Consider the following 54622-nt stretch of genomic DNA (forward strand, 5'->3'; position numbering starts at 1 on the left):
GCCGGCGACGACGCTGGCCAACTGGCTCGAGATCTCCACGCCGGCCCCCGTCTCAAGCGTCAACAATAAGGTCGGTACGATCGTGCTGGTTCCGGCCGATATCGGCGCCGCGCCCGCCACGCGCCTGATCAGCACGTCCGGCCTGGTCACCGGCGGCGGGAGCCTCGGCGCTGACCGCACGCTCGACGTGCCCGCGGCCAGCCGCGCCGAGGCGGAAGCCGGCCTGCTCGCCAGCAAGGCTCTGACCCCCGATTCGATCGCTGGAATTATCCAGTGGTTCCAGACGCTGGTGCCGCCCGCGCGGTCCATCACCGGCGCCGGCCTCGCACGCGGCGGCGGAAGCCTCGCGACCGATCGTGTCATCGAGGTGCTGGCGGCCAGCGTTGCCGAGATCGCTGCGGGTATCGTCACCGACAAGGCCGTAACCCCGGCCGGGCTCGCCGGCCTGCCGCAGAGCCTGACGCCCAACGGCTATATCATGTTGCCCGGCGGCTTCCTGATCCAGTGGCTGCAGGTGCGTCAGATCTTCACGTCCGAGACGACGATCACGGTCAGCTATCCGATCGCCTTCCAGTCGGTCGTGCTGCCGATCGTCGCCATGGGCTATATCGAGAACGCCTCGGGCGTGCGCGATCTGTGGCCGCAGCGCGTCGGCGGCGGCTCCCTCACCAGCCAGCTGATCCAGCTGCAGTCCGACGATGCGCGCGACACGCGCATCGAGGGTTTCGATCTCATCGTGATGGGCAAGTGACATGATCCGCACGCCGCTGCGCTACGCCGCCTCCACCAACGCCTTCTACGACGTTCGCGTTCACGGCGAGGCGATCCCGACCGACGCCGTGCCGATCTCAGCCGCGCGCCACGCCGAGCTGCTCGCTGCGCAGGGCGCGCGCCGCATCGTCGCCGGCGCCAGCGGGAAGCCGGCCCAGACACCGGCGCCCAGGGTGACCCGCGCCGATCTGCTCGCGCGCGCCGTCGCCGCGGTGAAGCGCGAGGCTGCGCGCCGGATCCTCGCGATCGCCAGTCTCGAGCGCCAGGCCAACGACAACGCCGTAATGGCGTCGCTCGCGCTGCAGCTCGTCACCGGTACCGAGGACGGCCCGGACATCACCGCTGATGCCGTCACTGCGCAGGGGCGGCGCGCGGCGATCGACGCGGTCCGGGTCGCCAGCAACAAGATCGAGGCGGCGATCGCCACCTGGGCGATGGCTGCCCTCAGCAAATTCGACGCCGGCGCCGACCCGCGCTGGCCATTGGAGACAGCCGCGTGAGCAAGATCGCAAACCTGCCCGAAGTCGCGGCACCGGACGGTACCGAGACCGTCGTTATTCTGAAGGATGGCGTCGCCAAGCGCGCGACCTTCGCCAGCATCGCCACGAAGATCAGCGAAACCATCATCGCGCCGCTGGTTGCGGCCGCCCAGGGCGCGCGTGATCAGGCGCAGGGGGCGTTCAACGCAATCAATTTCTACAAAGCGCGAACCTATACCCGGCGCGCGACGATGCGCTTCGTATCGCCATCGGGCAAGCTGTGGGCCGAATTCTCGCCGACCGTCCTCAATCACTACGTGATCAACCTCATGCGCGCGCAGATCGCCTCGTTGGTGGGTGTCTCGCTGCGGATGCTGCTGCCGCTCGGCCGCACCAATCTCGCGCGGTTCCGCTCGCCGACCGGCCGCATCGCCATGCGGGTGACCGAGCGCCGCGTGCACCATCCCGATCTCGATCGCACGCGCGCGGCAGCCCTGCGCCTGGTGCAGGAAGCGAACCTGGCCGCACTAAAGGCGCGACGCGGTGCCTATGGCTACGTCACGGCCGCCTGGGGGGCGATCTGGGCAATCTTCCAGCCCAGCCAGTCCAACGGCACCGGCACGCCCGGTGCGCAGATGTCGACCAACCCCGGCCCGCACGTGCTGATGAACAACGGCGGCATGCTGTCGCGAAAGGACCAGGACGGCACCGGCACCTTTCGCACGTCGCTGGTGACCGCACTCGACAAGGGGGAGACCGGGCTCGTCGCGATGGTGCGCGCCTATGAAGAGCAGCAGCGGATGTTCGGCGTCGAACCGTTGACGACCGGCCGGGAATGGCTGCTCGACGCCTGGGGCACCGGATCGACGTCGATCGCCGACAATACCGTGTCCCCGCTTTACGATAACTTCACGACCGATCTGAACGCCGATCTGCCGCTGCTGGCGGCGCGCAACCGGCCGGCCAGCTTCCCGTTCGCGCCGATCGTCTTTGGCGAGGAAGATAACAAATTCGCGACTTCGGAGCCGACCTATTTCGCCCGCTCGGTGGCGCTGCTCGACAAGATGCAGGCGACGATCGAGGCCGCATACCCGCGCCAGACAGAGAAGATGCTCTTCTTCGTGCCGCAAGTCAGCAGCCATCGCGCCGGCGGCGTGTCGGGCGTCAGTTCCTACTATCGAACGATCCCGAACGTCGCTTACGCGCAGGTGCGCCTCTGCAGGGAGGAACGCCGCCATATCTGGGCCGGTACCACCCACCAGATGCGTTACCAGGACGTCGTGCACCGCGATAACGAGGGCGTGATGTGGGCCGGCGCCTATGCCGGATTGTCCGCCTGGCGCCTGTTCGAAAAGGACATTCGCACCCTGCCCCTGCAGCCGCTCGAGGTGCGCACCTGGCCCGGCGTCGGCAACACCATGCTCAGCCTGCTTACGTTCGACGTCGAGGACGGCGGCCAGCTGCTGTTCGGCGTTGGCGCAGGCAAGGGCAACACCCCGCTGCAGGTCAATTACGGCGTCCAGAGCTGGTACATCGCCGACGACAGCCAGGTGATGAATGGCGCCGATCGCGCGATCGTCGACGTCAGCATCGCCGGGCGCAACAAGATCCTCGTGCGTCATTCGATGACGTTCGATCCGGCCGCGATGTATTTCACCTTCGGCCGCGACAACAGCCAGGGCGGCGACATCGGCATCTGCAACATCCGCGACAATCGCGACATCATGTTCGGCCGCGACACCTTCCGCCTTCCCCTTTTCGATCACGTGGCGATCTGCCGCACCAAATCAGGAGCAGTAGCACTATGACCGTCGCCGGCACCGTCGACTTCATCGTTCCCGAGTTCGCCGGCGCCGCGCCGCTGGGCTACGTTCGGGACATGCCGTTCTTTGCGAACGATACCGCCTGGGCAGCGCATAGCCCGCAGACCGCGCGCTATGCCGATCAGGTTGCCTATAACGGATTGAGCGACCTCTATTATAACGGCCGTGGGCTGACCGAAGTGATCGGCGACGCTGCGGCCGGGCGCAAGTCCGACCATTTCCTTGGCTGCTTCAACAGCTATCAGCGCACGACCTACACCGCCGACCAGCTGGCCGCGGCCGGCACGCCCAACGAATACACCGTGATGTGGGTCGGCCTCGCGCCCTTCACCGGCGGCACGGTCGTGACATCGATCGGCAGCAAGGAAGCGCAGGTCGGCAATGGCCGGCGAGTGCTGGTCGAATCGTCGTCGAGCTTCAACGCTTTCACCAAGCTATATTACGACGGCGGCGTGGTGACGGGCGGCCCGGGCGGGCCTGCCCCGGGCACGTGGCGTGACACGCAAGAACTGTGCATCGGCGTCGCGGTCGATATCGCAGGCGCGTCCATCCTGCTGGCGTTCGCCGGCCAGGTCTATTCCAGCCGGCTCAACTTTCCGGCCGGGTCGGTGCCGGTGATCGGCGGACCGCAGATGGCGTTCGGCTATTCGAACGTGAACACGCCGATCCTCACCAGGTCGCGGCTCGAGATCCTCGATACCAAGGCGCGCAGCGTCGAGGAGATGACCGCTATGTATTTCGACCAGCTGCGCCCCGAGGCCGCGGCTGACGGCTCCAACGTCTGAGGAATGGACATGAAAATAACCGCTGTAATCCTGCGCGGATCGACGCCGGGCTCCGTCGAGGAACTGCCGGTGGCCGAAGCATTCGAGCGCTTCAGCGCCGGGCTGCAGGATCCCGCGACGTTCGTCGATGTTGCCGGCGTTCGCGTCGAGGGCGTGCTCGAGCCTCGCGCCGGCCGCTTCTCGCTGCGCCGCCACGACGAATTCTACACGGTGTTAGCCTTGCCCGAGCCTCGCGCGCTTATGGTCGATGACGGGACAGGCACGCTCGTGCGCATCATGCCGGCCTAAGCTCGTCTAGTAGCCCGACCGTAGGGTAAAAACCGCCGCGCCCGCGATCAGCACGATGACGATGATCAGCAGGACATGGTAACGCGTGAACTTCTGCGCCGGCGCCTTCTGCCGCCCCTTCCCGGAGCGTTGCGCGAGTTCGAATCGGATGTGGTCCATCCTCCACCCTTACGAGCCTGCTATGTGGTTGATAGCGTAGAACCTTACAAAAACTGGCTGTGGCGCGATGCGCGGACGCGCTCTGGTAGAAACGATTTCTACCAACAGCTGCCGCTTCCGCAAGGTGCGAGAGCGGCCGCAGCTCCTTTCTTGTAGAGAGCTTCTCTACAAGAGCACCTGCACGACGGATCGTAGTTATCGCAGCCATGGTGCGCGGATGGCCGATCCTGCTGACATTCAACGCCTCATCGGCGATCTTGCGCGCGAAGGCACCGTCGTGTCTGTCGACCATGAGGCAGGCACCTGCCGCGTCCGTTTCGCCGACGATCTCACCACCGGCGATATTCCCTGGCTTTGCGCGCGCGCCGGCGCGACACGCACCTGGTCGCCCCCCTCGGCAGGCGAACAGGTGGCCGTGCTGTGTCCCGAAGGCGATACCGCGCGCGGGATCCTGATCGGCAGCCTCAGCTCGGATGCCAATCCGCATGCGGCCAACGATACCTCCACGCTGAGCGAATTCAGCGATGGCGCGCGTATCGGCTACGATCCCGCCGTACATGTGCTGACCGCAATCCTGCCCGCCGGCGCGATAGCGCGCGTCGAGGCGTCGGGCGGCATCGTCTTGAAGGGCCCCGTCGAGATCGATGGCACCCTGACGGTCCGCGATACGATCGACGCCGATGGCGAGATCACCGGTAAGGGTGTGAAGCTTTCGATGCACAAGCACGGTCTGGTCAAGGCCGGCACCGACCAGTCGGGCGTCCCGGCATGATCGGCATGGATCGCGATACCGGTGCGCCGCTCGCTGGCGTCGATCACCTTCGCCAGTCGATCGGCGACATCCTGGGGACGCCGCTCGGCACCCGCATCGGCCGGCGTGAGTATGGCAGCGAGCTTCCCGAGCTGATGGATCAGCCGATGAACGATCTCGGCCGTATCCGCGTGTTCGCAGCCACCGCGCTCGCCATCATGCGGCAGGAGCGCCGCGCGCGCATCTCGCGCATCGCGCTCGCCGCCGGCGACACGCCCGGCGCCTTCGACATTCGCATCGTCGGCCGTCGTACCGATGTCGCCGGGGCGATCGCGGCGCTCGATCTCTCCATCCCCGTCCGCGCCAAATCGGCGCTCGCCGCCTGAAAGGATCGTCCATGAGTTTTCTCCACGGCATTCGCGTCACCGAGACGTCGGCCATCGGCAATGCCATCTCGATCGTCGCCACGGCCTGTATCGGCCTGGTCGTGACGGCGCCGGCCGCCAGCGCCGATGTGTTCCCGCTCAACACGCCGGTCCTGATCGGCGCGCCCAGCTCGGCGATGACGATCGCCAACGCGATCGCCGCAGCCGGCGCGACCGGCACGCTGAAGGGCGCGCTGCAGGCGATCGCTGATCAGGTCCGCACGCCCGTCGTCATCGTCCGCGTCGCGCCCGGCGCGGATAGTGCAGCGACCGACATCGCCGTCATCGGTTCCGACGTCGCAGGCGTGAAGACCGGCATGCAGGCGCTGCTCGCGGCCGAGGCACAGGTGAAATACCGCCCCCGCATCATCGGCGCCCCCGGCCTTGATACCAAGAACGTGGCGACCGCGCTGGCCGTCGTCGCCAAGCGCCTGCGCGGCATGGCCTATGCCGCGGCGAACGGCGTCGATCGCGCGGCTGTCATTCTCTATCGCGGGAACTTCACCCAGCGTGAGTTGATGCTGATCTATCCGGACTTCACCGCGCCGCTCGGCGCCGACGGCGCGGATGTGCCCAGCTTCGCCGTCGCGCGCGCGCTCGGCCTGCGCGCCAGGATCGATCAGACGCAGGGATTCCACAAAACCCTGTCCAACGTGCCCGTCGCCGGCGTCGATGGGCTAACGAAGGACGTCCAGTTCGATCTGCAGGACGAGGATGCCGACGCCAACGTGCTGAACGCCGCCGGCATCACCACGATCGTGCGTATCAACGGCGAGCTGCGCTTCTGGGGCAACCGCACCTGCGCTGCGCCCGACAGCGACTTCACCTTCGAGAGCGCCACCCGAACCGCCCAGGTGCTGGCCGATTCAATCGTCGGCGGCATGCTCTGGGCGATCGACAAGCCGCTGTTGCCCAGCCTGGCGCGCGATATCGAGGAGCAAATCAACGAGGCGTTCCGCAAGCTCACGCGCGGCGGCTTCATCCTTGGCGCGGAAGCGGCGTTCGATCCGGCCAAGAACCCGGCCGAGCAGCTCAAGGCCGGCAAGCTGACGATCAGCTATCGCTACACGCCCGTGCCGCCGCTCGAATGTCTGGGGCTCGAGCAACAGATCACCGACGAATATCTCGCCGATTTCAACCAGCTCGTCGCCACGGCCTGAGCCGGCACCACATCCTTTCAAACGTTACGGAGAATCGCGATGGGCCTGCCCCGCAAACTGAAAGACCTTCGCCTGTTCAACGATGGCGCCCGCTATCTCGGCGAGGTCGGCAGCGTTACCCTGCCCAAGCTGACCCGCAAGTTCGAGGAGTGGCGCGGCGGCGGCATGGATTCGGCGGTGAAGGTCGACATGGGCGGAGAGGCCATGGAAATGGAATGGACGCTGGGCGGGCCGATGCTCGATGTCCTGACCCAGTTCGGCGATACCGATATCGCCGGCGTCCAGCTGCGCTTCGTTGGCGCCTGGCAGATGGATGACGACAGCGACGTCGATCGCGTCGAGATCGTCATCCGCGGCCGCCACGAGGAGATCGACATGGGCGAGGCAAAGCCCGGCGAGGGCGGCGAGTTCAAGGTCAAGACCGCGCTCGCCTACTACAAGCTCACCTGGAACGGCGTGGCCGTGATCGAGGCAGATCCGCTGGGCGGCGTGCTGATCGTCGGCGGTGTCGATCGCCGCGCCGCGATCCGAAACGCGCTCGATTACTGATGGTCTGCCCCTCTGGCGACCGGCTTCCCCCCCGTTCACGAAAGACCCGACCGATGACCGACAAGGCCACCCTCAGCAGCTCGACCAGCCTGCGCACCGTCACGCTCGATGTTCCCCTTCAGATCGGTGACCAGACGATCGACGCCGTCCAGGTCCGCAAGCCAGCCTCCGGCGAGTTGCGTGGCCTCACCATGATGGCGCTGTCGCAGCTCGATTATGCCGCGCTTGAAACGCTGCTCCCGCGTATCACCATACCGATGCTGAGCAAGCAGGATATCGCCAGGCTCGATCCCGCCGACTTCATGCAGCTGGGCGGCGAGGTCATGGATTTTTTGCTGCCGCAAGCAGCGAAGGCGGCATCCCCCACGACGTAGAAGAGGCGATGGCGGATATCGCCCTCGTCTTTCATTGGTCGCCCCAGGTCATGGACGCGATGTCGCTCGGCGAATTGACCGAATGGCGCACCAAAGCGGCCAAGCGCTACAACCCGGAAAGATAACCGCGTGGCCGATCGCAATCTCCGTATCCGTATGCTGCTCGAGGCGGCTGACAAGGTCACCCGCCCGTTGCGCGATATGGCGCAAGGATCCTCGCGCCTGGCGCAGAGCCTGCGGGCCACCCGTGATCGCCTGAAGGATATCCAGCGCGCTCAATCCGATATCGGCGGGTTTCGCGAGCTGAAGGCCGGTGTCCGGCTCACCGAACAGGCCATGCAGGCGGCACAGACCCGCGTTGGTGCGCTGGCACGCGAGATCCAGCAAACCGAAAATCCCACCCGCGCCATGACGCGCGAATTCGAACGTGCCAGGCGCGAGGCGCAGCAGCTGTCCCGGCAGCACGACGCGGAATCGCGCGAGCTGCAGACGCTGCGCGATCGGCTTCGCGCCGCCGGCGTCTCCACCGGCGATCTCGCGCGTCACGAACGCGAACTGCGTGACCGCGCTGCGGACACCAATCGAGAGCTGGAAGAGCAGACACGCCGCGTCGATCAGGTGTCCGATCGCCAGCGCCGCTTCGGCGCCGCGCGTGATCGCTTCGCGCGCGGGCAGGGGATGGCCACCGGCATGGCGGCAGGCGGTGCCGCCTCGCTAGCCACCGGTGCAGCCCTGGCGCGGCCGATTATCGGCGGCGTGGAGCAGGCGCAGCAATTCCAGTCCGGCATGACCGACATCGCCCAGAAGGCGAATCTCACGCGTGCGCAGGCCGAGAAGATGGGCGCAAGCTTGCTCGTCGCCGCGCGCGCCGCCAACCAGATGCCGGCCGATCTGCAGAAGGGTGTGGATACCCTGTCGGGCTTCGGGCTCGACCCGCGACAGGCCGTCGAGATGATGAAGCCGATCGGCCGCGGCGCAACCGCCTACAAGGCCGAGATCGACGATCTGTCGGCCGCGGCCTTCGCCGCCAACGACAATCTCAAGGTGCCGGTCGCGCAGACCGCGCGCGTCATCGATATCATGGCCGAGGCGGGCAAGGCCGGCGCGTTCGAGATCAAGGATATGGCCGGCGCCTTCCCGGCGCTGACCGCCGGCTATCAGGCATTGGGGCAGACCGGCACCGGCGCCGTTGCGGATCTCGCCGCCGCGCTGCAGATCGCACGAAAGGGCGCCGGCGATTCAGCGACGGCCGCCAACAACGTCGCCAACATCATTCAGAAGATCGCTTCGCCGGCGACGATCAAGGCGTTCGCCAGGTTCGGGATCGACCTGCCAAGTGCGCTGAAAAAGGCATATGCCGAGGGCAAGACACCGCTGGAGGCGATCGCCGAACTGACCAGGAAGGCGACCGGCGGGGATCTCGGCAAGATCGGTTTCCTGTTCGAGGATGCTCAGGTCCATCAGGGCCTGCGGCCGATCATCCAGAACCTTGAGGAATATCGCGCGATCCGCGCCAAGGCGGCAGCAGCCAACGGGACGACCGACGCCGACTTCGCCGAGCGCATGAAGGACTCCGCCGAGGAGACCAGGGCGCTCAAGGTCAATGCCGAGGCGCTGGGCATTTCGCTCAGCGCCACGCTTCTGCCCACGGTCAATGCCATAGCGCGCCGTGCAGGTGCATTCGCCAATCGGCTGAGCGCCTGGTCACAGCGTCATCCCGCACTCACCCGCGCAATCGTGCTTACCGCCGCCGGCCTGTCGGCGCTCTTCATCGCGCTCGGTATCGGTGCGATCGCGCTCGCCGGTATCGTCGGGCCGATGTATCTGTTCGCGGCCGCCTCGACCTATACGGGCATCGCGCTGCTTCCGATCATCGGCATCGCCGCTGCGGTGGTTGCCGGCATCGTCCTGCTCGCCGGCGCAGCCTATCTGATCTACCGCAACTGGGGCGCGCTTTCGGGGTTCTTCTCGGGCCTGTGGGGCGCCATCCAGTCGCGCTTCGCCGCCGCGGCCGATGCCGTTACCGGCGTCTTTCGCGGCATTTGGGCTGGAGTGAAGTCGCTCTTTTCCATGAGTCTCGGCGATGTGCTGAACAACATCGTCTATTTCCATGCCTATGCGCTGGGTGCGCTGTTCCGGTTTGGCGGCACGGTTGCGGGGTGGCTGACCGGTACGTTGCCCGGCCTGCTGGCGTCCGGTTGGTCGGCCGCCTGGAGCATGTTCACCGGCGCGATCTCCGCGTCTTGGTCGTGGCTCACCACGCGCCTTCCCGTGATGCTCGCCAACGGCTGGAACGTCGCGTGGAACGCCTTCAAGTCGGCGATGCGCGCCGCGTTCGTTACCCTGCCGACGATGTTCGCGGATTTCGGCGTGATGATCATCACCGGGCTTTGGAATGGCCTCAAGAGCGCACCCGGTCGGCTATTCAACGCGGGGGTGCAGCTGGCCAATTCGCTGGCCGGCGGCTTCAGGGCCGGCGCCAAGATCAGGTCGCCGAGCCGTGTGTTCATGGCCCTGGGCGGCCATATCATCGGGGGCCTCAACAGCGGGCTGGATCGGGACAGCGACGGCGCCGTGAACCGCATCTCGCGCCTGACGCGCGACATGGCCGCCGCCGCCGCGCTCCCGGTGTTCGGCGCCGGTGGCCTGCTCTCCCCGAACGTCGCCGCGGCCGGGGCGTTCGCCGCGCGCGGCAGCGGGATCAGCATCGCGGCTGACGGACCTGCTGGCCTGCCGGACGGCGCAAGCGCGCGCGGCGCCGCAGCGGGATCCGCGCCGGCGTCCGTCCAGTATATCACCATCAAGATCTATGGCGCGGCCGGGCAGAATCCGGGCGACATCGGTAAGGCGGTGCGGGACGCGTTGGAGGATGCCCGGCGCGAACAGGCGGCCAACAATCGCTCGAACTTCGCCGACCGGCCCGATTGGGAAGACTGATCATGCTGCTCGCCATCGGCCTCTTCCCCTTCGCGATCGCGACGATCGTGCATGACGATTTGCAGCGCCGCGCCTCCTGGACGCACGCGACCTCGCCGCGCATCGGCGCGCGCGATGCTACGCAGTTCGTTGGCGTTGGCCCCGAGACGCTGTCGATCCGCGGCACCGCTTATGCCGAACTGAGCGACGGCCGCGCCTCGCTCGACGAGCTGCGCGCAATGGCTGACACCGGCAACGCATGGTCGGTCGTGGACGGGGCAGGGCAGGTCTACGGCGCGTTCGTGATCCAGGGCATCGATGAGGGTCTGAAGGAGCTCGGCCCCGATGGTCGCCCGCGCAAGATCGATTTCAATATCGATCTCCTGCGCGTCGATGACGAGGCGGAAGGGGCATGATCGCCAACATCCCCGATTTCCGCGTCACGCTCGATGGTGCGGATCTCACCGGCACGCTGCGCCAGCAAGTCGCGACGGTCGGTGGCAAGATCCGCTCGCGGCTTATCTCGCTATCCATTTCCGAAAAGCGCGGTGAGGCGGCCGACCAGCTCGATATCGTCCTGGACGACAGCGACGGCCGCCTGGCGCTCCCCAAAACGGGCGCGATCCTCCAGGTGCTGCTCGGCTGGAAACAGGGCAGCGACGTGCAGGTCGGCTTGGTGGACAAGGGCAGCTTCAAGGTCGACGAGGTCGCGCACGCCGGCCCGCCCGATCAGATTACCATCCGCGCGCGTTCGGCCGATTTCACCAGCGAACTCAAGACCAGGCGGGAGAAGAGCTGGCACGGCACCACGCTTGGCGCAATCGGCGGCGAGATCGCGAACCACCATGGCCTGAAGCCCAGCTGCGCGGCGGCGCTGTCGTCGATCGCCGTATCCGCGAAGGCGCAGAGCCGGGAAAGCGATCTCGCCTTCCTGCGCCGTCTCGGTCGCGAGCATGATGCCGTCGCCACGATCAAGCGCGGCCGGCTGATCCTTTCGCCGATTGGCGCGGCTGTCACGCCATCCGGCCGCCCGTTGCCGACCGTGCACATCCGCCGGCGCGATGGCGACACGCACAATTTCGGTCGCCAGAAGCGAGATGACGTGCCCGGCGTCTCTGCCACCTGGCATGATCGCAAGGGCGGCAAGCGCGAGACGGTCACCGCTGGCAATGTCGATGGGGCGAAGAAGCTCGCTCGCGTCTACGGCAGCAAGGAAGATGCCGCCGCCGCCGCGGCCGCGTCGCAAAGGCGCGCCAGCCGGGAGCCGGTAACGCTGGATCTTAGCCTCGCGCTCGGCCGGCCCGATATGTCGCCCGAACAAAAAGCAACGGTGATCGGCTATAAGGCAGAGATAGACGCCGTCGCATGGATCGTGGGCGAAGTGTCCCATATCCTCGGCGATCGCGGATACGTCACGAAGCTGAAGCTGGAAGCCGCTAGCAAGCAATAATCACCTGCTGATGCTCACCGGGACTTGATCGGAAGGCCCAGTATATGAGCGCGGGTTCGGATTGCTGATTGCGTGCGCTCTAGCTTCGATGCCATTTCTGAGACTGCCGCACCGCCGCTCGCCAACTGGCGCAGGAGCGTAAGATCTTTGGCGCTCCACGCCTTGCTGGTCCGCACCCTCATCGCAAGCGGTCGGCTAGTAGAAGCATGCCCAATATCTGAGAGTTTTGGCGCGCCAAGACGGGGCCTAATTCGACTCGCCTGGGAAATGGAACCGCACCAGGAGGTGCATCATACGATCGAGGCGCACTGCTTCGCAGGCGTCTTCGTCGGACGCGCCCAGCTCGCGCATCCGCCGCTTCGCTTCTGCCGGCCAATTGGTTCCATAGTCGTTTAGGAACTCCATTGCCTTATCCCAGGCAGCTCGATCTTCCGACATTAGAATTCTCAAGCCAGTGCACGCATACATCGCGTCCAAGTTGATTCGAATATCAAGTGGTTGGTCGGCCGTCCCTAAATTGGGTTAGCCACTCGGCGCGGTCATTTGTTAGCCTCTGCGATCTATAATCCTATCGCCGCGCTCGACGACGCGCGGGAAAATACGCGGGCGCCGCCGCATCGATCGGCCGCGGCAGCGGCATTGGCAGGACGTTGCCGCCGGGCCCGTCGTCATCCGGTTCGGGCGGGGGCGGCTTGGGGGGATCGTACAGGCGCACGATCGCGCCGCGATGGCCGCAGCCGCCGCCTTCGATGTCCTGCCCCCGGCACCGCAGCTTGGCGCCGATGTCCCGCAGGAAGGTGCCCGCATGAAAGCGGCGCATCAGCATGCGCGGGGCGATGATGCGCTGCCGCTGGCAGCCCTCGCAGATGAGGATGACGAGCAGCCCGAAGCGCTGCACATCGCCGAGGGATTCGACACGCTTGTACGACATGGAAATTAGAACACATAGGGAACACGCGCCGCGCAAGCATCAAATTTTGGCGCCGCGCCCTTGCGATGTTGGAAATGCGCGGCGCCGCGCGATTCGTCTATTTCCCGCGCGTCGGAAAAACCGGGCCGCGCACCGTCATCCGATCGGCGGGGTATGGCTTTTGCAGATCGACGACGTCGGCATAGCTGCCGGTCAGCCAGCGTTCGTGATCATCGGGATGGAGGATCGTGATCATCGCTTTGGAGTGGATCGGCGCCACTAGCTCGTTGGCGTCGCACGTCGCCATCGCAAAGCCCTGTCCCTCCTTCGTGTGCTGCCAGAAGCCGGCGATCGCGAACATCGGCTGGTCGGTCACCTGGAACCACATCTCGCCTTTGATCGCCGGCTTCCCGTCGCCCAGATCGTGCTTCTCCGGCGTCCATTCGCAGAATTCGGTGAGCGGGATCAGGCAGCGTTGCTCCGGCTTCGCCGCCAGCGCCTTCCACTGCGACAGCGCCAGGTTGCGCACGTTCGTCATCGGCCAGGCCGCGGCGCCGCCGAGCACGTCCCACGCCATCACGTCCAGGCCGCGCGCGCCATCCTGCTCGCGGATCACATAGGCCCGGCCCTTGGGCCGCAGCTCCTGCGGATCGAAGCGATTGTCGCGCGGCCGCTCGGTGATCCATCCGGCGCCGAACCGCTCGATGATCGTCTCGGGCTCGCCGAGCCTGCGCGCACGGTTACACATATCGGCATCTCGCTTTCGTATCCGGGCTTACCATATCAGGGCGATGGTAGGTCGCGAACTGACTTTGGCCGTCGTCGGCATAGAATACCCCAATGCAGATCGCGCCAGGAGCAATCGCCGCTTCGAGATCGAGCTATGCGCACCGGGCGATCCGGTCGAGCTGCGCCGCGAGCCGAAAAACGTGCACGATCGGTTTGCCGTGGCCGTCTTTAGCGAACGCGGGATCCAGATGGGGTACCTTTTGCCGAACGCTCGGCGTGGATCGGCGCGAAGCTTGGAGCGGGCGAGGAATGGCAGGCCGAATTCCAGGGGATGATGGGAAGCGCTGCCTATATTCGCGTGCGCTTCGGTGGCGGAGCCCCGTCGCTGCCAGGGTTGGTCCCGCGCGCGCGGCAACCGTCGTCGAATGACGATGACTTCGCGCCTGACCCTGATGGGCCGGACTGGGGCGCATAGCGCCCTCGTTGTCGATCAACGGGGAATGCTTTGCTGTCAATCGGCTGAGGTAACCGCGCCTGCTGCCGTCAGCGTTTCACTTAACGTGTTTTCCATGGCTGCAAGCCCCTTGGCTGACAGCGTCAGGAGATCGTTGAGATTGCCTGTGCCGTCGCCGATTAACAGGCCGATCTTTGTCATATGCCGAAGCCATTTCGACATGACCGAGTCGTGGATGCCGTTTCGGCTGCTCACCTCCCCGCCCGTAATCCGGGAGCCCTGAGCATCAGCGACAAAAAGTTCGAGTAGCAGGTCCCAAGCCGGTTCCGAAAACAGGTCTGCCGGCAAATTTCTGGCGCGCGCCCGTCTTATGCGAAGCAGCGCCATCGCAAGCAATGCAAAGTCATCTTGTTGGATCATGGCGGTCACCCTTACGCAAACTGGATCCGGTTAACTATCCCGAACGAGTTGCATAATTAGGATCCTTCGTCGCGCGACTGATGCTGAGGCGATCGAATATAATGCTCGGTCAAATGAACCTGAACGTCAGCCAATTTCGCACCCAGCACGAAATCCTCATTTTCGTCGGCAAAGAGCAAGGCTTTCGCAACTTGCTCGTGTAAGACTCGCGCACGGTCGCGTGAACCGGATTCAACCATTTTCGACCCAATCACTTGTAGGCAGGACTCGTGCCCCCGCTCGTGGCAGCCCAACAACAGCGAATACGTAGCCTTAAAATATAAAAGATATCAAATAATCGTGTTGATGGAGGTTAGTAATGCGAGATCCGCACATTTATAGTGATCCAAGCACCGTGGAGGCCGAAGGTTCGGTCGTCCATCTGCAGGGCCCATCGGATGTCGATATTGCTATGACGCCCGAGGCTGCACTGGAAACAGCGAAACGACTGGGCGACGCTGCAGTAGATGCAATTTTGGATCAGGCGGCGGGAACGCAAACGGACGATATTGGCAGCAACTGCCCCGGCGTCGAGAAGCGTTGATAATCGACCCTGCCTGGCCTCCGACGCTACGCACATGCTGCCAAAACCAGTCCAGTGGACACTTGATTTCGACCGCACCTTTTTGCTTGATATAGCGCGCGATCGGCTGATGCGATGAGTGCGTCGGGCATTAACGCCGTTCCACCTTTTCTCCACAGAACCGTCGCCGCACCGATGCTGACCGTTAGCGATCCATCATCCCTGGGCAGGCGACGATGGGGAAGGCGCAATGCCTCGACGGCCGCGCGCGCTTCTGCAGCGGTTTGGGCGGCGCGCTCAACACCGGCATGCGCCAAGATGATAACCAGTTCCTCACCGCCATAGCGCGCGACAACGTCGTCAGTATCTAAAGGCAGATCCATCAGTGCCGCCGCGATTGCGCGAAGGCAATCGTCGCCCGCCTGGTGGCCGTAATAGTCGTTGAAATCCTTGAAATGATCGACATCTATAAGCAGCAGCGACATCCTGTCCTCAGCCTGTTTTACGGCATCCCAAGCGTTGTCGAGCGCGATATCGAACGCCCGGCGATTGGCTAGTCCTGTGAGCCCATCCTTCATCGCCATCGCTTTCAGCTGGTCTTCGAGCCGCTTGCGATCAGTCACATCGCGGATCACGATGGCACGGTCACCGGGCCGGCCGAGTTCGTGGTCGCCGATCGGCCTGGAAGTGATCTCAGCCCAGACGAACCGGCCGTCGCGGGTTTTTATGCGGACGGTGACGGTAGCACTATTGATCTCGCCCGCTATCAGCCGCGCTGTGGCAGCCGCGATGACGGGCAGGTCGTCGGGCAATACGAAGTCGCTGATGCGGTGGCCCACCGCCTCCGCTACCGACCAGCCAAATAGGCGTTCAACCGAGGGGGAAATGTAGCTGAACACCATATCGTTACCGACCCGCGCGATCACGTCGCCGCAATATTCGTTGAGTAGGCGCAGCTCTTGGAGTTCGCGAGCGAACGGGATGTCTTGAACCATGGCCTGATCGTACGCTTAATGATGCGAACTTGATATTAGCGTCTCGGGCGCCGCCATTTCCGCCCTTCGCCTGTGCGTCCCCGGCCGGCCCAGTCCCTATGTTCGACGCCCGATGAACACGACGCGGCCGACGAGATTGACTTCGTCGGCATGCACCTCTTCGTCCTTCACCCGATCATTGTCGGACTGGATAACGACGATCGAGCCGCGAAGGCGCAGGCGCTTGATCATGCCGATATCGCCCACCGTCAGCGCCCAGATCGCGTCAGCTTCATCGAGTTTGCGGCGCGATCGGTCGATGATGACCATGTCGCGATCGCGGATCGTGGGGTCCATTGAATCGCCTTTGCCGCGCGCTAGCGTCAGCAGCGTTGGCGGCGAGCTGGTGATCGACTCGATCCACAGCCGCGGGAAGTGGTGGACCTGGAGCTCGACGTGATCACCGGTGAAGGTGCCGCCCATCCCATAATCTTGGTCGATTTCGGTTATAGCGACTAGGTCGAGATGCTCCGCAATGTCGCGCTCGGTCGGCGCCGGCACCGCGCCTTCGTTGGGATCTTCAGTTTCGCCGGCCAAATAAGCTGGCGACGTACCGAGAACCTTCGCGATCGTGGCTATATGCGTAGACCCACGGGACTGGCCCGTGATGAGCTTGTGTACGGTTTGCTGGCTGATCCCTACCCGGCGGCCAAGTTCCGATTGCGACAATCCTGCCGCCTGAAGGCGTTCCGCCAGTCGCACGCCGTTAATCATGGCACAACGCTACAACCATCGCTGTAGATGGAAATGGGCGAATATGTGTTGACGGTACTACAACTATATGTGTAGGCCTCAAATATGAGCAGGATCACACCATTCGAATCGCTAAAAAGCGCAGTTGATCAGGTAGGATCACAGTCGGCTTTCGCGCGGCTATGTGGCGTCTCACAGACGGCAGTTTGGAAATGGTTGCAAAGCGGAAAGCGCCTCCCGGCAGAACATGTTCTCACGGTCGAGCGGGAATCCGGCGTCTCGCGTCATCTCCTTCGCCCTGACATCTACCCTGCGGATCCCTCGTCGGTCTCTCTCCCTGCTGACGGCACAGCCGGATCCGTAGCAGCCTGTGCCCCGGTCGGCGATTTCGATCGGGGCACCATTTTGAAGCGGGCAGCGCAGTGACACTCGTTCGCCCTCCCAACACCTGGGCGCAGGCGGCGACCAAGGTTTCCGACATGATCGGCTGGCCGACGTTTGCCGGTATCGTGCGACGCGGTGAGCGGGCGGTTCAATATTGGGGCCAGCCCAACTGCAAGACCGTGCCGACCATCGAACAGGCACTGCTGCTCGATGCCGCTTATCGCGCCGCCGGGGGCTCAGACGCCCCATTCTTGGATACCTTCGCCGCCTTGCTCGACGTGCAGGTCAAACGCGATGCTGCCTGCCTTAGCGAACTGGCCAACGATAGCGCGGCGTTCGTCCGCGAAGCTGGCGATCTCGGCGCAGCGCTCTTTCTTGCCACCCGGCCCGGTGCCTCCCCGCGCGATCACAATCGCGCGCTGGTCGAAGCGCAGCAGGTCGAGACGGCGCTCGGCGCGATCATGCGGCGCCTGCCAAGCTTCCTCCAGTTCGGCGCGGGGTCGCTCTCGGGGAATATCGGGGGCACCCAATGACGAAGAAGACACTTACCAGACTGCCTGCCATCGCTTGCCCGCACTGCGAGGCGAAATCGATCGTCCGCGATAGCATCGAGATTACGCCGATGGTGCGCGAGTTGCGGCTCAGCTGCACCAACGAGGATTGTGGCCACACCTTCGTGGCGCAGTTCAGCGTGATCCGCACGATCCGCCCGAGCGCCATGCCGAAGGAGGGCATCCGCCTCCCTTTCGGGGCCTGGTTCCGGAAATCGGCCAATGATGATCATCCCGAACCGGCAAATGACGATCACGGCCTCGCCGCCGCGATCGCCTCGACCATGATCATCTGATCCCCGCGCAGCCCCCGCTGCGCGCCGCTCCCCGCTGACCACTCCATCCGGAAAGCCTCCGCTTCCGGGAACGCCACCCCTTTGTCTGAAAGGAATGCCCGATGCTCCAGTTCGCATTGCCCGTCGATCGCCGCCAGGCCGCGCCGCCCGCGCTGCCGCCCGTCACGCCCGCCGCCTATCTCCGGCTGCGCCGCAAGGCGGCGGGCCTGTCGGTCGCCGCCGCGGCGCGCCGGATAGTCGGAGAGCGCGGCTTCGATGCCGCCTCCCGGCTGATCCGCCTGCTCGAAACCGAGGGCGTGACGGCGCGGCACCGCGACATGATCAGCGGCCTCGCCGACGCTTTCCCGCTCGATGCCGATATCTACATGCAGCTGTGCGGCGCGCCGGCGCACCAGCAGCCCCGCATCTGCCGCGGCTGCGGTTGCAGCGAATGGGATCCGTGCGTCTCCGCGGACGGCGCGCATCGCTGCGGCTGGGCCGGCCCCCCGGCCTGCACCCGCTGCGCTGAGGCCCCTGGCGCGCAGGTGCGCCAGTGATCGGCGCCGCCCAGCCCATCGGGCACAACGTCGCCGAGCGCCGCATGCGCCGCCGCCGCATTGCCAAGGTCGTCCTGGCGGTCGCCTTCGCGATCGTGTGGGTGCCGATCGCGATCGTGATGATGGTCGCGGGCACGTCGGATCGGCTCCGCTGATGGCCGCGCAGCACATCCTGTACGGGATCAGCATCGGCCTGTTCGTCTGCGCCGCAGCGATCTCGATCGGCGTCATCACCGCGACGGTCGCCCCACAATGGCGCCGCATTGCCGAGCTGCTGAGCGGCCAGGCCGAGCCGCTGCCGCACGCCGCCAGCATTCCCGTCCGTGCCGCGGTCTTGTCGAGACGCTCTCTACAAGGTTGCGCGCTGGCCGCGCGTCGCCGCCGCCCTGCACCAATGGAGGCGTCATGATGTTCGCACCGCAAGCCGCCGCCACACCTGAAACCGGCATTCCGGCGACCGTGGCAAACCGTGCCGGTAAACCGGCACGGCGCGGCCTTCCCGTCGAAATCCGCAGGATGATGGGGCTGGAAACCGCCGCCGACATGCTGGGCGGGCAGGGGGCTCTGGCTGACGCTTTGGGCATCACCGTGCGCGGCCTTCGCGCAAAGGTGTCAGCTGATCGCGGCATCTCCACCGCGGATCTTCTCGCCGCCGCCATGGCGCTGGACGCGCAGGCGATCAGGATCCTCGATCACGCCCGCAAGCTGCGCGCAGAGGCGGGGGCAGCATGATGCCGCACCAAGTCGCGCCATTGCCGTCAGTGGGCAAGCATAAGACGCTTTCGACCGCGAAGCGCGCGGGTCGCGCGACGGACGCGGGCAGCTTCCTTCGCATCGACGACGTGATCGCATCGACAGGGCTGAGCCGGGCGACGATCTACAGGCTGCTCGCCGCGGGCGACTTCCCCGCCAAGATCGCGCTCACGATCCGTTGTGTCGGATGGTGGGAAGCGGACGTCACTGCATGGCTTGAAAGCCGCCTCGGCCGCCCATCTTCCGAACCCGGCGAAGGGCAAGCCGCATGACGACGCCTCAAACCGAGAGCCGCCGGTTCCGTGAGCGCGAAGCCGGCCGGGCATCTGCTCGCGCCTGGCGGGCGAAGAACAAGCCGGTCTTCGACGCCATCTACGGCGCCGAAGCCTGCACGCTCTGCGGCAAGCCGCACAGCGTGGGCGCCAGCCAAACCAACGAAGGGAACGCCTGATGTCCGACGTCATCGGCGCCGAGCAGCTGCGCCTGCTCATCGAACGGATCGAGCGCCTCGAGGAAGAGAAGCGCGGGATCTCCGACGACATCAAGGATGTCTACGCGGAGAGCAAATCCAACGGCTACGACACGAAGACGATGCGAGCGATCGTCCGCCTCCGCCGCATGGAGAAGCACCACCGCGACGAAGCAGACGCGCTGCTCGAGACCTACAAAGCCGCGCTGGGGCTGTCGTGACGCGCAAGCCGGCTGCCGCGCGCCTACGCCAGACCTTCGCCAAGCACCGCTCAGACACCCCCTACGCGCCGGCGAATGCCGCTCGCGTTTGGATCGCCAAATTGCGCCGAAATGAGAAGCTCAAAGGAGCAGCGAGGCGGCGAACACAAAAAACAACGGGGGTATCCCCGGGGGTATTCCAGAATTCTACTATCTGCAAAATCGTTTGTTTCAGGGAGCTTACCAATGATTACGCCGCAGCAGCCCTGTCCACCACTACTCAAATCGATGACCTCCAAAGCCGCCCCGCAAGGGGCGGTTTTGGCGTGCGTGTCGTTCAGCCTGGATCGGCCTGTGCCTTGTCCTGCGTCTTGGTCAGGAAATCGCCGGCGTCGTGGCGCTCGCGCAGCTGTTCGGCAGGCGGGCCGGTGACGCGATTGACCATGCGGCCGCGCTGGACCGCCGGGCGCGCCCCGACTGCCTCGGTCCAGCGCTGCACGTGCTTATATTCCTGCACCTGCAGGAACTCCCCCGCATCATAGGCAAGCCCCTTGGCGAGCGTGCCGTACCACGGCCAGATCGCGATATCCGCGATCGTATAGCTGTCGCCGGCGATATAGGCGCTGTCGGCGAGGCGCCGGTCGAGCACGTCGAGCTGGCGCTTCACCTCCATCGCGAAACGGTCGATGGCATATTCGATCTTGGTCGGCGCATAGGCGTAGAAATGCCCGAATCCGCCGCCGAGATAGGGGGCGCTGCCCATCTGCCAGAACAGCCAGGACAGGGTTTCCGCGCGCGCGGCCGGCTCGGTCGGCAACAATGCGCCGAACTTCTCGGCCAAATACAGCAGGATCGCGCCCGATTCGAATACGCGGACCGGCGCCGGGCCGCTGCGATCGAGCAATGCGGGAATCTTGGAATTGGGATTGATGTCGACAAAGTCGCTGCCGAACTGATCGCCCTCGTTGATGCGGATCAGCCAGGCGTCATAGTCGGCGCCCGCATGGCCGAGTTCGAGCAGCTCCTCGAGCATGATCGTGACCTTGACGCCGTTCGGCGTGCCGAGCGAATAGAGCTGCAACGGATGGCGCCCGACCGGCAGTTCCTTGTCGTGCGTCGCGCCGGCGATCGGCCGGTTGATGCTGGCGAACGCGCCGCCATTCTGCTTGTCCCAGGTCCAGATTTTGGGCGGCACATAGGCTGTCGGCTCGGTCATGACGGCTCCCGGATAATGATCGGCGCAGCTTGTCGCGCACGCCGGCGGATCTTGCCGGAAAGCAATTGTTTGCGCCAGCAAAGGGTGGGCGCGGCCAGGCGCCGATCTGAGCCATTTCCATCGCCGCGTGCCGCTGATAAAGCGACGCCCTAGGAGCAAAGACGTGGCGAATTGTTCAACCGGCGTGACCGGCCTCGACGAGATACTGGCCGGGGGGCTGGCGCACGGGCGCCTGTTCTTGCTGGAAGGCGCCCCGGGGGCGGGCAAGACGACGATCGCGACGCAATTCCTGATGGCCGGCGCGGATGCCGGCGAGCGCGTCTTGTACATCACCTTGTCCGAAACCGAGGACGAACTGCGCGATGGCGCGGCGTCGCACGGCTGGCATTTCGCACCGTCGTTCGAAGTGTTCGAATTGGTGCCGCTGGAAAGCCTGCTCGACGAACAACAGCAGCAGAGCCTGCTCTATTCGTCGGATCTCGAACTGGGCGAGACGACCAAGCGGATCTTCGAGGTGTTCGAACGGGTCAAGCCGAGCCGCGTGGTGCTCGACAGCCTGTCGGAGATCCGCCTGCTGGCGCAGAGCTCGCTGCGCTATCGCCGGCAGATCCTGTCGCTAAAACACTATTTCTCGCGCCAGAACGCGACCGTGCTGATGCTCGACGATCTCACCGCCGACGTGCTCGACAAGACGGTGCACAGCGTGGCGCATGCGGTGATCCGCCTGGAGGAATTGTCGCCCAATTACGGCGCCGAGCGGCGGCGCATGCGCGTGCTGAAATATCGTGGCCGCAAATATCGCGGCGGCTATCACGATTTCGTGATCGATACCGGTGGCATCCGGGTGTTCCCGCGCCTCGTGTCGGCGGAATACCGCACCGATTTCTCGCGCGAGACGGTGGCGATCGACAATGAGGCGCTGAACGGGCTGGTCGGCGGCGGGTTCGAGCGCGGCGCCAGCACGCTGATCCTGGGGCCGGCGGGCACGGGCAAGTCGCTGCTCGCACTGAGCTTCGTCAAGGCGGCGGCGGCGCGTGGCGAAAAGGCCGCGATGTTCATCTTCGACGAGGAACTCGGCCTGCTGGTCGATCGCGCCCGCAAGCTCGATATCGATCTGCCGGCGATGATCGAGTCCGGCAATCTGGTGATCGAGCAGATCGACGCCGCCGAACTGACGCCGGGCGAATTCTCCCAGCGTGTGCGCATCTGTGTCGAGAACAACCGCGCACGGACGGTGATCATCGACAGCCTCAACGGCTATCAATCGGCGATGCCCGAAGAGCATGCGCTGATCCTGCACATGCACGAACTGCTGCAATATTTGAACCGGCAGGGCGTGATGACGTTCCTGACCGTCGCGCAGCATGGGCTGGTCGGTGATATGAAATCGCCGGTCGACGTCACCTACCTCGCCGACACCGTGATCCTGTTGCGATATTTCGAGGCGATGGGGCGGGTCCGAAGGGCGATTTCGGTCGTTAAGAAGCGCACCGGTCACCACGAGGATACGATCCGCGAGTTCATGATCGGCAGCAGCGGCATCACCGTGGGTGAGCCGTTGACTGCCTTCCAGGGCGTGTTGCGGGGCGTGCCGAACTTGGTTGGCGACGGTGCGGGTTTGCTCGAATAAGACAGGTTTGATGAGCCGTTGAATCGTACATTTGCCGAAGGCGCGATCATCCTGGCGCCGCGCGGTCGCGATGCGGCGATCGCACAGGCCATGCTGCAGGAAGCCGGGCTGCAGGCGATGATCGCCCCCAGCCTGGCCGCGTTCGTCGTCGCGCTGCGCAGCGGCGCGGGATTCGCGGTCGTCACGGAAGAGGCGCTGCGCGGCTCCGACCTGCGCGATCTCTCGGGCTTCGTCTCGGATCAGGCGGAATGGTCCGATCTGCCGTTCATCGTGCTGACCGAGCGCGGCGGTGGGCTGGAGCGCAATCCCGGCGCGGTGCGGCTGCTCGAGACGCTGGGCAACGTCACCTTTCTCGAACGCCCCTTCCACCCGACGACATTGCTGTCGCTCGCCCGCGCGGCGCGGCGCGCGCGGCTGCGCCAATATGAGGCGCGCACGCGGCTGGAGGACATCCATGAAGGGCAGGAGCGGCTCAAACTGGCGCTGTCGGCGGGCGGGCTGGGGGCGTGGCAGATCGACCTCACGACGATGACGCTGCTCGCGGAGGACGATACCAAGGCGCATTTCGGGCGCCGCGCCGACGAGTTGTTCAGCTATGCCGACCTGATCGCCAGCCTGCATCCCGACGATCGCGCCGCCGTGCGCGAGGCGGCGACGCGGGCGATCGCGCAGAGCGAGGATTATGCCGTCGACTATCGCGTGATCTGGCCCGATGGCTCATTGCACTGGATCCAGACCAGCGGGCGCACCGAGGTCGATCGCAACGGCAAGGCGCTGCGGCTGGTCGGCGTGTCGCACGAGATTACCGAGCGGCAGCAGAGCGAGGCGCGGCAACGCGCCCTGCTTACGCTCAGCGACTGGCTGCGCGAGGCCGCCACCCCGGCCGACATGTCCTATCGCGCCGCCGAAATCCTCGGTACCACCTTGGCGGTCAGCCGCGCCGGCTATGGCACGATCGATCCGGTACGCGAGACGATCACGGTCGAACGCGATTGGAACATGCCGGGGGTGACGAGCCTCGCCGGCACGCTGCAGTTTCGCGATTACGGTTCCTATATCGAGGATCTCAAGCGCGGCGACACTGCCGCCATCGCCGACGTGCGGCTCGACCATCGCACGCGCGACAACGCGGCGGCGCTCGAGGCGATCACCGCGCGCTCGTTCATCAACATGCCGGTGATCGAGAATGGCGCGTTCGTGGCGTTGCTGTATCTCAACCACGATATGCCGCGGCATTGGTCGAGCGACGATCTCGCCTTTATCCGCGACGTAGCGGATCGCACGCGGACCGCGATCGAGCGGCGCCGTGCGGAAGATGCGCTCACCACGCTGGCCGAGACGCTCGAGCGGCAGGTCGAGCAACGCACGCGTGAACGCGATCAGACGTGGCAGAATACGCAGGACCTGCTGGCGATCCTCGCGCCCGACGGCACGTTCATCGCCGTCAATCCGGCCTGGACGCGCGTGCTCGGCTGGGCGCCGCACGAGATCGTCGGGCAGGACCATCTGGTGTTCAGCCATCCCGATGATCTCGAGAGCGGGACGGCGGCGCATGCGCAGTCGCTGCGGGGATCGCTGCGAAATTTCGAGAGCCGCGTGCGCCACCGGGATGGGTCGTATCGCTGGGTATCGTGGGTCGCGACCAGCGAGAGCGACCGCGTCTATGCCAGCGGGCGGCACATCACCGCCGAACGCGAGGCGCGGGCCGCGCTCGAACAGGCGCAGGATCAGCTGCGCCAGGCGCAGAAGATGGAGGCGGTCGGCCAGTTGACCGGCGGCTTGGCGCACGATTTCAACAATCTGCTCACCGCGATCTCGGGCAGCCTGGAACTGATCCAGACGCGCATCCGGCAGGGCAAGGTCGAGAGCGTCGATCGCTACGTCAACATGGCACAGCAGGCGGCCAAGCGCGCCGCGGCGCTGACGCACCGGCTGCTGGCCTTCTCGCGCCGCCAGACGCTCGATCCGCGGCCGACCGCGATCAACCGGCTGATCGCCAGTCTCGACGATCTGCTGCGTCGCTCGGTCGGGCCGGGAATCGAGATCGAGATCGTCGGGGCGGGCGGGCTGTGGACCACATCGGTCGATCCCAACCAGCTCGAAAATGCGCTGCTCAATCTGTGCATCAACGCGCGCGATGCGATGCCCGAGGGCGGGCGCATCACGATCGAGACGGCCAATAAATGGCTCGACGACACCGCCGCGCGGGAACGCGATCTGCCGCCCGGCCAATATGTCTCACTGTGCGTGACGGACACCGGCACCGGGATGACCGCGGAGACGATCGAGCGTGCGTTCGATCCCTTCTTCACCACCAAGCCGCTGGGCGAGGGGACCGGCCTCGGCCTGTCGATGATCTATGGGTTCGTGCGGCAATCGGGGGGGCAGGTGCGGATCTATTCCGAGCTTGGGCAGGGCACCACGATGTGCCTGTATCTGCCGCGCTGCTATGACGAGGCGGAGGCCGAGCCGACAGCCGAACCCGGGATCGCGCTCGACGGGACGCCGGGCGGCAAGACGGTGCTGGTGGTGGACGACGAGCCCGCCGTGCGCATGCTGGTGACCGATATCCTCGCCGATCTCGGCTATACCGCGCTCGAGGCGGGCGACGGCCCGGCGGGCCTCGCGATCCTCGAAAGCGATGCGCGGATCGATCTGCTGATCACCGATGTCGGCCTGCCCAAGGGGATGAACGGCCGCCAGCTTGCCGATGCCGCGCGGGTCGGCCGGCCCGATCTCACCATCCTGTTCATCACCGGCTATGCCGAGAATGCGGTGGTCGGCAACGGGCATCTCGATCCCGGCATGCATGTGCTGACCAAGCCGTTCGCGATGGATGCCCTGGCCCGGCGAATCCGGGATCTGATCACCAGTCCGCCGGCCGCGCGGTAGCGCGCCCGACGCTCCGGGCGGGTCAGTTGCGCGTGGCAGCCTGGCCGCGGCGATGCTTGCCGCCATAATGCTGGCCAATATAGCCGCCGATCCGCGCCATCTCGCTCGCGGCGGCGCTCGCTGCGGTCTCGGTGCACGGGAACGGTGCGCTCTCGCACTGCTTGGTGCGGCTGGCGACACGGTCGCACAATTCCTCGATATCGGCGCGGCTCAGCACGTTCTTCTCGCGCAGCAGGCACAACAGCGTCTGCAGGATGACGAGGCTTTCGTCGCCGGCGCTGGCGTGGCTCGAGCTTGCGGGTAGGTCCAGGCTTCCCATCGTTTCTCTCCTATCGGGGAGAGACTATGCCTTTCCTGATCTACCGCAAGGCCTATTGCAGCCCGCCGCCCAGCGTCCGGTAGACCGCGATCAGGTTGCTGGCGCGCGCCAGCCGGGTGGTGACCAGTGCCTGCTGCGCCGCATAGGCGGTGCGCTGCGCGTCGAGCGAGACGAGAAACGAATCGACCCCGGCGCGGTAGCGCGCATCGGACAGGCGCGCGGCGACCTGCGCCGATCCGGCACGCGCGGTCTGCGCCGCGACCTGTTCGTCGATCGTGCCGCGCTGCGCCAGCGCGTCGGCGACTTCGCGGAACGCGGTCTGGATCGCCTTTTCATAGGTGGCGAGCGCCACCTGTTGCGAGGCGCGGGCATAATCGAGATTGCCCTTGTTGCGCCCGGCATCGAAGATCGGCAGGCTCAGGCTAGGCCCGGCGCTGTAGGTGAAGCTCCCCCCGCCGAACAGGCCGGACAGCGCGGTGGACAGCGTCCCGAGCGTCGCGGTCAGCGAGATATTGGGGAAGAAGGCCGCGCGGGCCGCGCCGATATTGGCATTCTCGGCGATCAGCTGATGCTCGGCCTGCAGCACGTCGGGCCGGCGCAGCAGCAGCTCGGACGAGACGTTGCCGGGCAGCGCATCGAGCGTGGCATTGCCGCTCCCCAGCCCGTCGGGGAGCTGGTCGGCGGGCACGGTGGTGCCGACCAGCAGGTTGAGCGCGTTCTGGTCCTGCGCGACCTGCGTCTGCAGCGCGGCGATGTCGTTGCGCGCGGACTGGTAATTGGTGTCGGCCTGGCGCGCTTCCAGTTCGGAGGCGACGCCGATGCGGAACTGCGCGCTGGTCAGGCGGCGCGTTTCAGCGAACGCGCCAAGCGTCTGGCGCGAGAGTTTGAGCTGTTCCTGGTCGGACGCCATGGTCAGCCAGGCGGTAGCGATTTCCGCGATCAGGCTGATCCTGGTCGCGCGCTGCGCTTCTTCGGAGGCGAAATACTGTTCCTGCGCGGCGCGGCTGAGATTGCGCACGCGGCCGAACAGATCGACCTCGAACGCGGAGACGCCAAGGCCGAGCTGATAGATTTCGAGATGGCTCGATCCGCCGGTGGCAACTCCGCCGCCCGTACCGGTGCCTGCTCCCGCGCCGCCCGTGCCCTGCACGTTGTTGGTGGTCGTCGCGCCGCCGGTGGCATTGAGCGACGGCAACAGATCGGCACGCTGCACGCGGTATAGCGCGCGCGCCTGCAGCACATTGCCCGCCGCGATGCGCAGATCGCGATTGTTGGCGAGACCGGTCTCGATCGTGGTGCGCAACCGCGGGTCGGTGAAGAAATCACGCCAGCCGATCCGCGTCAGATCGGGCGCGTCGCTGGGCGCCACGGGATAAACCCCGCCGTTGGGCAGATCGACCGGCACCGCGCCCAGCGGACGGATATATTTCGGCGCCAGGTTGCAGCCGGCGAGCATGGTCGACAGCGCCAGCGCGGCGAGGAACGGGCGGGGCAGGCTATTCACAATCAGGCTCCCTGGATGGCGCGGGTGCCATCCGGATGGTCGTGTGCATCATCGGTCTCGGTCTTGTGACCGCCCTGGCCGAACGCCTTCAGCACGACGACGAAGAACATCGGCACGAAGAAGATTGCCAGGATCGTGGCGGACAGCATGCCGCCGACCACCGCGCGGCCGATCGCATTCTGCCCACCGGCACCGGCGCCGGTCGAGATCGCCAGCGGCATCACGCCGAAGATGAAGGCGAGGCTGGTCATCAGGATCGGGCGCAGGCGGACCTTGGCCGCCTCGATCGCCGCGTCGAACGCGTTCATCCCCTCGGCCATGCGTTCCTCGGCGAATTCGACGATCAGGATCGCGTTCTTGGCCGACACGCCGATCGTGGTGATCAGGCCGACCTGCAGGTAGATGTCGTTGTTGAGCCCGGTCATCCAGGCGGCGAGCACCGCGCCGAGCACGCCGAGCGGCACGACCAGCAGCACCGAGATCGGCACCGACCAGCTTTCGTACAAGGCGGCGAGACACAGGAACACGATCAGCAGCGACAGGCCGTACAGCGCCGGCGCCTGCCCGCTGGACAATTGTTCCTCATAGCTGAGCCCGGTATATTCGAGCGCGGTGCCGGGCGGCAATTTGGCGTGCAATTCCTTGAGCGCGGCCAGCGCATCGCCGCTGCTGATGCCGGGCGCGGGGGCGCCCTGGATCTGCATCGCCGCCTGGCCGTTGTAGCGCGTCAGCTGCACCGGCGCGTTGACCCATTCGAGCGTCGAGAAAGCGGTGAAGGGCGACATCTGGCCGTTCTCGCCGCGCACGAACAGCGATCCGATATCCTCGGGCTTGAGGCGATAGGGCGCATCGGCCTGGATATAGACGCGCTTGACGCGCCCGCGATCGATGAAGTCGTTGACGTACGCGCCGCCCCAGGCGGTGGCGATGGTCGAATTGATCGAGCTGATGTCGATGCCGAGCGCGCGTGCCTTGTCCTGATCGATATCCACCTTGAGCTGCGGTGCATCGTCGAGGCTGACCGGGCGGATCTGCGCGAGGCGCTTGTCCTGCGCGGCGAGCCCGAGCAGCATGTTGCGCGCGGCGAGCAGCTTGTCGTGCCCGAGGCCGGTCTCGTCGACCAGCTGCACGTCAAAGCCGGTGGCGTTGCCCAGTTCCTGCACGGCGGGCGGGACGAGCGCGAACACCGTGCCATCGCGATATTGCGAGAACGGCCCCATCGCGCGGGCGGCGATCGCCTGCGCCTTGTTGTCGGCGCCCGAGCGCTCTTCCCAGTCCTTCAGGCTGACAAAGGCGAGGCCGGCATTCTGGCCCTGCCCGGCAAAGCTGAAGCCGTTGATCGTAAACACCGATTTCACATTGGCCTTTTCGGCATTCAGGAAATGGTTGCGGACGAGATCCAGCCCCTTGTCGGTGCGCGCGGTGGTCGCGCCCGACGGGCCCTGGACCAGCGCGATGATCGACCCCTGATCCTCGTCGGGCAGGAAGCCCGAGGGCAGGCGGAAGAACACGAACACCATGCCGGCGACGATCAGCAGATAGACCAGTATCGATCGCTTCCAGCCGCCTGCCGTGCGGCGCACGCCGCTTTCGTACTTCTTCTGCCCGCGATCGAACTTGTCGTTGAACCAGCGGAAGAAGCGCGCGAGCGGGCCATTGCCTTCCGCCTTGTCGGGATTGTGCGGCTTCAGGATCGTCGCGCACAAGGCCGGCGTCAGCACCAAAGCGACGATCACCGACAGCACCATCGCTGAGACGATCGTGATCGAGAACTGGCGATAGATCACGCCGGTCGAGCCGCCGAAAAAGGCCATCGGCAGGAACACTGCGGACAGCACCATGCCGATGCCGATCAGCGCGCCACTGATCTCGTCCATCGATTTGCGCGCGGCTTCCTTCGGGCTGAGATGCTCGGTCTGGATCAGTCGCTCGACATTCTCGACCACGACGATCGCGTCGTCGACCAGCAGACCGATCGCCAGCACCATGCCGAACAGCGTCAGCGTGTTGATCGAGAAGCCGGCCAGCGCCATCACCGCGAACGTGCCGAGCAGCACCACCGGCACTGCGATCGTCGGGATCAGCGTGGCGCGGAAATTCTGCAGGAACAGGAACATGACGAGGAAGACGAGCACCACCGCCTCGATCAGCGTCTCGATCACCTGCTTGACCGACAGGCGCACGAACGGCGTCGAATCGTATGGATAGGCGATCTTCACATCGGCCGGGAAGGTCTTGGCGATCTCCTCGACGCGCGCCTTGACGGCGTCGACGGTGGCCAGCGCATTGGCATTGGGCGCGAGCTTGATGCCGATGCCCGAGGCGGGCTGGCCGTTGAAGCGCGGATCGAAGCCGTAATTTTCGGCCCCGAGCTCGACGCGCGCGACATCCGACAGACGCACCACCGCGCCGCCGACATTGGTCTTCAGGCGGATCGCGCCGAACTGTTCCGGCGTCTGCAGGCGCGACTGGACCGAGACGGTGGCGTTGAGCATCTGCTCTTTGGGCGCAGGCTGCGCGCCGATCTGGCCGGCGGAAACCTGCGCGTTCTGCGCGGTCACCGCGGCGGTCACGTCGGCCATGGTCAGCTGCACCGCGTTCAGCTTGAGCGGATCGACCCAGATGCGCATGGCGTATTGCGCGCCGAACACCTGCGTATCGCCGACGCCGGGCACCCGGCTCAGCGGATCGGCGACGCGCGCCGCGACGATGTCCGACAGGTCGTTGGCGTCATGCGTGCCGTCGGCCGAATAGACGCCGACGATGAGCAGGAAATTGGCCGAGGATTTGGCGACGCGCAGGCCCTGCTGCTGCACTTCCTGCGGCAGCAGCGGCGTTGCCGCCTGCAGCTTGTTCTGCACCTGGACCTGCGCGATATCGGGATCGGTGCCCTGCTCGAACGTCAGCGTGATCGTCACGCTGCCGGCCGAGGAGGAGGAAGACGAGAAGTAACGAAGGTTGTCGATTCCCTTCATCTGCTGCTCGATGATCTGCGTGGTGGTGTTTTCGAGCGTCTGCGCATCCGCGCCGGGATAGGTCGCGCTGATCGTCACGCCGGGCGGCGCGATCGTCGGGAACTGCGCGATCGGCAGCGAACGGATGGCGATCGCGCCGGCCAGCATCAGCGCGATCGCGATGACCCAGGCAAAGATCGGCCGGTCGATGAAAAAGCGGGACATGGCTGGTTACTTCGCCGCGGCCGGCGCGGCGGCGGGGGCGGCCGGTTTGGCGTTGGGGTTCCAGGCGACGGCCTTCACCGCCATGCCGGGGCGCAGCATCGAGGCACCCTCGACGATCACCTTGTCGCCCGGGTTGAGCCCTGCCGTAACCAGCCAGTTGGCGCCCACGGTGCGCGGCGCGGTCAGCACGCGCAGCGCGATCTTGCCGTCCTTGCCCACGACCTGCACGGTCGGCTTGCCCTTCTCGTCGCGGCTGACCGCGCGGATCGGCACCAGGATGGCGTCGGATTCGGTGCCCTCGACCAATTCGGCGCGGACATACATGCCCGGCAGCAACAGGCCGCGCGGGTTGGGGAAGCTGGCGCGGATCGTCTGCGTGCCGGTCGCCGGATCGACGCTGACATCGGTGAACTGCAGCGTGCCCTCGATCGGATAGGTGCTGCCGTCCTCGAGCTTCAGGCGCACGCGTGCCGCCTGGCCGCCGCGCGACAGATCGCCCGACATGATGCGCTGGCGCAGCCGCAGCACGTCCGCGCTGGCCTGGGTCACGTCGACGAAGATGGGGTCGAGCCGCTGGATCGTGGTCAGCGCGGTGGTCTGCCCGGCCGTGACCAGCGCGCCGGTGGTGGCGACCGACAGGCCGATCCGCCCCGAGATCGGCGCGGTGATCGTCGTGCGCGCGAGATCGAGCTGCGCGGTCTTCAGCGCGGCCTGCTGCGCGGCGACGTCGGCGGTCGCCTGCTGCGCGCTGGTGATCGCATTCTCATAGTCCTGCTTGGCGATCGCGTTGATCTTGACCAGTTCGCCATAGCGGCGCTGCAGCCCGGCGCTGGAGGCGATCGCGGCGCGCGCGCGCGCCAGCGCGGCGCGCGCACTGGCGACCTGCGCGACATAAGGCTGCGGGTCGATGCGGTAGAGCGGCTGGCCGCGGCGCACCTGATCGCCTTCCTGGAACAGTCGCGCGAGAATCAGCCCGTTGACCTGCGGGCGCACTTCGGACGTTTCGAACGCGGTGGTGCGGCCCGGCAATTCGCTGCTCAGCGTTACCGCCTGGCGCTGCACCGTGATCACGCTCACTTCGGGCGGGCCCGCCGGCTGTTGCTGCTGGCCGGCATCCTTGGCCCCGCCGCACGCCGCCAACAGAGGCAACAGCGCGACCGCGGCGAATTTGACAAAAGACATGCAATACTCGCAGGAGATGATATGTGAGTGATCGTTCACTCACGTGTGCCGCTAGTGCGAAGGTAGGGGGTAGTCAAGCTTGATCCACGATAAGGACGACCTAATCGAGGTTACCGTCGCTGCCGGGGGCAGCGCGGGCTCGCGCATGGATGTGCGGCGCGGCAAGATCATTGCTGCGGCGCGCCATTTGTTTGCCGAAAATGGCTTCCACAACACCGGTATCGCACAGATTTCCAAGCTGTCCGGCGTGCTCGTCGGCCAGATCTACCGCGACTTCGCCAATAAGGAGGAGATCGTCGCCGAGATCGTCGAGCGCGATCTCCAACCGTATCTGTCTGACGAGCGGCTCGACCGGGCGGTGGAGGCCGGCGACGCGCAGGGAGTGCGCGCATGGATCGCCTATTTCATCGCCGGCGACGATACGCACGATTCACGGCTGGTCGCCGAGATCATCGCCGAATCGACGCGCAACGACCGTATCGCCGCGATCTTCCGCTCGGTGCAGGTGCGGTTGCAGCGCACGATCGTCGCCGCGCTCGAGATGCTCGCGCCGCAGCCGGAAAAGGCGCGCCGCCGCGCGATCCTGGCCGATGTGATCCTCACCATGTCAGGCGGCATCTTCCAGCGGCGCATGGCGCAGAGCGGTCCGATCGCCCCCGATCTGATCGCCGCGCTGACCGGCGCGATCTACCGCGAGATCGATCTGTTGCGGCAGAGCTGAACGGCGAGGGGCTACGCGCCGTCGCGCGAGCACCGGTGCCCGGTCGCGGATACGCAGCTATCGGCGGATGGCGGATCGCTGGTGACGATGCCGGCGGCGCCGCGCATCGCCGCGCCGACCGCGCCGTCGCCGCTCAGTCGCGCAGCCGGCTGGAGCGGCACCCCGAACTGGAGCATTCGCGCAGGCGATCGTTGAGCCAGTTGGTGCGGTCGATCGTCATGCGTTTGGCGCAGACCAGGTCGATCTTGATATTCTCGTCGTCGGTGCGGTTGCACGCGCCGTCGCGCTCGCGGATCCAGGCGCGCTGCGATCGCAGCACCGCCGTGCGATCGGCCGGCCCGAGCTTGGCGCGCAGCTTGGCATAGGCCGTATTCAGCTCGCTATCGGCCTGCATGTACACCTTGCGCTCGCAATAGACGTTGTCGAAATCGCTGGTCGGATTGTCGCAGCTCGACCGCTGCGCCGGCGCCATGGGCAGCGCACCGGCCGGCAGCGATAGGCACAGGGCGGTGAGAATCGCGATGGCGCGCATGACATGGTCCTTGAATAGTGACGATCGACGGCGATCGCATTCCTAATTCGGCATTGGCGGTGATGAGGCAAGCGCGTTTGTGTCGCCGGATGGCACGATCAGTTGTGATCTCCGGTCAGAAGATGCTCTGCCGCACGGCAATAGGCATAATTGCTGCCCCGCGCACATCGTTTGCCAGCCCGCCTTAATCTGATAGTCGTTCCGCACCGCCGGACAAAAACAAGGGTGAATGCGTGGTTTATCATAAACTGATCTGCAGCGGCCTGATCGCCGGCCTCACCGTTCTTGGCGGTTGCTCCGGCAAGACCGATCAGGCGACCGGCAACACGACGACATCGGCCATGTCCACCACCACCACCACCTCGACGGCAGTGGCGCGCCGCATGCCCAAGCCGGGCCTGTGGGAAATGACCGTCTCTGCGATGGGCATGCCCGAGGCGATGCAGCTGCGCACCTGCATTGCCGCACCGGCGCCCGGCGCCAATCCCTTCACGCCTCCCGCCCAGCCGGGCCAGAAGTGCGCGAAGAATTCGGTCGAGCCGACCGCGACCGGCTATGCGATCGACATGGAATGCAGCGCCAACGGCATGACGACGGCGATCCAGGGATCCGTGTCGGGCGACTTTTCGACCAGTTTCCGCACCGACCTCACCACCAAGATGACCGGGGCGGACATGCCGCCCGAGGCGCGGGCCGGCGTGAAGTCGTCGGTCGACGCCCGGTATGTCGGCGCCTGTCCGGCGGACATGAAGCCGGGCGAGGCGCGACGGGGCTGATCCGCGCGAGGCTGGCCGCATGGGCAGTGGCCGGCCTCGACCTGCCGGCGTAAGTCGGCCATGCCGTGGCGACTGAGCGATCTTCAGGGGGAAATATGGTTCTGTGGACCGCGATCATCGCCGCCATTGCCGGCTGGTGCATGAGCGACTTCGAAACCTATGGCTTCGTCCTGGGGGGGCTGATCGGGCTCGTCGCCGGCTGGGGACTGCGCCGCACGGTCCGCGCCGAGATCGCCGTGCAAACGCGCGAATTGCAGGCGCAGATCGATGCCTTGCTGGCCGACCGCGGCGATACGGCACCGTTCGCTGGGCCGGCGATCGAGCGCCCGGCAGCCACGGTGCGTGCCGCCGCCACGATCCGCGCGCCGGAGCGATCGCCAGTCGCCCCGCCCGAATTCACCGAACCCACAGATCGGGTCGAGTGGACTGAACCCCATGTCGTGCGCGATGCGGCGCCCGCTGCGCCGGGCGCGGTCGACACGATCGTGCAGACGGCGATCGCGGCCGCGCGGCGCTGGCTGTTCGGCGGCAATACGATCGTTCGCATCGGGCTGGTCATCCTGTTCGTCGGCTTGTCGTTCCTTGCCAGCTATGCCGCGTCTGCCGGGCTGTTCCCGATCGAGCGGCGGCTCGCGCTGGTCGCGGCGTTCGGCATCGCGCTGCTCGGCATCGGTTTTCGGACGCGGGTGGCGCGGCCGGATTTCGGCCTGGCGCTGCAGGGGGCGGGCGTCGCGACGATCTATCTCACGCTGTTCGCGGCGGCGCGGCTCTACGATACGGTGCCGGTCGGCGCGGCGTTCGTGCTGATGATCCTGGTCTGCGCGCTCGGCTGCGCGCTGGCGCTGCTGCAGAAATCGCAGGCGCTGGCGGTCACGTCGTTCGCCGGCGGCTTCGCGGTGCCGCTGCTGCTCGGCGGGGAGGGCGGCAACATCCTCGCGGTGTTCGCTTATTATACGGTACTCAACCTCGCGATCCTGTTCATCGCGCAGCGCCGCGCGTGGCGCGGGCTCAACCTGCTCGGCTTCTTCGCCACCTTCGGCGTCGCGACTTTATGGGGCGTGACCGCATACCAGCCGGCGGATTTTGCCGCGGCGCAATTCTTCCTGATCCTGTCCGTGCTGATCTACGTCGCCACGGCGGTGCTGTACGCGCGGGCAACGCCGGGCCGGTTCGGCAATGTCGTCGATACCACCTTGCTGTTCGGGCCGGCCCTGGCCGGGTTCGGGCTCGAGGCCGGCCTGGTGCACGACATGCCGTTCGGCAGCGCGTTCGCCGCGGTGGGGTTCGCCGCGCTGTATCTCGGCGTCGCCGGCGTCACCGCGCGCTATCGCCGCGACAGCTTCCGCGTGCTGAACGAGACGATGCTGGCGATCGGCGTCGGCTTCGTCACGCTGGCCGTGCCGCTGGCGCTCGGCGCGCGCTGGACCTCGGCAGCCTGGGCGCTGGAGGGGGCGGGCGCCTTCTGGGTCGGGCAGCGCCAGGCACGCTGGCTGCCGCGGCTGTTCGGGCTCGCGCTGCAGGCGGTCGCGGCCTTGCTGTATCTCGTCACGATCGGCTGGAACGTGTCGGCGCTGCCGCTCGCCAATGCCGGGTTCGTCGGCGCGATGCTGATCGCCGCGGCGCTGCTCGCCACCGCCTGGTGGCTGCGCCGGGAGCTGCCGGTCGCGGAGTCGCCGCTCGCCGCGCTGTTCGCACGCTACGAATCGCTGCTCGCACGGCCGGCCTTCCTGCTCGGCTTCGGTTTCTGGTGGCTGGCCTGGGCGGTCGAGATCGGCCGCCGCGCGCCGCCGGCATTGCGCGGCGAGATCCCGCCCGTTTTGCTCGCGCCGCAGCTGCAGACGCTGTTGTGCATGGCCGTCTTCCTGCTCAGCGCCTGGCTGTGGCAGGCGATCGGTCGACGGTGGCGCTGGCCGGTGGCGACCTGGCCGAGCCATGTCAGCCTCGCCGCCCTGGCGCTGGGATTGTTCGGCATGATCTCCGCCGGCGGCCATATCCTCGATACGCCGGACTGGCTGATTTGGATCGCGGCGGTCGCGCTGCATCTGCGCATGCTCTACCTGAACGATCGCGAACCGGCGGCGGCGGATGCGCTGCGCCATGCCACGCATGTCGGCGGCGTCTGGCTCGCCGTCGCGATGCTGGCGGATTGTCTGGCACTGGGCATCGAGTCGGCGGGGCTCTGGCAGACGTCCTGGGCCGAGGTTGCCTGGCTGGCCGCCGGGATGGCCGTGCTGGCGGTGCTGACGCGCTGGGCCGGGCGGGCGCTGTCGGGCGGCACGCAGGCGCGCCGCTGGCCGCTCGATCGCTATGCGGTCGATTATGCCTGGCGCGCCGCCGTGCCGATCGCCGCTTTGGTGTTTACCGGCGCGCTGCTGGTTGCGCTCGTATCGTCCGGCGCGACCGATCCCTTGCCCTATATTCCGCTGCTCAATCCGGTGGATCTGACGCTCGCGCTCGCGCTCGCCGTGCTGGCGCTGTGGCGGCAAGCAATGGTCGGCGCGGATCCCGTCCCGGCGGGGGCCGAGCTGCTGCACGGGCGCCACGCGCTCGCCCCGCTGGCAGCGCTCTCCTTCGTGCTGATCAACACCGTGTGGCTGCGCCTCGCGCATCATCTGCTCGGCGTGGCCTGGACCCCCGAGGCGTTGCTGGCGAGCTTCGTCGTGCAGGCCGGGCTGGCGATCCTGTGGACGTTGCTCGGGCTCGCGCTGATGGTGCTGGCCTATCGCCGCGGCCAGCGCACGCTGTGGCTGGTCGGGGCCGCCTTGCTCGGGCTGACGGTGGTCAAGTTGCTGCTGATCGATCTCACCAATGCCGGCGGCGGCGCGCGGATCGTGACGTTCATCGTCGTCGGCGTGCTGATGCTGGTGGTCGGCTATCTCGCGCCGCTGCCGCCGCGGATCGCCGCGGACGACGATGCGGCGGGGAGGGCGCTGGCATGATCCGCCTTGCTTGGCGCCTGCTGGCGGCCGGCGCCCTGATCGCCGCCGCGCCGGCCGGATCGGACGGCGATGCGGCGTCCTATGCCGTGCGGCTGGCGGTCCAGCCGGCGGCGGGCGCCAAGGCGCAGCGGATCGCGCTCCCCGCCGCCATCCTGGCCGCGGCGCAAAGCCCCGATCTGGCCGATCTGCGCGTGTTCGACGCGCGCGGGCGGGCGATGCCGATCGCGCGCGTCGCGCCGGCCGCGGCGGCCCCGCGCCGCACCTCGCTGACCGCGCTGCCGATCCTCGGCCCGGCCGACGCACTCAAGGTCACCGGCGTGTCGCTGCGGCTCGACTCGGCGGGGCGCGCGCGCGTCGCCACGCTCGACGGGACGATCGCCGATCGCGGCGACGCCGTGCTGCTCGGCGTGCTGTTCGACGCGCGCGCGATCACCGGCGGGGCGCAGCGCCTGACGCTCGCCGCCGATCTGCCGGCGGCGCAGCCGGTGACCTTCACGGTCGAGGCGAGCCGCGATCTCAACAGCTGGCGCCCGCTCACCCAGCAGGTCGTCTATCGCCCCACGCAGGGGCCGGCGACGGCCGCGCTGGCGCTCGATGCACCGCTCGCCGGCGATTATCTGCGCGTCACCTGGCGCGGCGCGGCGCGGCTAATGTCGCCGGTCACGGTGCGCCGCGCGCTGCTCGTCACCCGCCCGGTCGGCGGCGCGGACCTGCCGGGCATCGCGGCCACCGTGCCGCGCGCCGCCGCTGGCCGGACGATCGACCTGGAACTCCCCTTCGCCACGCCGATCGCCAGCCTGCGCGTCGTGCCGACCGGCGAGGATCTGGTCGTGCCGCTGCGCATCCTCGGCCGGCGTGATCGCGAACAGCCCTGGACGCTGCTCGGCACCGGCACCGCGACGCGCGCCGGTGGCACGACGCGCGCGATCGCGCTGCGCGAGGCGGCGGTCCGCCAGGTGCGCATCGACGCGGTGCCGCCCGCATCCTTTACCGCGCCGCCCGCGCTCCGCATCGGGTTCGCGCCGCGCGCGATCGTTTTCCTCGCCGCCGGGCCGGCACCGTTCACGCTCGCCGCCGGGCGCGTCGGCGCGGCCGATTCCTATCTCCCGCTCGACAGCCTGACGGACGACACCGCCGCACTCCCCACTGCCGGCGTCGCCGCAGCGCCCACCGCCGTGCTGGCGCTGGATGCAATCGATGTGCGCGGTCCTTCGCGGCGCATGCTGCTGCTGTGGGCGCTGCTGCTCGCGGCAACCGCGGCGCTCGGTGCGATGGCGTGGCGACTGTGGCGGAGCAGCAATACGACGGTCGGGACATGAGCGCCGCGCGGCAGCGCCAAGCGGGGCTTGCCAGCGGCGCCGAACTGCGATGAACTCGGCCGATGGCACTTTCTGACGTCGCCTTGCCCGATCCCGGCCGGCCCCTCGCCGTCGGCACGCAGCACACGGCCATTCTCGTGCCGGCGGACGGCCATGCCGAGGAATTCCGGCGGCAGCGCGTGATAGTCTGTGGCGATCTGCTCGAGGCGGATCTGCTGGCCGCGGTGCTGCAGCGCTGCCGCACCGGCCAGTTCGTGCCCGATGTGGTCGCCGGGCTCGGCGCGCGCGAGGTCGAATCGCCATCGCGCGCGGGCGCGGCGCTCAACATCGCGCTCAGCCGTGCGCCGCTGCTGCGCTGGGTCGAGGCAGCGACCGGGCGCGACGGGCTGGCACGGGTCGAAGGGCGCGTCGTGCAGACCCGCGCCAACGGCGTCGACGGGCTCGAATGGCATGACGATCTCAACGTGCCGGCGCGCAAGCTCGGGATCACCATCAACCTGTCCGACGCGCCCTATGACGGTGGCGATTTCGAATTGCGCGATGCGCAGTCGCACGAACTGGTCACGCGCTATCATCACCATGTGCCCGGCACGGCCCTGCTGTTCGATGTCGATGCCGCCTCGCAACACCGCGTACTACCGGTCGGCAGCGGCGGCCCGCGCCGGGTCTTTACGGGGTGGTTTCTGCAGGAAGCTGCCGCCCGATAAGCGCCTCGATGCACGTCAGCGCGGCGCGCGCGCGCGCCGCCTGCTGCTGCGCGCCGAACGCCGCGATCGCCGGGAAGCGCGCCAGCGGGGTGGCGGCGGCGATCGACAGCAGGTCGCGCCCGCGCCGTGCATGATCCGGCAGCGCGGCGAGCCAGCGCGGGCGGAACAGATTCTGCCCCATCAGCTGAATCCGGGCCACGGCGGTGACGGGCGCCGCGTCCCCCTCCAGCAGCAGGATGGCGCCGAGCGGCAGCATTTCGTGGGCGGTGCGGGCGTGCGGGCGGACCAGCCATTTCCCGCGCGGATCCCCGGCGACCGGCATCCGCATCGTCGCCTCGACCCGCGCGGCCGTGTCGCGATGCAGCCGCATCCCCGGCCGCCCGCGGAACACGGCCGGCGCCCCCGCATCGGACAGGCGGACGACCGTCAGATCATCGGCAACGAAGCGCGCGCCCAGCCCGAGCAGCCCGGCAACCAGGCTCGATTTGCCCGTGCCCGATCGGCCGGCGATCAGCACCGCCCGGCCATCCAGTTCGATCGCACAGGCGTGAAACGGTAGCGCGCCGCGCCATGCCAGCGTCAGCGCCGTGACCGTCGCGTAGAATGCCGCGGGCAGCGCGCCGTCCCAGGCGCTGCCCGGCAGATAGGCGATGCGGCGGCCGTCGGTCATGTCGAACACGGCGTGATCCTGCCACCATAGCCGAAAACCGTCGGCATAGACTTCGCCCCGATCGCTGCGGCTCAACACCGGGCGGGCGGGCAGGGCGGCAACGCGGTGCACCCCGATGTCACCTGACCCGCCGGGCGCGTCCTGCTCCGCCGTGTCGAACGCCGCCAGTGGCAGGTCTGCCTGCCAACCTTGCCCGAATGCCCGCGCCCGATACGGCGCGGTCACGGCTGGAGCGGTCGGGCCAGGTTGCGGTCGCGCATCGTGTCGAGCGCCACCGATACCGAACGGGCGCATGTCTCGGGGCTCACGTCGAACTGGGCCAGCAGCAGGTCGCATATCTCTGCGCTGGTGCGCGGCGTCTCCAGCGCGCGCCACACCGCGTCGGCGGTGGCGTTGAGCGAGACATAATGCCCGCTGTCGATGTTGATCATCACGAAGCTGTCCTCGACCGTGGCGCCGACCCATGCGTCGCTGCGCTGCCATTGCGTGTCGCTCATCGAATGTCCCATCAGGCTACCGTCACAGTAAAATGAAGAATCGTCCTAACCATACTGATCATAAGTGGAGTCAGGTGAAGAAAGAAAGCATGATATGGTAGGCGAGGAGGCAGTATACGTATGAAGCATAGCTCATCGAAATGGTTTTGAGGCGGTTTGCCAAATAGATAAAATGCGATATATGATCGTGGTACTGCAATCGTTGTAGACAGGGATGGGTATGATGACGAAGCCGGACAATGTTGAGCTTCAGGTATGGGCAGAGCCAGAGATTCGCGAACTCGATGTGCGCGAGACATTCGCCTTTCCCGGCCGTGGTGCCGACGTTGGCGGTAACGTCTTCATAGATTCGCAGCTGTCCTGAGTCGTTTGTCGCCCTGTTAGTGGGCGGATCAACGCAGGAGGCCGGATTGACTGGCCGAGTCGTGGCTGTCCGCGCGCGCGCAAGCCATTATCGCGTGCCGGCCGCGGCGGGGCGGGGATCGCTTCCGCGACCAGCCGCCCGGCGGGACCGTTCAGGGTGGCGGCGTTGCGACGCCCATGCCCGCCTCATCGGGCGGGGAATGGGCGCTTGCGAGTTTCCGGGAAGAAGCCTCGTCCGGTCGGGCGGTCGGTCGTACCGTGTCTTACAGCGCGATGATGTCGGTGGGCGCGCCGGGCAGGTCGATCACGGTCTGCCGTGCGAAACTGCGGTCGAGCACAACCACCGCGCCGCGCAGCTTGTGGCGAAGGTGCCGTGGGCCGAACGTCGAGGTGCCGATGAGGATCGCGTCATCGCTGAACGCAATGCCGCGCGTCATCAGGTCGTCGCTGATGTGGATCCTCGTGCCGTCCGATCCGATCAGGTCGCCGGCCATCGAATCGCAGTGCCACAGCACCCCATTCCCATCCTCCACGATATCGTGGCAGCTATGCCCGGGCAGCTTCTGGCGCTCGCTCAGCGTCCACGTCGCGTCCAGCCAAGCGAGTTCGCTCGTCGCCGGCGGCGGCAGGCGGCCGTTATGCAGCATGATGGCGATGCGCTGGCCGATCTTGGCGATGGCGTTGATATGGTGATAGTCGGTGATGCTGTCGCCCGTGTCCTGGATCGGCGGCAAGGGGTGCCGGACGTCGACCGGCGTGCCGTCGGTGGTAAAGCGCCGGATCGCCTGGTTCGCCGTATCCACCACGCAGACCAGCCCGTCGATCAGCGCGACCTGATGGCAATTGTTGTCGAGCCCGTTGGCGAGCACCAGCGGCGCCGTCAGATGCCCGTCGACGATGGTGATGCGGACCAGTCGTCCCATCGCCTCGGCATGGTTGCGATGTGCACAATTTTCGAACAGGTACAGCGTATCGCCGTCCCGCCACAGGCCAAAGAACCAGCCGTGGCTGACCGTCTTGGCGTGCTCTTTCGATACCGCGAAGATGCCCTGGGGTGAGGCGACCAGCCAGTCAAATCCAGCAAGCGCGGAATCGGTGATGCGGAATTCGCGCCGATCATATTTGTCGCGTGCCAGCGCGGCGCGCAGCTGGCGTTCGTCGAGGAGCGTGCTTGCCATGGCCTATGTGCTATCGCGCTTGGCGCGCGCGTTCAATCGCCACCGCCGCGGCGACAGGGGGCAGGCATGATCGTCCCCGATCCGCTCAGGAAGAGCGGCATCTACGGCTGCTTCCGGCTGGACGGCGGCCCGGTCGAGGCCGGCGACGCCGCCGCGCTGGGGCTCGATACCGGAACCGTGGCGCGGTCGGCTGTCGCGCAGGGGATCGATCATCACCAGCCGGCGGCGGTGCAGTGCCGCGCGGTGGGGGCCGTGCTCACCATCCTGGTCGGGCAGATCGAGGAAGCGCCGGCGCTGGCGGCGCGGCTGGGCCTGGCGCCGGCCATCCCCGTGGCCGATCTGGCGCTGGCCGCGCTGCAGCGGTTCGGTGGCGAAACGCCTGCCGAGATGATCGGCGAATGGTCGCTGCTGCATTGGGACGGCGCCCGGCGGCTGACGCTGATGCAGTCGGCGGCGCGCCGCGATCGTCTGCTGTTCGCGATATCGGGCGCGCGCGTCGCGGTGGCGCCCGATATCTTTCCGCTCGCGCGCATCCCGTGGATTGGACCGACGGTGGACGAGGCGGGGTTGCTGTACGCGCTGGGGCGCGCCGATCTGCGCGGCATGGCGGGCGATCGCACGATGCTGGCCAGGGTGCGCCAGCTCGAACCCGGCGGCAGCGTGACGATCGAGCCCGGCGGGGCGCGCTGCACGGCCGCCTCAGTGCTCGTACCGCAACCGCGCTGGACCGGCTCGTTCGACGATGCCGTTGCTGCGGCGGAGGAGTTGCTGCGTCGCATCATGCGCGCGCGGCTGACGCACATCGCGCGGCCCGCCGCGATGCTAAGCGGCGGGCTCGATTCCTCGACGCTCGCTTGGCTGGCGGCGGAGGAGCGCGGCGCGGGCCAGGATCTGCTGCTGATGACCTCGGTCGCGCCGCCGGGCAGTTCGCGCCCCGATGAAGCGCAGTTCGCCGATCTGGTCGCCGGCCGGCTCGGTCTTACGGCGATGCACCTCTCGCCGCCGCACGACGCCAACATCTATCGCCCGCCGCTCGCGGTGCTGACCGGCGCCAGCGGCCCGCCGCTGCCATCGCGCCACTGCCTGACCGAGACGTTCCAGCAGATCGCCCGGGCGGCCGGCGCGACCGCGATCATCGATGGCACGTTTGGGGAAATGACGGTGACGCGCAAGCAACCGCACCGGCCGACGTTCCGGCGCCTGCTGCGCCAGATGGCGGGCGAGGCGCGCCGGCGCCTGGTGGCCGCGCCGAACCGCGACGACAATCGATTTCATGTCCGGCTTGCGCCGCATCGCCTGGCCGATCTGCCCGATTGTATCGCCGCACGGATTGCCGCCGATGCGCCGGCGGCGCGGGACGAGGGCGAGCTGTGGGGCTACCTGCCCGGCGCGGCGAAATCGCTGCACCAGCCGAACGAATTCTATGGCGGCGCGATCCGCGCCGAATATCCCTATCGCGATCTGCGCCTGCTGCGCCTGTTCGCCGGTCTTCCGGCCGCCTTCGCGACCCATGACAAGGTCGATCGTGCCCCGGTCAGGCGCATGATTCAGGGCCATCTGCCCGAGACGATCCGGCTGCGTCCATCGGGGTTGCCGGCGTCGCCCGACCATCTCGATCGCATCCGGCGCCAGGCGCCGCTGGCCCGCACACGGATCGCGGATTTCCGGCGCGCCGGGGTGGATGACTGGCTCGATCTCGACTGGCTGGAAGCGGCGCTGCTGCGGGTCGGCGCACAGGGAGCGGCGGGCTATGTCGACGCCAACGAAGTGCAAATGACGGCGATCGTTGCAGAATTTCTTCTCTGGTGGAGCACGCAATCCTGAGTCATTCGGGCCAGATGTCGAACGCGACGCACACGCGCCGCGCGCTGCCGCCATGCTTGTAGGTGCGGTGATAGGTGTGCGACGGGAACAGCATCAGCAGGCCGGGCGCCGGCCGCACCAATTGCTCGCCGAACGCCGCAGCCGCCGCCTGGCCGACCATGTCCTCGGGCAGGCCGAAGGCGAGACAACCGCCGGCGTCGCTGCCGGTCATCACCGTCTCGGGCACCTCGGCATAATAGACGCCGCTCATCCAGCCATAGGGATGGACGTGCCATTCCTCGAACCCGTCGCCCTCGGTGATCACGCACCAGCTGCGCATCATCCCGGCGGCGGGGCGCGCGGCGAGCCAGGGGTGCGCGTGGTCGGGAAGGTTGGCGAGATGCCGGCCCACCGCGGCGATGATCGCGTCGAGCAACTGCCGGGCGATGGGCGCCGCGCCGGTCGCCAGCACGTCGATCCGCCAGGTGTCGCGCGAGGCGGTGCCATAGCGGCCGTAGCGCAGCCCGGGATGCTGTCGCAGTTCCTCGACCAGCGCGGCGTTGAACGCATCGATCGACGCCCAGCCCACCGGTGCCGGCAGCGCCTGCTGATGGCCGAAGCTGTGCAGGCCGATCGTCTCGCGCGCCGCGTCGATCCGGCCGAGCCGCGCAAAGGCCAGCACGCGCGAGGTCAGCAGCCGCGCATGATGCACGCCTGCCGCAGCGAGCCGATCGGTGAACGCGATCACCGCGGCGGGGTCGTCGCGGCGCAGCAGGTGATGCGCGAGCCGCTTGCACGCATCCTTGTTGTGCGGGTCGAGCACCAGCGCGTTCTTGAGATGCGCCACCGCCGCCGCGGGCTGGTCGAGCCGGAACAATGCACCTGCCCAATCGGCATGCGCGGTCGCGCGGTCGCCATCATTCTCCGCCCGGACCACGGCCTGCCTCGCCGCCGCCGCCGCGCACTGCCAATGCTCGCCGCCGCGCAGCGCCATATGGGCGGCGGCGAGCAGCTTGAGTTCGTGAAAGCCGAGCGTTTCCGGGGCGTGCCCCGTCAACAGGTCGATGGTGTCGTCGAATGCGTTCTGATGATTGAGCAGGGTCGCCAGGCGCAACCGGAGTTCGGCCGATCCGGGATTTTGCGCGGCCGCCGCGCGCACGATGGCGCACTCCTGCCGTGCAGCGAGCGCTTTGGCGGGTTCCGGATAGATCGGTATTGCGTCCAGCGTGCTGTCCCCCCCCCCCGGGCCGAAAAGTCTAGGCCGACGCATTCCACGGCGCAAGACGCGGCCGCGCTAGGCGATCGGCTTCTTCTCCAGCTTCCGCGCCAGCGTGCGCCGATGCATGCCGAGCCGCCGCGCGGTCTCCGACACGTTGAACCCGGTCTCGGCCAGCATCTCGTTGATCCGCTCCCATTCGATCGTCTTGATCGAGGTCGGGCGCGCGCCGATCGGCACCTGAGCGTCGCCCAGCGTCATGCCGAAGGCGCGTTCGATATCGTCGGTGTTGGCGGGCTTGGCGAGATAGGACGTCGCGCCGAGCTTGATCGACTGCACCGCCGTGGCGATGCTGGCATAGCCGGTCAGCACGATGATGATCATCTGGGGATCGTGCGCGTGCAGCGTCTCGACGCAGGTCAGGCCGGAGGATTGCGCAAGCTTGAGATCGACCACGGCATAATCGGGCGTGCGCGCCGCCAGCAGATCGGTCAGATCGCCCGGGCCGGCGGCCATGATAACGTCATAGTCGCGGCGCTCGAACGAGCGCTGCAACGTGCGGGCAAAGGCGGCATCGTCCTCGACGATCAGCAGCAGCGGCTTAGCCATCGTCATCCTCTCCCAGTCGGATCGCCGCCAGCGGCAGCCGAAGCGTCACTTCCGCACCCTTGGCAAGATTGCGCGCGGCCAGCGTGCCGCCCAGGGTCCGGGCAACGTTGCCGACCAGGAACAGGCCGAGCCCCCGGCCCAGCTCGGGTTTGCTGCTATTATAGGGCTTGCCGAGATTGGCGAGCTGTTCGGCGGCAAATCCCGGCCCCTCGTCGCACACCCGCAGCACCAGCGCATCGTCTTCGCGTGCCAGCCGGATATTGATGGAGGGCGACACTTCGGCAGCATTGTCGAGCAGGTTGAACACGGCCTGTTGCAGCACGACGTCCGAGGCGATCGGCACGTCGCGGCCGAAATGGTCGGCATAGACGGCGTTGGTGAAATCCCGCGCGACGCACCAGTCGGCGATCACCCGATCGAGCAACGTGCGCACCGTGGTGGCGGCGGATTGCTCGCCGCGTGCATCGCCCGAGGACAGCAGGATCGAGGTGACGATCGCCTTGCAGCGCTGGATTTCCGCCTGCATTTCCTCGACATCGCGGGCGAGGTCGGCGTTGCGCGCGATCGTCTTGTTGCGGCGCCAGTCGCCCAGGATCACCGACAGCGACGATAGCGGCGTGCCCAGTTCGTGCGCCGCGCCCGAGGCGAGCATGCCGATCCGCACGATATGCTCTTCCTCCACCGCCTGGCGGCGGATCTCGGCGAGGTTCGCATCCTGCGCGCGCAGATTGCCGTTGATCCGTGTGACGAACATCACCAGCAGCACCGCGACCAGCGCGAAGCACACCCACATGCCCTGGACGTGCAGCGCAAAGAGATCGCCGGGAATATCGGGCGGCAGCACGATCGGGCGGTAGACGGCGGTCAGCAGCGCGAACGCGACGCTCGTCGCCACGACCAGCACCCAGCTGGACCAGCGCTCGAGCAGCACCGCACCCAACACCACTTGTAGCAGGAACAGCGACACGAACGGATTGGTCGCGCCGCCACTGAAATAGAGCTGCGCCGATAGGGCGGCGACATCGAGCAGCAGCCCGATGAACAATTCCGCATTGGTGATCGGTCTTGCGCGGCGGAGCAACCCGACACTCGCGACGTTGAGCGCGACCAGCCCGGCCAGCACCCCGAGCATCGGGATCAGCGGCAGGCGGATGTCGAACACGACATGTGTCAGCAGGATCGTAGCCAATTGTCCCGCCACCGCCAGCCAGCGCAGCTGGACGAGCTGCAGCATGTTGCCGTGGCCCGCCGAGTCGCGCTCGGTACCGGCGGCGGGCAAGGCGCGCGTCACGGCATGCGCTCCCGTCGGCGTTCCAGCGTGATCCAGTAATAGAAGCCGGCAGCGGTCATCATCGCCAACACATACCATGTGATCGCGTACACCAGATGATTGTTCGAAAACGCGACGACGGTCAGCCCGCCGACCGGCGCGCCGGGAGCGTTGCGCGCGGCATCGGCGTCAATGAAATAGGGGGCGACGTTGGCCAGCCTATGACGCGCGGCGATCGCAGCAACGTCGCGCGAATACCAGCGTTGTTTGGCGGGATCGTTGCTGCGCAGGAACCCGCCCTTGGGTTCGGTGAGCCGCAGCAGCCCGGTGATGGTGACGGGTGCCCCGGTTGCCGGCGGGGCACGACGCTCAGCGACATAACCGCGGTTGATCAGGATCGTGCTCGTGTCACCGCCGCCCCCCAAAGCCGCCACCCCGGCGGACGCCGGGGCCCAGTCGGGAGACGATGATGGGTTCGCGCTGCGCTTCGTTACATCCACCGTCGCGACTGGGCCCCGGCGTCCGCCGGGGTGGTCAAGGGCGCCGGGGTGGTACTTAGCGAGGTCGGCAGCCTCATCCACCCGCAGCGGGGTGATCACCCACCAGCCCGGTCCGCGCACGGTCGACGCCTGCACGAAGCTGTCCTTGCCCGGCAGGAACCGGCCCGTCACGGTCACGCGGCGATAGGCGTCGTCGCGTCCGGCGCTGACCGGCGGCGCCACCGGCGCGGCCTTCATCCCCGCCTCGACCCGCGCGATCAGATCGAGCTTCGACGCCCGGCGCTGCACTTGCCACGTGCCGAGCGCCAACAACGCGGCGATCCCGGCGATCCAAAGTATCGCCAGCGCGATGCGGGCGATGCCCCGCATCACCCCATGCCGCCCATGTCCTGCATGTTCATCGCCGGCATCATGTTGGCGTTCATATGGTACATCACCCACAACGATCCGGCGAGCGAGATGCCGACGATGACGATCGTGAACAGCAGGGCCATCATCGACCAGCCACCCTCGGCGCGGCGGTTCATGTGCAGGAAGAAGATCATGTGCACGATGATCTGCGCCGCGGCGAACGCCATGATGATCAGCGCCGTGGTCTGGGCCGACAGCGGGTTGGTCATCACCAGCCAGAACGGGATCGCGGTGAGCACGGCGGAGAGCGCGAAGCCGATCCAATAGCCCTTGCGCGAGCCGTGCGACTCTTCGTCGTCGTGCGCGTGATCCTGCGCTGCATGCTCGGGGTGGTCGTAACCGTGGCTGGTGGCGCTCATCGCAGCATTCCCATCAGATAGACGAAGGTGAAGACGCCGATCCAGATCACGTCGAGAAAGTGCCAGAACAGGCTGAGGCACATCAGGCGGCGGCGATTGGCGGTGATCAGCCCCTTGCGCGCGACCTGCACCATCAGCGTGACCAGCCAGATGATGCCGAACGTGACGTGCAGCCCGTGCGTGCCGACCAGCGTGAAGAAGGACGACAGGAACGCGCTGCTCTGCGGCGTCGCGCCCTCGTGGATCAGGTGATAGAATTCGTACAGCTCGATGCCGAGGAATGCCGCGCCGAACAGCCCGGTCACGCCCAGCCACACGAGCGTCGCGCGCTGCTTGCCCTCGGTCATGTTGAGCATGGCGAAGCCGTAGGTGATCGACGAGAAGAGCAGCATCGAGGTGTTGAGCGCGACCAGCGGCAGCTCGAACAATTCCTTGGGCCCCGGGCCACCGGCATAGCTGGTGCCAAGCACGCCATACGTCGCGAACAGCATCGCGAAGATCAGGCAGTCGCTCATCAGGTAGATCCAGAAGCCGAGCATCGTGCTCGACCCCTCGGCGTGATGCGGTTCCTCTTCCGGGTGGAACAGGTCGCGATCGTATTCGGCCATCTGGGCGCTCATGCTGCCGCTCCTGCCAGCGCGGCGGTGCGCGCATCTTCCTCGCGCGTCACGTCCGCTGCCGGAATGTGGTAATCGCGCTTGTAGTTGAAGGTATGGCCGATCGCGACCGCGAGGATGCCGATGAAGCTCAAGCCCGCCAGCCACCACACGTACCAGATCATGCCCACGCCGAAGGCGGTGCTGAGCGCGCCGAGGATCACGCCCGTGCCGGTGTTGCTTGGCATGTGGATGTCCTTGTAGCCGCTGGTCGGCCGCTGATAGCCGCGCGCCTTCATGTCCGCCCAGGCATCGCCATCATGCACGATCGGCGTGAAGGCGAAGTTGTAATCGGGCGGCGGCGACGAGGTCGCCCATTCCAGCGTGCGGCCGTTCCACGGATCGCCCGTCACATCGACGAGCTTCTTGCGATCGCGGATGCTGACCGCGAACTGGATCAGCATCGCGGCGATGCCGAGCGCCACCAGGAACGCGCCGAACGCCGCGATGAGGAACCAGATCTGGTAGGACGGGTCCTCGAACGTGCGCAGCCGCCGCGTCACGCCCATCAGCCCCAGCACGTAGAGCGGCACGAACGCGAAGTAGAAGCCGCTGACCCACAGCCAGAACGACAGCTTGCCCCAGAACTGGTTGAGCTTGAAGCCGAACGCCTTGGGCCACCAGTAATTGATCGCCGCAAACGCGCCGAACAGCACGCCGCCGATGATCACGTTGTGGAAATGCGCGACCAGGAACAGCGAATTGTGCAGCACGAAGTCGGCGGGCGGCACGGCGAGCAGCACGCCGGTCATGCCGCCCAGCGTGAAGGTGATCATGAACGCCACGGTCCACATCATCGGCAGCTCGAAACGGATCCGCCCGCGATACATCGTGAACAGCCAGTTGAAGATCTTGGCACCGGTCGGGATGGAGATGATCATCGTCGTGATGCCGAAGAACGAATTGACGCTCGCGCCCGATCCCATCGTGAAGAAATGGTGCAGCCAGACGAGATAGGCGAGCAGCGTGATGACGCAGGTCGCGTAGACCATCGAGGTATAGCCGAACAGGCGCTTGCCCGAGAAGGTCGAGGTCACTTCGCTGAACACGCCGAACATCGGCAGGATCAGGATGTAGACCTCCGGGTGGCCCCAGATCCAGATCAGGTTGACGTACATCATCGGGTTGCCGCCCAATGTGTTCGTGAAGAACGCGGTGTCGGCGTAGCGATCGAGGCTGAGCAAGGCGAGCACCGCGGTCAGCACCGGGAAGGCGGCGACGATCAGGATGTTGGTGCACAGAGCGGTCCAGCAGAAGATCGGCATCTTCATCATGGTCATGCCGGGAGCACGCATCTTGACGATCGTGCAGATCAGATTGACGCCCGACAGCAACGTCCCAACGCCGGCGATCTGCAGCGACCAGATATAGTAATCAACGCCGACGCCGGGGCTGAAGCCGATGCCCGACAGCGGCGGCATGGCGAGCCAGCCGGTCTGCGCGAATTCGCCGACGAACAGGCTCATCATCACCATCACGGCGCCCGACGCGGTCATCCAGAAGCTGAAATTGTTGAGGAACGGGAAGGACACGTCGCGCGCGCCGATCTGCAGCGGCACGACATAGTTCATCAGCCCGGTGACGATCGGCATCGCCACGAAGAAGATCATGATCACGCCGTGCGCGGTGAACACCTGATCATAATGGTGCGCATTGAGATAGCCTTCGTTGCCGAACGCCATCGCCTGTTGCAGCCGCATCATGATCGCGTCGGAAAAGCCGCGCAGCAGCATGACGATGCCGAGGATCATGTACATGATGCCGATCCGCTTGTGATCGACCGTGGTGAACCATTCCTTCCACAGATAAGCCCAGAGCTTGAAATAGGTCAGCGCCGCGAGCAGCGCGATTCCGCCGATCGCCACCGCGACGAACGTTGCGACGACGATCGGTTCGTGCAGCGGCAGCGATTCGAGCGTGAAGCGGCCGAGGATCGGGCTGATGGCGGGGTGGGTGGTGGTCTGCATGATCTGGCCGTTCACAGCGTGGTCGGGTTGGACGGGGAGGCATTGCTGCGCTGCTGCACGTCCTTCGGGTTCTTGGTCGGCGCCTCGCCGGCATCGCCGCCGGTCAGCGCCTCTTCCGGTTTCGGTTTCTGCGCATTGCCCTTGTCGGGCATGTGCTTCATCGCCGCGGTATCGCCGGCGTCATGCCGCATCATATCGGACATGCAGGTCGTGCCCGGGCGCACGCACTGGTTGACCACCGCGTCGAACAGGCCCGGCGCGACCGCCGCGAAGCGCATCACCGGCGTGTTCTCGCTCGGCTTTTCCAGCTTCAGGTAATTGCCGCGCGACAGCGGCAGGGGGGCCGCCTTGTTCTTGGCCACCCAGGCGGCGAAGCCGGCATCGTCGAGCCCGTGGAAGCGGAAGCGCATGCCGGAGAAGCCCGCGCCGCTATAGTTGGACGAGAAGCCGGCATAATTGCCCTTCTTGTTGATTACCGCGTGGAGCTTGGTCTCCATCGACGGCATCGCGTAGATCATGCCCGCCAAGTCGGGCACGTAGAAGGCGTTCATCACCGACGAGGCGGTGATGCGGAAGCGGATCGGGCGATCGACTGGTGCGGCCAGCTCGTTCACCGTGGCGATGCCGTATTCGGGATAGATGAACAGCCACTTCCAATCGAGCGCCACGACCTGCACGTCGAGCGGCTTGGTATTGGGCGCGACCGGCCGGCCCTTGGCGATGCGCTCGATCGGGCGATACGGGTCGAGCAGATGCGTCGCGGTCCAGGTGACCGCGCCGAGGCAGATAATGATCAGCAGCGGTGCCGCCCAGATCAGCAGCTCGAGCTGCGTCGAATGGTCCCAGTCGGGCTCGTACGTCGCTTCCTCGTTGCTCGCACGGTAGCGCCACGCGAACAGGCAGACGAGCGCGATCACCGGTACGACGATGACCAGCATCAGCACCGTGGCGAAGATCACCAGATTGCCCTGCTGCAACGCGACGTCGCCGGCCGGGTTGAGCACCACGGTGTTGCAGGCGCCCAGCAGCAGGAGCGGCAGCGTCAGGCAACCTTTGGTCCACGGCAGACGCGTGGTGGGGCTGGAACGGCGGACGGGGAAGAATCGGGTGCCAGGCATGATCGCCAACTACGCTCGGATGCTGCAGTGCGACATTGGACATTTTGTCCAATGCCCAGCCAATGCATGATAAGGCATAGCACGGATCATGACCGACCCGCGTCCAGGAAACGTACGATGACCGCCCATACTGCCTCCCGTGGCGCCGAACGCGATGCGCGCGCCATCAACGCGCGGCACGGCGATATCGCGCCGAGCGAGATCGCGATCGGCGTGATCATCGGCCGCACGTCGGAATTCTTCGATTTCTTCGTCTACGCCATCGCCTCGGTGCTGGTCTTCCCGGCGCTGGTCTTCCCGTATGTCGACCGGCTCACCGGCACCATGTATTCGTTTGCGATCTTCGCACTTGCCTTCGTCGCGCGGCCGATCGGCTCGCTCGTCTTCCTGTGGATTGACGAGACGCTCGGGCGCGGCACCAAGCTGACGATCGCGCTGTTCCTGCTCGGCATCTCGACCGTCGCGGTGGCGTTCCTGCCCGGCTACGAGACGATCGGCGCCTGGTCGGCGATCCTGCTCGCGCTGTTCCGCATCGGACAGGGCATGGCGCTGGGCGGGCAGTGGGACGGTCTCGCCTCCTTGCTCGCGCTTAATGCGCCGGAGAACAAGCGCGGCTGGTATGCGATGATCCCGCAATTGGGCGCGCCGCTCGGGCTGATCGTGGCGAGCGGTCTGTTCGCCTTCTTCGTCTCCTCGCTGTCGACCGCCGATTTCCTCGATTGGGGCTGGCGCTACCCGTTCTTCGTGGCGTTCGCGATCAACGTCGTCGCGCTGTTCGCACGGCTGCGCATGGTGACGACGCCCGACTATACGGCGCTGTTCGAAAGCAAGGAGCTCGAGCCGTCGCGCGTTACGGATACTCTGCGCAGCGATTGGCGCAACATCGTGATCGGCGCGTTCGCCCCGCTGGCGAGCTTCGCCTTGTTCCACATGGTCACGGTGTTTCCGCTCTCCTGGGTCGTGTTGTTCACCAAGGAGGACGCCTCCCGCTTCCTGGGAATCGAGATCATCGGCGGCATCGTCGGCACCTTTGCGGTGATCGCCTCCGGGCTGATCGCCGACTGCGTCGGCCGCCGCTTCCTGCTCGGCGCCTCGGCGGCGGGGATCGCGGTGTTCAGCGGCTTCGCGCCGCAATTGCTCAACGGCGGCGATCTCGGCGAGGTCGTGTTCATGGTCACCGGCTTCATCCTGCTCGGCCTGGCCTTCGGCCAGTCGTCGGGCGCGGTCGCGGCCAATTTCGCCAGCGCGCAGCGTTATACCGGCGCGGCGCTGACCTCCGATCTCGCCTGGCTGGTCGGCGCGGGCTTCGCGCCGCTGGTGGCGCTGGTGCTGGCGAGCAAGTTCGGTCTGCTCGCCGCGGGCGCCTATCTGCTGTCGGGCGCGCTCGGCACGCTGATTGCGCTCGGCGTGAACAAGGAACTCGGCAAGCGGATGTCGTGATATCCCTCCCGTCACCCCGGCTTTGAGCCGAGGGGGCGGGTCTTGCTCGACCAAGCGACAGCGGGATTCCGGACCGATCTCGGGATGACGGCGGGCTAACTCCGCACCATCTCCACCGCCTCGCCGATGCCGGCATAGACCAGCGCCAGATCGTGCTCGTCGATGCAATATGGCGGCATCACGTACACGGTGTTGCCAAGCGGGCGCAGCAGCAGGTCGCGCTCGCGAAAGAAGGCCAGCAATCGCGGCCCCAGCGCCGACAGATAGCCGTGCGCGCCGCCCTCGATCTCCAGCGCCGTGATCGTCCCGATCGCCCGCGCGCCGGCAACGCCCGGTACCGCCGCCAGCGCCGCCAGATGCCGTGCCTGGCGCGCGGCGAGCGTGGCTATCCGCGCGCGTACCGGTTCCTCGCGCCAGATCGCCAGATTGGCATTGGCCGCGGCGCAGGCGATCGGGTTGGCGGTATAGCTCGACGAATGGAAGAACATCCGCGCGCGGTCGGTCGAGCGATGCGCGGCATAGATATCCTCGCGCGCCATCGTCACCGCAAGCGGCACCGCGCCCCCCGTCAGTCCCTTTGACAGGCACAGGATATCCGGCACCACGCCCGCCTGTTCGCAGGCCAGCAGCGTGCCCGTCCGGCCCCAGGCGGTCATCACCTCGTCGGCGATGAACAGCACGTCGTGCCGCGCGCAGATCGCGTGCATCTCGGCCAGCATTTGCGGGCTGTAGAGTAGCATCCCACCCGCGCCGAGAATCAACGGCTCGACGATGAACGCCGCCGGCTGCGCCCGGCACGCCGTCTCCAGCGCGTCGAGCGTGGCCTGTTCGGCGCCCGCCGCAGGAAAGGGGATCGTGCCGACATCGAACAGCAGCGGCGCATAGGCCTGGTTGTACACGCCGCGCGCGCCGACCGACATCGCGCCGATCGTATCGCCGTGATAGCTATGCTCGAGCACCAGGATGCGGTGTCGCGCTTCGCCGCGATTGGCCCAGAAGCCGAGCGCCATCTTCAACGCGACTTCGACGCTGGTCGATCCCGAATCGGAGAAGAACACGCGCGTCAGCGCGTCGGGCATGATGGCCCGCAATCCCTCGGCGAGCGTCTCCGCCGGCTCGTGCGTCCAGCCGGCGAAGATGATCTGATCGAGCCGCTGCGCCTGATCGGCGATCGCCGCCATGATGCGCGGATGGCCATGGCCGTGCGTCGTCACCCACCAGGAGGAAATACCGTCGATGATCCGCCGGCCGTCGCGGGTGAACAGCGCCGCGCCCTCGGCATGCGTGACGAGCGGGATCGGCTCGTCCAGCCCGTGCTGCGTGAAGGGATGCCAGATCGCGCTCATCGGAAATCGTCCAGGTCGAAATTGGCGGCGAATGCTGCGGCCAGCGTCGTGCGATCGAGCGTGTCGAGCCGTGGCAGCCGCCCGAGCCGGCGCACCTGCCCGAGCCGCGCGATCGTCGCCTCGCTATCCTCCACCGCCTCGCCGACAAAGGCGATGCCGGTGATCGGCACGCCGCGCTTGCGCAGCGCCTCGATCGTCAGCAGGCTGTGGTTGATCGTGCCGAGCCCGGTCCGCGCGACCACCACCACCGGCAATTGCCAGCGCGCGAACAGATCGGCGAACAACAGGTCCGGCCTCACCGGCACCAACGCGCCACCCGCACCCTCGATCACCAGCGGGCGCAGGGCAGGGGGCGTCAGCCGCGCCGGATCGATCGTCACCC

The 54622-nt window shown here is 66.7% G+C and carries 61 protein-coding genes (1 of these 61 cut by a window edge); 36 read left to right on the top strand and 25 right to left on the bottom strand.

The annotated features are described in order from the left end of the window. From NV401_RS16290 to NV401_RS16310, 5 genes are all read left to right on the top strand, one after another. Positions 1–751, top strand: a 751-nt coding sequence (locus NV401_RS16290; protein WP_261295506.1) for a gp53-like domain-containing protein, incomplete at its 5' end; no start/stop codon positions are given. 1 nt (position 752) lies between these two features. Further along, positions 753–1271, top strand: coding sequence for a hypothetical protein (locus tag NV401_RS16295; RefSeq protein ID WP_261295507.1), 519 nt, complete (start codon positions 753–755; stop codon positions 1269–1271). After that, a complete protein-coding gene (locus NV401_RS16300; protein WP_261295508.1) occupies positions 1268–3058 on the top strand; it encodes a hypothetical protein in 1791 nt (596 codons plus the stop codon). Before NV401_RS16295 ends, NV401_RS16300 begins: the two co-directional genes overlap by 4 nt. After that, entirely contained in the window at positions 3055–3858 is an 804-nt protein-coding gene (locus NV401_RS16305) for a hypothetical protein (RefSeq protein WP_261295509.1), read from the top strand. Before NV401_RS16300 ends, NV401_RS16305 begins: the two co-directional genes overlap by 4 nt. A 9-nt stretch (positions 3859–3867) precedes the next feature. Further along, positions 3868–4146 (top strand): hypothetical protein, encoded by a 279-nt coding sequence (locus NV401_RS16310; protein WP_261295510.1) that lies wholly within the window; start codon positions 3868–3870, stop codon positions 4144–4146. Positions 4147–4152: 6 nt separating this feature from the next. On the opposite strand, the gene NV401_RS16315 is transcribed toward NV401_RS16310, so the two are convergent. Beyond that, positions 4153–4305, bottom strand: a complete 153-nt coding sequence (locus NV401_RS16315) for a hypothetical protein (RefSeq protein WP_261295511.1) — start codon at positions 4303–4305, stop codon at positions 4153–4155. Between the two features lie 217 nt (positions 4306–4522). On the opposite strand from NV401_RS16315, the gene NV401_RS16320 reads away from it, so the two are divergent. Genes NV401_RS16320 through NV401_RS16360 form a run of 9 tightly spaced genes read left to right on the top strand, consistent with a single transcriptional unit; the run spans position 4523 to position 11930 of the window. Beyond that, positions 4523–5077: a phage baseplate assembly protein V gene (locus NV401_RS16320; RefSeq protein WP_261295512.1), complete on the top strand. Its 555-nt coding sequence runs from the start codon at positions 4523–4525 to the stop codon at positions 5075–5077. Then, on the top strand, positions 5074–5442 hold the full coding sequence (locus NV401_RS16325) for a GPW/gp25 family protein (protein WP_261295513.1): 369 nt from the start codon (positions 5074–5076) through the stop codon (positions 5440–5442). The genes NV401_RS16320 and NV401_RS16325 overlap by 4 nt, the downstream gene beginning before the upstream one ends. A gap of 11 nt (positions 5443–5453) precedes the next feature. Further along, positions 5454–6641 carry a phage tail sheath subtilisin-like domain-containing protein gene (locus tag NV401_RS16330; RefSeq protein ID WP_261295514.1) on the top strand — a complete coding sequence of 396 codons (1188 nt, stop codon included), beginning with the start codon at positions 5454–5456 and terminating at the stop codon, positions 6639–6641. Positions 6642–6680: 39 nt separating this feature from the next. Beyond that, entirely contained in the window at positions 6681–7190 is a 510-nt protein-coding gene (locus tag NV401_RS16335) for a phage major tail tube protein (protein ID WP_261295515.1), read from the top strand. A 53-nt stretch (positions 7191–7243) separates the two neighbouring features. After that, complete coding sequence (locus tag NV401_RS16340) at positions 7244–7564, top strand: phage tail assembly protein (protein WP_261295516.1); 321 nt, start codon at positions 7244–7246, stop codon at positions 7562–7564. 8 nt (positions 7565–7572) lie between these two features. Then, a complete protein-coding gene (locus tag NV401_RS16345; RefSeq protein WP_261295517.1) occupies positions 7573–7689 on the top strand; it encodes a GpE family phage tail protein in 117 nt (38 codons plus the stop codon). 4 nt (positions 7690–7693) lie between these two features. After that, complete coding sequence (locus NV401_RS16350; RefSeq protein ID WP_261295518.1) at positions 7694–10501, top strand: phage tail tape measure protein; 2808 nt, start codon at positions 7694–7696, stop codon at positions 10499–10501. A 2-nt stretch (positions 10502–10503) separates the two neighbouring features. After that, complete coding sequence (locus NV401_RS16355; RefSeq protein ID WP_261295519.1) at positions 10504–10896, top strand: phage tail protein; 393 nt, start codon at positions 10504–10506, stop codon at positions 10894–10896. Next, the gene (locus NV401_RS16360; protein WP_261295520.1) at positions 10893–11930 is read left to right on the top strand and encodes a contractile injection system protein, VgrG/Pvc8 family; all 1038 of its coding nucleotides are present in this window, start codon (positions 10893–10895) and stop codon (positions 11928–11930) included. Before NV401_RS16355 ends, NV401_RS16360 begins: the two co-directional genes overlap by 4 nt. Positions 11931–12498: 568 nt before the next feature. Here the strand turns inward: NV401_RS16360 and NV401_RS16365 are convergent. Both NV401_RS16365 and NV401_RS16370 read right to left on the bottom strand, forming a co-directional pair. After that, a complete protein-coding gene (locus NV401_RS16365) occupies positions 12499–12861 on the bottom strand; it encodes a hypothetical protein (RefSeq protein ID WP_261295521.1) in 363 nt (120 codons plus the stop codon). A gap of 97 nt (positions 12862–12958) precedes the next feature. Continuing rightward, positions 12959–13588 (bottom strand): SOS response-associated peptidase family protein, encoded by a 630-nt coding sequence (locus tag NV401_RS16370; RefSeq protein WP_261295522.1) that lies wholly within the window; start codon positions 13586–13588, stop codon positions 12959–12961. A gap of 43 nt (positions 13589–13631) precedes the next feature. Between NV401_RS16370 and NV401_RS16375 the strand changes: the two genes are divergently transcribed. Beyond that, the gene (locus NV401_RS16375; RefSeq protein WP_261295523.1) at positions 13632–13904 is read left to right on the top strand and encodes an HIRAN domain-containing protein; all 273 of its coding nucleotides are present in this window, start codon (positions 13632–13634) and stop codon (positions 13902–13904) included. 176 nt (positions 13905–14080) lie between these two features. Here the strand turns inward: NV401_RS16375 and NV401_RS16380 are convergent, their stop codons facing one another. Continuing rightward, a complete protein-coding gene (locus NV401_RS16380) occupies positions 14081–14443 on the bottom strand; it encodes a hypothetical protein (protein WP_261295524.1) in 363 nt (120 codons plus the stop codon). Positions 14444–14801: 358 nt separating this feature from the next. Here NV401_RS16380 and NV401_RS16385 point away from each other — a divergent pair, with 358 nt between their 5' ends. Beyond that, on the top strand, positions 14802–15026 hold the full coding sequence (locus NV401_RS16385; RefSeq protein WP_261295525.1) for a hypothetical protein: 225 nt from the start codon (positions 14802–14804) through the stop codon (positions 15024–15026). A 26-nt stretch (positions 15027–15052) separates the two neighbouring features. Here the strand turns inward: NV401_RS16385 and NV401_RS16390 are convergent, their stop codons facing one another. Both NV401_RS16390 and NV401_RS16395 read right to left on the bottom strand, forming a co-directional pair. Continuing rightward, entirely contained in the window at positions 15053–16000 is a 948-nt protein-coding gene (locus NV401_RS16390; RefSeq protein WP_261295526.1) for a sensor domain-containing diguanylate cyclase, read from the bottom strand. Between the two features lie 96 nt (positions 16001–16096). After that, positions 16097–16753 carry an XRE family transcriptional regulator gene (locus NV401_RS16395; protein WP_261295527.1) on the bottom strand — a complete coding sequence of 219 codons (657 nt, stop codon included), beginning with the start codon at positions 16751–16753 and terminating at the stop codon, positions 16097–16099. Between the two features lie 84 nt (positions 16754–16837). Here NV401_RS16395 and NV401_RS16400 point away from each other — a divergent pair, with 84 nt between their 5' ends. The 10 genes from NV401_RS16400 to NV401_RS16445 all read left to right on the top strand — a co-directional run bounded on the left by NV401_RS16400 (position 16838) and on the right by NV401_RS16445 (position 19942). Continuing rightward, the gene (locus NV401_RS16400; protein ID WP_261295528.1) at positions 16838–17158 is read left to right on the top strand and encodes a transcriptional regulator; all 321 of its coding nucleotides are present in this window, start codon (positions 16838–16840) and stop codon (positions 17156–17158) included. Further along, complete coding sequence (locus tag NV401_RS16405) at positions 17155–17649, top strand: hypothetical protein (RefSeq protein WP_261295529.1); 495 nt, start codon at positions 17155–17157, stop codon at positions 17647–17649. The genes NV401_RS16400 and NV401_RS16405 overlap by 4 nt, the downstream gene beginning before the upstream one ends. Continuing rightward, complete coding sequence (locus NV401_RS16410; RefSeq protein WP_261295530.1) at positions 17646–17963, top strand: ogr/Delta-like zinc finger family protein; 318 nt, start codon at positions 17646–17648, stop codon at positions 17961–17963. Before NV401_RS16405 ends, NV401_RS16410 begins: the two co-directional genes overlap by 4 nt. A 101-nt stretch (positions 17964–18064) precedes the next feature. Further along, positions 18065–18499: a hypothetical protein gene (locus NV401_RS16415; protein WP_261295531.1), complete on the top strand. Its 435-nt coding sequence runs from the start codon at positions 18065–18067 to the stop codon at positions 18497–18499. Next, positions 18496–18654, top strand: coding sequence for a hypothetical protein (locus NV401_RS16420; protein ID WP_261295532.1), 159 nt, complete (start codon positions 18496–18498; stop codon positions 18652–18654). The genes NV401_RS16415 and NV401_RS16420 overlap by 4 nt, the downstream gene beginning before the upstream one ends. Further along, entirely contained in the window at positions 18654–18908 is a 255-nt protein-coding gene (locus NV401_RS16425; RefSeq protein WP_261295533.1) for a hypothetical protein, read from the top strand. Before NV401_RS16420 ends, NV401_RS16425 begins: the two co-directional genes overlap by 1 nt. Continuing rightward, on the top strand, positions 18905–19231 hold the full coding sequence (locus tag NV401_RS16430; RefSeq protein ID WP_261295534.1) for a hypothetical protein: 327 nt from the start codon (positions 18905–18907) through the stop codon (positions 19229–19231). The genes NV401_RS16425 and NV401_RS16430 overlap by 4 nt, the downstream gene beginning before the upstream one ends. Beyond that, entirely contained in the window at positions 19231–19524 is a 294-nt protein-coding gene (locus NV401_RS16435) for a helix-turn-helix transcriptional regulator (RefSeq protein WP_261295535.1), read from the top strand. Before NV401_RS16430 ends, NV401_RS16435 begins: the two co-directional genes overlap by 1 nt. Further along, the gene (locus NV401_RS16440) at positions 19521–19703 is read left to right on the top strand and encodes a hypothetical protein (protein WP_261295536.1); all 183 of its coding nucleotides are present in this window, start codon (positions 19521–19523) and stop codon (positions 19701–19703) included. The genes NV401_RS16435 and NV401_RS16440 overlap by 4 nt, the downstream gene beginning before the upstream one ends. Further along, positions 19703–19942 (top strand): DUF2312 domain-containing protein, encoded by a 240-nt coding sequence (locus NV401_RS16445; RefSeq protein ID WP_261295537.1) that lies wholly within the window; start codon positions 19703–19705, stop codon positions 19940–19942. Before NV401_RS16440 ends, NV401_RS16445 begins: the two co-directional genes overlap by 1 nt. A 316-nt stretch (positions 19943–20258) precedes the next feature. Here NV401_RS16445 and yghU read toward each other — a convergent pair whose 3' ends face one another. Beyond that, positions 20259–21137: a glutathione-dependent disulfide-bond oxidoreductase gene (gene yghU / locus NV401_RS16450; RefSeq protein ID WP_261295538.1), complete on the bottom strand. Its 879-nt coding sequence runs from the start codon at positions 21135–21137 to the stop codon at positions 20259–20261. Positions 21138–21300: 163 nt separating this feature from the next. On the opposite strand from yghU, the gene NV401_RS16455 reads away from it, so the two are divergent. Further along, positions 21301–22767, top strand: a complete 1467-nt coding sequence (locus tag NV401_RS16455; RefSeq protein WP_261295539.1) for an ATPase domain-containing protein — start codon at positions 21301–21303, stop codon at positions 22765–22767. An 18-nt stretch (positions 22768–22785) separates the two neighbouring features. Next, complete coding sequence (locus tag NV401_RS16460; protein WP_261295540.1) at positions 22786–25659, top strand: PAS domain-containing protein; 2874 nt, start codon at positions 22786–22788, stop codon at positions 25657–25659. A gap of 22 nt (positions 25660–25681) precedes the next feature. Here NV401_RS16460 and NV401_RS16465 read toward each other — a convergent pair whose 3' ends face one another. The 4 genes from NV401_RS16465 to NV401_RS16480 are packed head-to-tail and all read right to left on the bottom strand — an operon-like array spanning position 25682 to position 31843. Beyond that, positions 25682–25978: a hypothetical protein gene (locus NV401_RS16465; RefSeq protein WP_261295541.1), complete on the bottom strand. Its 297-nt coding sequence runs from the start codon at positions 25976–25978 to the stop codon at positions 25682–25684. 52 nt (positions 25979–26030) lie between these two features. Further along, positions 26031–27434, bottom strand: a complete 1404-nt coding sequence (locus NV401_RS16470) for an efflux transporter outer membrane subunit (protein ID WP_261295702.1) — start codon at positions 27432–27434, stop codon at positions 26031–26033. A 50-nt stretch (positions 27435–27484) separates the two neighbouring features. Then, a complete protein-coding gene (locus NV401_RS16475) occupies positions 27485–30661 on the bottom strand; it encodes an efflux RND transporter permease subunit (protein WP_261295542.1) in 3177 nt (1058 codons plus the stop codon). Positions 30662–30667: 6 nt separating this feature from the next. Further along, on the bottom strand, positions 30668–31843 hold the full coding sequence (locus NV401_RS16480; RefSeq protein ID WP_261295543.1) for an efflux RND transporter periplasmic adaptor subunit: 1176 nt from the start codon (positions 31841–31843) through the stop codon (positions 30668–30670). A gap of 79 nt (positions 31844–31922) precedes the next feature. Here NV401_RS16480 and NV401_RS16485 point away from each other — a divergent pair, with 79 nt between their 5' ends. After that, entirely contained in the window at positions 31923–32564 is a 642-nt protein-coding gene (locus tag NV401_RS16485) for a TetR/AcrR family transcriptional regulator (RefSeq protein WP_261295544.1), read from the top strand. Positions 32565–32697: 133 nt separating this feature from the next. On the opposite strand, the gene NV401_RS16490 is transcribed toward NV401_RS16485, so the two are convergent. Continuing rightward, positions 32698–33096: a lysozyme inhibitor LprI family protein gene (locus NV401_RS16490; protein ID WP_261295545.1), complete on the bottom strand. Its 399-nt coding sequence runs from the start codon at positions 33094–33096 to the stop codon at positions 32698–32700. A 233-nt stretch (positions 33097–33329) separates the two neighbouring features. Here NV401_RS16490 and NV401_RS16495 point away from each other — a divergent pair, with 233 nt between their 5' ends. The 4 genes from NV401_RS16495 (at position 33330) to NV401_RS16510 (ending at position 38837) form a co-directional block, all read left to right on the top strand. Then, the gene (locus NV401_RS16495) at positions 33330–33872 is read left to right on the top strand and encodes a DUF3617 domain-containing protein (protein WP_261295546.1); all 543 of its coding nucleotides are present in this window, start codon (positions 33330–33332) and stop codon (positions 33870–33872) included. A gap of 95 nt (positions 33873–33967) precedes the next feature. Continuing rightward, entirely contained in the window at positions 33968–36811 is a 2844-nt protein-coding gene (locus NV401_RS16500; RefSeq protein WP_261295547.1) for a DUF2339 domain-containing protein, read from the top strand. Continuing rightward, positions 36808–38130: a DUF3999 domain-containing protein gene (locus NV401_RS16505; protein WP_261295548.1), complete on the top strand. Its 1323-nt coding sequence runs from the start codon at positions 36808–36810 to the stop codon at positions 38128–38130. The genes NV401_RS16500 and NV401_RS16505 overlap by 4 nt, the downstream gene beginning before the upstream one ends. A 62-nt stretch (positions 38131–38192) precedes the next feature. Beyond that, positions 38193–38837: a 2OG-Fe(II) oxygenase gene (locus NV401_RS16510; protein WP_261295549.1), complete on the top strand. Its 645-nt coding sequence runs from the start codon at positions 38193–38195 to the stop codon at positions 38835–38837. Here the strand turns inward: NV401_RS16510 and NV401_RS16515 are convergent. Further along, positions 38800–39732, bottom strand: coding sequence for a phosphoenolpyruvate carboxykinase (ATP) (locus NV401_RS16515; protein ID WP_261295550.1), 933 nt, complete (start codon positions 39730–39732; stop codon positions 38800–38802). The genes NV401_RS16510 and NV401_RS16515 overlap by 38 nt on opposite strands. Continuing rightward, positions 39729–40004 (bottom strand): PqqD family protein, encoded by a 276-nt coding sequence (locus tag NV401_RS16520; RefSeq protein WP_261295551.1) that lies wholly within the window; start codon positions 40002–40004, stop codon positions 39729–39731. The genes NV401_RS16515 and NV401_RS16520 overlap by 4 nt, the downstream gene beginning before the upstream one ends. Positions 40005–40227: 223 nt before the next feature. Here NV401_RS16520 and NV401_RS16525 point away from each other — a divergent pair, with 223 nt between their 5' ends. Next, entirely contained in the window at positions 40228–40368 is a 141-nt protein-coding gene (locus NV401_RS16525; protein ID WP_261295552.1) for a hypothetical protein, read from the top strand. A 262-nt stretch (positions 40369–40630) separates the two neighbouring features. Here NV401_RS16525 and NV401_RS16530 read toward each other — a convergent pair whose 3' ends face one another. Next, positions 40631–41545 carry a hypothetical protein gene (locus NV401_RS16530; protein ID WP_261295553.1) on the bottom strand — a complete coding sequence of 305 codons (915 nt, stop codon included), beginning with the start codon at positions 41543–41545 and terminating at the stop codon, positions 40631–40633. Positions 41546–41611: 66 nt separating this feature from the next. Between NV401_RS16530 and NV401_RS16535 the strand changes: the two genes are divergently transcribed. Beyond that, on the top strand, positions 41612–43369 hold the full coding sequence (locus NV401_RS16535; RefSeq protein ID WP_261295554.1) for an asparagine synthase-related protein: 1758 nt from the start codon (positions 41612–41614) through the stop codon (positions 43367–43369). A 1-nt stretch (position 43370) separates the two neighbouring features. On the opposite strand, the gene NV401_RS16540 is transcribed toward NV401_RS16535, so the two are convergent. The 8 genes from NV401_RS16540 to cyoA all read right to left on the bottom strand — a co-directional run bounded on the left by NV401_RS16540 (position 43371) and on the right by cyoA (position 51454). Beyond that, entirely contained in the window at positions 43371–44507 is a 1137-nt protein-coding gene (locus tag NV401_RS16540) for a 2OG-Fe(II) oxygenase family protein (RefSeq protein ID WP_261295555.1), read from the bottom strand. A gap of 135 nt (positions 44508–44642) precedes the next feature. Then, a complete protein-coding gene (locus NV401_RS16545) occupies positions 44643–45173 on the bottom strand; it encodes a response regulator transcription factor (RefSeq protein ID WP_380816056.1) in 531 nt (176 codons plus the stop codon). After that, positions 45166–46407, bottom strand: coding sequence for an ATP-binding protein (locus tag NV401_RS16550; protein ID WP_261295703.1), 1242 nt, complete (start codon positions 46405–46407; stop codon positions 45166–45168). The genes NV401_RS16545 and NV401_RS16550 overlap by 8 nt, the downstream gene beginning before the upstream one ends. 53 nt (positions 46408–46460) lie before the next feature. After that, positions 46461–47312: an SURF1 family protein gene (locus NV401_RS16555; RefSeq protein WP_261295557.1), complete on the bottom strand. Its 852-nt coding sequence runs from the start codon at positions 47310–47312 to the stop codon at positions 46461–46463. Next, positions 47312–47713: a cytochrome o ubiquinol oxidase subunit IV gene (cyoD, locus tag NV401_RS16560; RefSeq protein WP_261295558.1), complete on the bottom strand. Its 402-nt coding sequence runs from the start codon at positions 47711–47713 to the stop codon at positions 47312–47314. Before cyoD ends, NV401_RS16555 begins: the two co-directional genes overlap by 1 nt. Next, a complete protein-coding gene (gene cyoC, locus NV401_RS16565; RefSeq protein WP_261295559.1) occupies positions 47710–48333 on the bottom strand; it encodes a cytochrome o ubiquinol oxidase subunit III in 624 nt (207 codons plus the stop codon). Before cyoC ends, cyoD begins: the two co-directional genes overlap by 4 nt. Continuing rightward, on the bottom strand, positions 48330–50336 hold the full coding sequence (cyoB, locus tag NV401_RS16570; protein WP_261295560.1) for a cytochrome o ubiquinol oxidase subunit I: 2007 nt from the start codon (positions 50334–50336) through the stop codon (positions 48330–48332). The genes cyoC and cyoB overlap by 4 nt, the downstream gene beginning before the upstream one ends. A gap of 11 nt (positions 50337–50347) precedes the next feature. Continuing rightward, on the bottom strand, positions 50348–51454 hold the full coding sequence (cyoA, locus tag NV401_RS16575) for a ubiquinol oxidase subunit II (RefSeq protein ID WP_261295561.1): 1107 nt from the start codon (positions 51452–51454) through the stop codon (positions 50348–50350). 117 nt (positions 51455–51571) lie between these two features. Here cyoA and NV401_RS16580 point away from each other — a divergent pair, with 117 nt between their 5' ends. Then, positions 51572–52894 (top strand): MFS transporter, encoded by a 1323-nt coding sequence (locus NV401_RS16580; RefSeq protein ID WP_261295562.1) that lies wholly within the window; start codon positions 51572–51574, stop codon positions 52892–52894. Positions 52895–52989: 95 nt separating this feature from the next. Here NV401_RS16580 and NV401_RS16585 read toward each other — a convergent pair whose 3' ends face one another. Beyond that, positions 52990–54240 (bottom strand): adenosylmethionine--8-amino-7-oxononanoate transaminase, encoded by a 1251-nt coding sequence (locus NV401_RS16585; RefSeq protein WP_261295563.1) that lies wholly within the window; start codon positions 54238–54240, stop codon positions 52990–52992. Next, positions 54237–54622 carry the 3' portion of a dethiobiotin synthase gene (gene bioD, locus NV401_RS16590; RefSeq protein WP_261295564.1) on the bottom strand. 241 nt of this gene lie beyond the right edge of the window, so only the last 386 of its 627 coding nucleotides appear in the window; its start codon lies off the right edge, out of view; the stop codon is at positions 54237–54239. Before bioD ends, NV401_RS16585 begins: the two co-directional genes overlap by 4 nt.

The sequence above is a fragment of the Sphingomonas hylomeconis genome, assembly GCF_025370105.1.
Taxonomy (GTDB): Bacteria; Pseudomonadota; Alphaproteobacteria; order Sphingomonadales; family Sphingomonadaceae; genus Sphingomonas; species Sphingomonas hylomeconis.

Excerpts from the sequence above, each read along its gene's own strand:
- NV401_RS16415 (WP_261295531.1), top strand. The coding sequence starts at position 18,065 with ATGCTCCAGTTCGCATTGCCCGTCGATCGCCGCCAGGCCGCGCCGCCC.
- NV401_RS16530 (WP_261295553.1), bottom strand. The coding sequence starts at position 41,545 with ATGGCAAGCACGCTCCTCGACGAACGCCAGCTGCGCGCCGCGCTGGCA.
- NV401_RS16525 (WP_261295552.1), top strand. The coding sequence starts at position 40,228 with ATGACGAAGCCGGACAATGTTGAGCTTCAGGTATGGGCAGAGCCAGAG.
- NV401_RS16305 (WP_261295509.1), top strand. The coding sequence starts at position 3,055 with ATGACCGTCGCCGGCACCGTCGACTTCATCGTTCCCGAGTTCGCCGGC.
- NV401_RS16505 (WP_261295548.1), top strand. The coding sequence starts at position 36,808 with ATGATCCGCCTTGCTTGGCGCCTGCTGGCGGCCGGCGCCCTGATCGCC.
- NV401_RS16470 (WP_261295702.1), bottom strand. The coding sequence starts at position 27,434 with ATGCTCGCCGGCTGCAACCTGGCGCCGAAATATATCCGTCCGCTGGGC.
- NV401_RS16370 (WP_261295522.1), bottom strand. The coding sequence starts at position 13,588 with ATGTGTAACCGTGCGCGCAGGCTCGGCGAGCCCGAGACGATCATCGAG.
- NV401_RS16475 (WP_261295542.1), bottom strand. The coding sequence starts at position 30,661 with ATGTCCCGCTTTTTCATCGACCGGCCGATCTTTGCCTGGGTCATCGCG.
- NV401_RS16330 (WP_261295514.1), top strand. The coding sequence starts at position 5,454 with ATGAGTTTTCTCCACGGCATTCGCGTCACCGAGACGTCGGCCATCGGC.
- NV401_RS16555 (WP_261295557.1), bottom strand. The coding sequence starts at position 47,312 with ATGCGGGGCATCGCCCGCATCGCGCTGGCGATACTTTGGATCGCCGGG.
- NV401_RS16335 (WP_261295515.1), top strand. The coding sequence starts at position 6,681 with ATGGGCCTGCCCCGCAAACTGAAAGACCTTCGCCTGTTCAACGATGGC.
- NV401_RS16360 (WP_261295520.1), top strand. The coding sequence starts at position 10,893 with ATGATCGCCAACATCCCCGATTTCCGCGTCACGCTCGATGGTGCGGAT.
- NV401_RS16520 (WP_261295551.1), bottom strand. The coding sequence starts at position 40,004 with ATGAGCGACACGCAATGGCAGCGCAGCGACGCATGGGTCGGCGCCACG.
- NV401_RS16390 (WP_261295526.1), bottom strand. The coding sequence starts at position 16,000 with ATGGTTCAAGACATCCCGTTCGCTCGCGAACTCCAAGAGCTGCGCCTA.
- yghU (WP_261295538.1), bottom strand. The coding sequence starts at position 21,137 with ATGACCGAGCCGACAGCCTATGTGCCGCCCAAAATCTGGACCTGGGAC.
- NV401_RS16440 (WP_261295536.1), top strand. The coding sequence starts at position 19,521 with ATGACGACGCCTCAAACCGAGAGCCGCCGGTTCCGTGAGCGCGAAGCC.
- NV401_RS16410 (WP_261295530.1), top strand. The coding sequence starts at position 17,646 with ATGACGAAGAAGACACTTACCAGACTGCCTGCCATCGCTTGCCCGCAC.
- NV401_RS16545 (WP_380816056.1), bottom strand. The coding sequence starts at position 45,173 with ATGGCTAAGCCGCTGCTGCTGATCGTCGAGGACGATGCCGCCTTTGCC.
- NV401_RS16435 (WP_261295535.1), top strand. The coding sequence starts at position 19,231 with ATGCCGCACCAAGTCGCGCCATTGCCGTCAGTGGGCAAGCATAAGACG.
- NV401_RS16465 (WP_261295541.1), bottom strand. The coding sequence starts at position 25,978 with ATGGGAAGCCTGGACCTACCCGCAAGCTCGAGCCACGCCAGCGCCGGC.
- NV401_RS16375 (WP_261295523.1), top strand. The coding sequence starts at position 13,632 with ATGGTAGGTCGCGAACTGACTTTGGCCGTCGTCGGCATAGAATACCCC.
- NV401_RS16355 (WP_261295519.1), top strand. The coding sequence starts at position 10,504 with ATGCTGCTCGCCATCGGCCTCTTCCCCTTCGCGATCGCGACGATCGTG.
- NV401_RS16365 (WP_261295521.1), bottom strand. The coding sequence starts at position 12,861 with ATGTCGTACAAGCGTGTCGAATCCCTCGGCGATGTGCAGCGCTTCGGG.
- NV401_RS16430 (WP_261295534.1), top strand. The coding sequence starts at position 18,905 with ATGATGTTCGCACCGCAAGCCGCCGCCACACCTGAAACCGGCATTCCG.
- cyoB (WP_261295560.1), bottom strand. The coding sequence starts at position 50,336 with ATGCAGACCACCACCCACCCCGCCATCAGCCCGATCCTCGGCCGCTTC.
- cyoC (WP_261295559.1), bottom strand. The coding sequence starts at position 48,333 with ATGAGCGCCCAGATGGCCGAATACGATCGCGACCTGTTCCACCCGGAA.
- NV401_RS16325 (WP_261295513.1), top strand. The coding sequence starts at position 5,074 with ATGATCGGCATGGATCGCGATACCGGTGCGCCGCTCGCTGGCGTCGAT.
- NV401_RS16320 (WP_261295512.1), top strand. The coding sequence starts at position 4,523 with ATGGCCGATCCTGCTGACATTCAACGCCTCATCGGCGATCTTGCGCGC.
- NV401_RS16345 (WP_261295517.1), top strand. The coding sequence starts at position 7,573 with ATGGCGGATATCGCCCTCGTCTTTCATTGGTCGCCCCAGGTCATGGAC.
- NV401_RS16310 (WP_261295510.1), top strand. The coding sequence starts at position 3,868 with ATGAAAATAACCGCTGTAATCCTGCGCGGATCGACGCCGGGCTCCGTC.
- NV401_RS16385 (WP_261295525.1), top strand. The coding sequence starts at position 14,802 with ATGCGAGATCCGCACATTTATAGTGATCCAAGCACCGTGGAGGCCGAA.
- NV401_RS16400 (WP_261295528.1), top strand. The coding sequence starts at position 16,838 with ATGAGCAGGATCACACCATTCGAATCGCTAAAAAGCGCAGTTGATCAG.
- NV401_RS16425 (WP_261295533.1), top strand. The coding sequence starts at position 18,654 with ATGGCCGCGCAGCACATCCTGTACGGGATCAGCATCGGCCTGTTCGTC.
- NV401_RS16340 (WP_261295516.1), top strand. The coding sequence starts at position 7,244 with ATGACCGACAAGGCCACCCTCAGCAGCTCGACCAGCCTGCGCACCGTC.
- NV401_RS16500 (WP_261295547.1), top strand. The coding sequence starts at position 33,968 with ATGGTTCTGTGGACCGCGATCATCGCCGCCATTGCCGGCTGGTGCATG.
- NV401_RS16580 (WP_261295562.1), top strand. The coding sequence starts at position 51,572 with ATGACCGCCCATACTGCCTCCCGTGGCGCCGAACGCGATGCGCGCGCC.
- NV401_RS16445 (WP_261295537.1), top strand. The coding sequence starts at position 19,703 with ATGTCCGACGTCATCGGCGCCGAGCAGCTGCGCCTGCTCATCGAACGG.
- NV401_RS16585 (WP_261295563.1), bottom strand. The coding sequence starts at position 54,240 with ATGAGCGCGATCTGGCATCCCTTCACGCAGCACGGGCTGGACGAGCCG.
- NV401_RS16550 (WP_261295703.1), bottom strand. The coding sequence starts at position 46,407 with ATGCTGCAGCTCGTCCAGCTGCGCTGGCTGGCGGTGGCGGGACAATTG.
- NV401_RS16480 (WP_261295543.1), bottom strand. The coding sequence starts at position 31,843 with ATGTCTTTTGTCAAATTCGCCGCGGTCGCGCTGTTGCCTCTGTTGGCG.
- NV401_RS16395 (WP_261295527.1), bottom strand. The coding sequence starts at position 16,753 with ATGATTAACGGCGTGCGACTGGCGGAACGCCTTCAGGCGGCAGGATTG.
- NV401_RS16510 (WP_261295549.1), top strand. The coding sequence starts at position 38,193 with ATGGCACTTTCTGACGTCGCCTTGCCCGATCCCGGCCGGCCCCTCGCC.
- NV401_RS16315 (WP_261295511.1), bottom strand. The coding sequence starts at position 4,305 with ATGGACCACATCCGATTCGAACTCGCGCAACGCTCCGGGAAGGGGCGG.
- cyoD (WP_261295558.1), bottom strand. The coding sequence starts at position 47,713 with ATGAGCGCCACCAGCCACGGTTACGACCACCCCGAGCATGCAGCGCAG.
- cyoA (WP_261295561.1), bottom strand. The coding sequence starts at position 51,454 with ATGCCTGGCACCCGATTCTTCCCCGTCCGCCGTTCCAGCCCCACCACG.
- NV401_RS16490 (WP_261295545.1), bottom strand. The coding sequence starts at position 33,096 with ATGCGCGCCATCGCGATTCTCACCGCCCTGTGCCTATCGCTGCCGGCC.
- NV401_RS16295 (WP_261295507.1), top strand. The coding sequence starts at position 753 with ATGATCCGCACGCCGCTGCGCTACGCCGCCTCCACCAACGCCTTCTAC.
- NV401_RS16380 (WP_261295524.1), bottom strand. The coding sequence starts at position 14,443 with ATGATCCAACAAGATGACTTTGCATTGCTTGCGATGGCGCTGCTTCGC.
- NV401_RS16535 (WP_261295554.1), top strand. The coding sequence starts at position 41,612 with ATGATCGTCCCCGATCCGCTCAGGAAGAGCGGCATCTACGGCTGCTTC.